At 47.2% G+C, this 57671-nt stretch carries 52 protein-coding genes (2 of these 52 cut by a window edge); 16 read left to right on the plus strand and 36 right to left on the minus strand.

Annotated features, from left to right (window positions below; genetic code table 11):
* On the plus strand, positions 1-487 hold the 3' end of the coding sequence (locus AOT11_RS22395; RefSeq protein WP_026050725.1) for an acyl-CoA desaturase. Its footprint begins 638 nt before the window's first position; 487 of the gene's 1125 nt are visible here — the last part of the coding sequence; its start codon lies off the left edge, out of view; its stop codon occupies positions 485-487.
* An 86-nt stretch (positions 488-573) separates the two neighbouring features.
* Here the strand turns inward: AOT11_RS22395 and AOT11_RS22400 are convergent, their stop codons facing one another.
* From AOT11_RS22400 to rbsD, 8 genes are all read right to left on the minus strand, one after another.
* The gene (locus tag AOT11_RS22400) at positions 574-1557 is read right to left on the minus strand and encodes a chemotaxis protein (protein ID WP_017422543.1); all 984 of its coding nucleotides are present in this window, start codon (positions 1555-1557) and stop codon (positions 574-576) included.
* Between the two features lie 430 nt (positions 1558-1987).
* The gene (locus tag AOT11_RS24220; protein ID WP_011081055.1) at positions 1988-2203 is read right to left on the minus strand and encodes a hypothetical protein; all 216 of its coding nucleotides are present in this window, start codon (positions 2201-2203) and stop codon (positions 1988-1990) included.
* 230 nt (positions 2204-2433) lie between these two features.
* Positions 2434-3453 carry a substrate-binding domain-containing protein gene (locus AOT11_RS22410; RefSeq protein WP_017422542.1) on the minus strand — a complete coding sequence of 340 codons (1020 nt, stop codon included), beginning with the start codon at positions 3451-3453 and terminating at the stop codon, positions 2434-2436.
* Between the two features lie 20 nt (positions 3454-3473).
* A complete protein-coding gene (rbsK, locus tag AOT11_RS22415) occupies positions 3474-4394 on the minus strand; it encodes a ribokinase (protein ID WP_017422541.1) in 921 nt (306 codons plus the stop codon).
* A 155-nt stretch (positions 4395-4549) separates the two neighbouring features.
* Entirely contained in the window at positions 4550-5428 is an 879-nt protein-coding gene (gene rbsB, locus AOT11_RS22420) for a ribose ABC transporter substrate-binding protein RbsB (protein ID WP_017422540.1), read from the minus strand.
* Between the two features lie 79 nt (positions 5429-5507).
* Positions 5508-6494 (minus strand): ribose ABC transporter permease, encoded by a 987-nt coding sequence (gene rbsC / locus AOT11_RS22425; protein WP_017422539.1) that lies wholly within the window; start codon positions 6492-6494, stop codon positions 5508-5510.
* Positions 6491-7996 (minus strand): ribose ABC transporter ATP-binding protein RbsA, encoded by a 1506-nt coding sequence (gene rbsA / locus AOT11_RS22430; protein ID WP_017422538.1) that lies wholly within the window; start codon positions 7994-7996, stop codon positions 6491-6493. Before rbsA ends, rbsC begins: the two co-directional genes overlap by 4 nt.
* 43 nt (positions 7997-8039) lie before the next feature.
* The gene (rbsD, locus tag AOT11_RS22435) at positions 8040-8459 is read right to left on the minus strand and encodes a D-ribose pyranase (RefSeq protein ID WP_011081049.1); all 420 of its coding nucleotides are present in this window, start codon (positions 8457-8459) and stop codon (positions 8040-8042) included.
* A gap of 283 nt (positions 8460-8742) precedes the next feature.
* Between rbsD and AOT11_RS22440 the strand changes: the two genes are divergently transcribed.
* Positions 8743-9363, plus strand: coding sequence for a LysE family translocator (locus AOT11_RS22440; protein ID WP_011081048.1), 621 nt, complete (start codon positions 8743-8745; stop codon positions 9361-9363).
* 31 nt (positions 9364-9394) lie between these two features.
* On the opposite strand, the gene AOT11_RS22445 is transcribed toward AOT11_RS22440, so the two are convergent.
* The 4 genes from AOT11_RS22445 to AOT11_RS22460 all read right to left on the minus strand — a co-directional run bounded on the left by AOT11_RS22445 (position 9395) and on the right by AOT11_RS22460 (position 13461).
* Positions 9395-9832 (minus strand): Mpo1 family 2-hydroxy fatty acid dioxygenase, encoded by a 438-nt coding sequence (locus tag AOT11_RS22445; protein ID WP_017422536.1) that lies wholly within the window; start codon positions 9830-9832, stop codon positions 9395-9397.
* Between the two features lie 36 nt (positions 9833-9868).
* Positions 9869-10210 carry an MmcQ/YjbR family DNA-binding protein gene (locus AOT11_RS22450; protein ID WP_026050726.1) on the minus strand — a complete coding sequence of 114 codons (342 nt, stop codon included), beginning with the start codon at positions 10208-10210 and terminating at the stop codon, positions 9869-9871.
* A gap of 128 nt (positions 10211-10338) precedes the next feature.
* Positions 10339-11784 (minus strand): ATPase RavA stimulator ViaA, encoded by a 1446-nt coding sequence (viaA, locus tag AOT11_RS22455; protein WP_011151925.1) that lies wholly within the window; start codon positions 11782-11784, stop codon positions 10339-10341.
* A gap of 9 nt (positions 11785-11793) precedes the next feature.
* Positions 11794-13461: an ATPase RavA domain-containing protein gene (locus AOT11_RS22460; RefSeq protein WP_017422534.1), complete on the minus strand. Its 1668-nt coding sequence runs from the start codon at positions 13459-13461 to the stop codon at positions 11794-11796.
* 275 nt (positions 13462-13736) lie between these two features.
* On the opposite strand from AOT11_RS22460, the gene AOT11_RS22465 reads away from it, so the two are divergent.
* From AOT11_RS22465 to AOT11_RS22475, 3 genes are all read left to right on the plus strand, one after another.
* On the plus strand, positions 13737-14252 hold the full coding sequence (locus tag AOT11_RS22465; protein WP_011081043.1) for an NUDIX hydrolase: 516 nt from the start codon (positions 13737-13739) through the stop codon (positions 14250-14252).
* Positions 14253-14270: 18 nt separating this feature from the next.
* A complete protein-coding gene (ltaE, locus tag AOT11_RS22470; protein WP_017422533.1) occupies positions 14271-15278 on the plus strand; it encodes a low-specificity L-threonine aldolase in 1008 nt (335 codons plus the stop codon).
* Between the two features lie 72 nt (positions 15279-15350).
* Complete coding sequence (locus AOT11_RS22475) at positions 15351-15671, plus strand: c-type cytochrome (RefSeq protein ID WP_017422532.1); 321 nt, start codon at positions 15351-15353, stop codon at positions 15669-15671.
* Here the strand turns inward: AOT11_RS22475 and AOT11_RS22480 are convergent.
* Complete coding sequence (locus tag AOT11_RS22480) at positions 15630-17111, minus strand: coniferyl aldehyde dehydrogenase (RefSeq protein WP_049798006.1); 1482 nt, start codon at positions 17109-17111, stop codon at positions 15630-15632. The two genes, AOT11_RS22475 and AOT11_RS22480, sit on opposite strands and share 42 nt — an antisense overlap.
* A gap of 294 nt (positions 17112-17405) precedes the next feature.
* Between AOT11_RS22480 and yfcC the strand changes: the two genes are divergently transcribed.
* Both yfcC and AOT11_RS22490 read left to right on the plus strand, forming a co-directional pair.
* Complete coding sequence (gene yfcC / locus AOT11_RS22485) at positions 17406-18881, plus strand: putative basic amino acid antiporter YfcC (RefSeq protein WP_026050727.1); 1476 nt, start codon at positions 17406-17408, stop codon at positions 18879-18881.
* Positions 18882-19037: 156 nt separating this feature from the next.
* A complete protein-coding gene (locus AOT11_RS22490; protein WP_017422529.1) occupies positions 19038-20036 on the plus strand; it encodes a succinylglutamate desuccinylase/aspartoacylase family protein in 999 nt (332 codons plus the stop codon).
* A 112-nt stretch (positions 20037-20148) separates the two neighbouring features.
* Here AOT11_RS22490 and AOT11_RS22495 read toward each other — a convergent pair whose 3' ends face one another.
* Both AOT11_RS22495 and yqfB read right to left on the minus strand, forming a co-directional pair.
* Positions 20149-20754 (minus strand): phosphatase PAP2 family protein, encoded by a 606-nt coding sequence (locus AOT11_RS22495; protein WP_039466709.1) that lies wholly within the window; start codon positions 20752-20754, stop codon positions 20149-20151.
* A gap of 291 nt (positions 20755-21045) precedes the next feature.
* Complete coding sequence (gene yqfB / locus AOT11_RS22500) at positions 21046-21360, minus strand: N(4)-acetylcytidine aminohydrolase (RefSeq protein ID WP_026050728.1); 315 nt, start codon at positions 21358-21360, stop codon at positions 21046-21048.
* Between the two features lie 143 nt (positions 21361-21503).
* On the opposite strand from yqfB, the gene AOT11_RS22505 reads away from it, so the two are divergent.
* On the plus strand, positions 21504-22145 hold the full coding sequence (locus tag AOT11_RS22505) for an START domain-containing protein (protein WP_017422526.1): 642 nt from the start codon (positions 21504-21506) through the stop codon (positions 22143-22145).
* Positions 22146-22187: 42 nt separating this feature from the next.
* Here the strand turns inward: AOT11_RS22505 and rarD are convergent, their stop codons facing one another.
* Positions 22188-23087, minus strand: a complete 900-nt coding sequence (gene rarD / locus AOT11_RS22510) for an EamA family transporter RarD (RefSeq protein WP_017422525.1) — start codon at positions 23085-23087, stop codon at positions 22188-22190.
* A gap of 482 nt (positions 23088-23569) precedes the next feature.
* Here rarD and gbpA point away from each other — a divergent pair, with 482 nt between their 5' ends.
* A complete protein-coding gene (gbpA, locus tag AOT11_RS22515; protein ID WP_017422524.1) occupies positions 23570-25027 on the plus strand; it encodes an N-acetylglucosamine-binding protein GbpA in 1458 nt (485 codons plus the stop codon).
* A gap of 100 nt (positions 25028-25127) precedes the next feature.
* Here gbpA and AOT11_RS22520 read toward each other — a convergent pair whose 3' ends face one another.
* The 4 genes from AOT11_RS22520 to AOT11_RS22535 all read right to left on the minus strand — a co-directional run bounded on the left by AOT11_RS22520 (position 25128) and on the right by AOT11_RS22535 (position 30520).
* Positions 25128-26807, minus strand: coding sequence for a pyridoxal phosphate-dependent decarboxylase family protein (locus AOT11_RS22520; RefSeq protein ID WP_017422523.1), 1680 nt, complete (start codon positions 26805-26807; stop codon positions 25128-25130).
* A 62-nt stretch (positions 26808-26869) separates the two neighbouring features.
* The gene (locus tag AOT11_RS22525) at positions 26870-28777 is read right to left on the minus strand and encodes a methyl-accepting chemotaxis protein (RefSeq protein WP_017422522.1); all 1908 of its coding nucleotides are present in this window, start codon (positions 28775-28777) and stop codon (positions 26870-26872) included.
* A 196-nt stretch (positions 28778-28973) separates the two neighbouring features.
* Positions 28974-29687 (minus strand): sulfite exporter TauE/SafE family protein, encoded by a 714-nt coding sequence (locus tag AOT11_RS22530; protein WP_026050729.1) that lies wholly within the window; start codon positions 29685-29687, stop codon positions 28974-28976.
* 95 nt (positions 29688-29782) lie between these two features.
* A complete protein-coding gene (locus AOT11_RS22535; RefSeq protein ID WP_017422520.1) occupies positions 29783-30520 on the minus strand; it encodes a metallophosphoesterase in 738 nt (245 codons plus the stop codon).
* Between the two features lie 359 nt (positions 30521-30879).
* Here AOT11_RS22535 and AOT11_RS22540 point away from each other — a divergent pair, with 359 nt between their 5' ends.
* Together AOT11_RS22540 and AOT11_RS22545 are read left to right on the plus strand one after the other, a co-directional pair.
* Positions 30880-32133 carry an aromatic amino acid transport family protein gene (locus AOT11_RS22540; RefSeq protein WP_017422519.1) on the plus strand — a complete coding sequence of 418 codons (1254 nt, stop codon included), beginning with the start codon at positions 30880-30882 and terminating at the stop codon, positions 32131-32133.
* Positions 32134-32540: 407 nt separating this feature from the next.
* Entirely contained in the window at positions 32541-32921 is a 381-nt protein-coding gene (locus AOT11_RS22545; protein ID WP_026050730.1) for a SpoIIAA family protein, read from the plus strand.
* Between the two features lie 131 nt (positions 32922-33052).
* On the opposite strand, the gene AOT11_RS22550 is transcribed toward AOT11_RS22545, so the two are convergent.
* Positions 33053-33421, minus strand: coding sequence for a PilZ domain-containing protein (locus AOT11_RS22550; RefSeq protein WP_026050731.1), 369 nt, complete (start codon positions 33419-33421; stop codon positions 33053-33055).
* 211 nt (positions 33422-33632) lie between these two features.
* Positions 33633-34664, minus strand: coding sequence for a hypothetical protein (locus tag AOT11_RS22555; RefSeq protein WP_017422516.1), 1032 nt, complete (start codon positions 34662-34664; stop codon positions 33633-33635).
* 501 nt (positions 34665-35165) lie between these two features.
* Between AOT11_RS22555 and AOT11_RS22560 the strand changes: the two genes are divergently transcribed.
* Positions 35166-36926: a M4 family metallopeptidase gene (locus tag AOT11_RS22560; protein ID WP_026050732.1), complete on the plus strand. Its 1761-nt coding sequence runs from the start codon at positions 35166-35168 to the stop codon at positions 36924-36926.
* A gap of 63 nt (positions 36927-36989) precedes the next feature.
* Here the strand turns inward: AOT11_RS22560 and AOT11_RS22565 are convergent, their stop codons facing one another.
* The 7 genes from AOT11_RS22565 to AOT11_RS22595 form a co-directional block, all read right to left on the minus strand.
* Positions 36990-38261: an MgtC/SapB family protein gene (locus tag AOT11_RS22565; protein ID WP_017422515.1), complete on the minus strand. Its 1272-nt coding sequence runs from the start codon at positions 38259-38261 to the stop codon at positions 36990-36992.
* Positions 38262-38404: 143 nt separating this feature from the next.
* Positions 38405-41455 carry an efflux RND transporter permease subunit gene (locus AOT11_RS22570; protein ID WP_017422514.1) on the minus strand — a complete coding sequence of 1017 codons (3051 nt, stop codon included), beginning with the start codon at positions 41453-41455 and terminating at the stop codon, positions 38405-38407.
* Positions 41455-42582, minus strand: a complete 1128-nt coding sequence (locus AOT11_RS22575; RefSeq protein ID WP_017422513.1) for an efflux RND transporter periplasmic adaptor subunit — start codon at positions 42580-42582, stop codon at positions 41455-41457. Before AOT11_RS22575 ends, AOT11_RS22570 begins: the two co-directional genes overlap by 1 nt.
* A 190-nt stretch (positions 42583-42772) precedes the next feature.
* On the minus strand, positions 42773-43279 hold the full coding sequence (locus AOT11_RS22580; protein WP_017422512.1) for a hypothetical protein: 507 nt from the start codon (positions 43277-43279) through the stop codon (positions 42773-42775).
* Entirely contained in the window at positions 43276-44226 is a 951-nt protein-coding gene (locus AOT11_RS22585; RefSeq protein WP_017422511.1) for an SRPBCC family protein, read from the minus strand. The genes AOT11_RS22580 and AOT11_RS22585 overlap by 4 nt, the downstream gene beginning before the upstream one ends.
* A 23-nt stretch (positions 44227-44249) precedes the next feature.
* Positions 44250-44453: a hypothetical protein gene (locus AOT11_RS22590; RefSeq protein ID WP_011081017.1), complete on the minus strand. Its 204-nt coding sequence runs from the start codon at positions 44451-44453 to the stop codon at positions 44250-44252.
* 103 nt (positions 44454-44556) lie between these two features.
* Complete coding sequence (locus AOT11_RS22595) at positions 44557-45594, minus strand: hypothetical protein (RefSeq protein WP_017422510.1); 1038 nt, start codon at positions 45592-45594, stop codon at positions 44557-44559.
* A gap of 181 nt (positions 45595-45775) precedes the next feature.
* On the opposite strand from AOT11_RS22595, the gene AOT11_RS22600 reads away from it, so the two are divergent.
* Entirely contained in the window at positions 45776-46165 is a 390-nt protein-coding gene (locus tag AOT11_RS22600) for a rhodanese-like domain-containing protein (RefSeq protein ID WP_017422509.1), read from the plus strand.
* Positions 46166-46417: 252 nt separating this feature from the next.
* Here AOT11_RS22600 and yegD read toward each other — a convergent pair whose 3' ends face one another.
* Positions 46418-47770: a molecular chaperone gene (yegD, locus tag AOT11_RS22605; protein WP_017422507.1), complete on the minus strand. Its 1353-nt coding sequence runs from the start codon at positions 47768-47770 to the stop codon at positions 46418-46420.
* Between the two features lie 346 nt (positions 47771-48116).
* On the opposite strand from yegD, the gene yiaY reads away from it, so the two are divergent.
* Positions 48117-49265 (plus strand): L-threonine dehydrogenase, encoded by a 1149-nt coding sequence (gene yiaY, locus AOT11_RS22610; protein ID WP_017422506.1) that lies wholly within the window; start codon positions 48117-48119, stop codon positions 49263-49265.
* 81 nt (positions 49266-49346) lie between these two features.
* Here yiaY and AOT11_RS22615 read toward each other — a convergent pair whose 3' ends face one another.
* Positions 49347-49949: a DUF1294 domain-containing protein gene (locus tag AOT11_RS22615; protein ID WP_017422505.1), complete on the minus strand. Its 603-nt coding sequence runs from the start codon at positions 49947-49949 to the stop codon at positions 49347-49349.
* 135 nt (positions 49950-50084) lie between these two features.
* On the opposite strand from AOT11_RS22615, the gene AOT11_RS22620 reads away from it, so the two are divergent.
* Positions 50085-51167 carry a PQQ-dependent sugar dehydrogenase gene (locus tag AOT11_RS22620; protein ID WP_017422504.1) on the plus strand — a complete coding sequence of 361 codons (1083 nt, stop codon included), beginning with the start codon at positions 50085-50087 and terminating at the stop codon, positions 51165-51167.
* A gap of 3 nt (positions 51168-51170) precedes the next feature.
* Here AOT11_RS22620 and AOT11_RS22625 read toward each other — a convergent pair whose 3' ends face one another.
* Positions 51171-52163, minus strand: a complete 993-nt coding sequence (locus AOT11_RS22625; RefSeq protein WP_017422503.1) for a S66 family peptidase — start codon at positions 52161-52163, stop codon at positions 51171-51173.
* A gap of 49 nt (positions 52164-52212) precedes the next feature.
* Positions 52213-53289, minus strand: coding sequence for a threonine aldolase family protein (locus AOT11_RS22630; RefSeq protein ID WP_017422502.1), 1077 nt, complete (start codon positions 53287-53289; stop codon positions 52213-52215).
* A gap of 102 nt (positions 53290-53391) precedes the next feature.
* Here AOT11_RS22630 and AOT11_RS22635 point away from each other — a divergent pair, with 102 nt between their 5' ends.
* Entirely contained in the window at positions 53392-54003 is a 612-nt protein-coding gene (locus tag AOT11_RS22635) for an HAD family hydrolase (RefSeq protein WP_017422501.1), read from the plus strand.
* A 107-nt stretch (positions 54004-54110) separates the two neighbouring features.
* Here AOT11_RS22635 and glpC read toward each other — a convergent pair whose 3' ends face one another.
* The 3 genes in view from glpC to glpA are tightly spaced (each overlapping or abutting the next) and all read right to left on the minus strand, a layout consistent with a single transcriptional unit that may run on beyond the window.
* On the minus strand, positions 54111-55334 hold the full coding sequence (glpC, locus tag AOT11_RS22640) for an anaerobic glycerol-3-phosphate dehydrogenase subunit GlpC (protein WP_026050735.1): 1224 nt from the start codon (positions 55332-55334) through the stop codon (positions 54111-54113).
* The gene (glpB, locus tag AOT11_RS22645; protein WP_017422499.1) at positions 55331-56647 is read right to left on the minus strand and encodes a glycerol-3-phosphate dehydrogenase subunit GlpB; all 1317 of its coding nucleotides are present in this window, start codon (positions 56645-56647) and stop codon (positions 55331-55333) included. The genes glpC and glpB overlap by 4 nt, the downstream gene beginning before the upstream one ends.
* Positions 56641-57671 carry the 3' portion of an anaerobic glycerol-3-phosphate dehydrogenase subunit A gene (gene glpA, locus AOT11_RS22650; RefSeq protein WP_017422498.1) on the minus strand. Its footprint extends 613 nt past the window's final position, so only the last 1031 of its 1644 coding nucleotides appear in the window; its start codon lies beyond the right edge, outside the window; the stop codon is at positions 56641-56643. The genes glpB and glpA overlap by 7 nt, the downstream gene beginning before the upstream one ends.

Below are 57671 nucleotides of genomic sequence, written 5' to 3' on the forward strand. Positions count from 1 at the left end.
TACCGACAAAAACAGTGCAAGAGACAATGGGTTCTTAGCCGTTTTAACCTTTGGTGAGGGATACCATAATTTTCACCATATCTTTGAAAACGACTATCGCAATGGGATTTATTGGTGGCAGTACGACCCAACAAAATGGTTGATCAAAAGCTGTTCATGGTCAGGTCTAACCCGCAACTTGCGACTCACTCCACAAATGAAAATTGACAAAGCCAGAGCTGCCACACGGCTAAAAAACGCGCTCAACCAACTTGCTCAGCGCGGTGAACAAGAGTCACTCAAACAGCAATTGCAATTGGAATTCGATGGCCTAGTTGCCACGATGAAAGATTACTACGATGCAAAGAAACAGCTTCTAGAGTGTAAAAAACAGACTGCTTTGAAGAAATATGAGGTAGCGTTAGTAAAAATACGTTATCAACAAGCCAAAGAAGACCTGTTAATCCGCTATAAACGCTGGCACGCGCTCACCGCGCATTATGCTTAGTTCCTAAAATATTTTTAACCCTCTAAAACAATCAGGCTCCGTTATGGAGCCTGATTTGTTAGTCGATGAATTGTGGCGCTTGGTGCTTACGATCCAATGTTGAACACATACTTATCCATCAATGACACCATGCGGCCAATTTCTGGTTTGGTGATGGTGTCATTGGCACCCAAGGCCAATGCTTTCGCACGGTTGTCTTCACTCATTAACGAAGAGAACATCACAATCGGTAGAGTCTTGTAGGCTTCGCTGTCTCGTAGACGTTTCACTAAGTGCATACCGTCCATACGAGGCATTTCTACGTCTGTCACCACCGCATCAATCAGCTCACTCAGCGGCAAATTCTCTTCACGTGCAACTTCAATCAAGTTCATTAACTTATCATGCGCTTCACCGCCATCTTTACAGGCGATGATATTGTAGCCTGCGGAAGTCAACGTTTCTTGGATCAGAGAGCGAATGAACGCAGAGTCGTCCACCACCATAATGGTTTTGGCATTACGCTTGGTGACCATACGCTGGTTAAGATCGACACTTCGGTCTGTTTTAACGTCGTATTTCTCCATGCTGAGCTCTGGGTTGATATCAGCGATGATTTTCTCGAAATCGAGGATCATGATCAGATTGCCGTCTTTTCGTACAACCGCAACCACGCAATCTTGTTCGCCCGCTTCCAAAAACTGACTCGGCGACTCAACATCATTCCATGAAATACGGTGAATGCGACTGATACTGTCGATTAAAAAGCCGTTCGTCATTTTGTTGAAATCAGTAACAATAACGAACTTGCGCTCAACCGCAGGACGAGTAGGTACGCCTAACCAGCCAGCCAGATCGACGAGTGGCGTTAACACATCACGCGAAGAAAACACACCAATCATATGCGGCTGAGCATTTGGGTAATCCGTTGTTTCTGGAACTTGGATAACTTCACGCACTTTCGCAACGTTGATGCCGTAATAGCAAGTTTTCGTCTTACCGTTAGGCAAAACCTTCTCCAAATGAAACTCGATAATCTCAAGTTCATTGGTTCCACTTTCGGTCAAAATTGTACTACTTGAATAGCTCATGATTTCAAATACTTTTCATGGTTAATAAACCACCTGTTGCCAGGCTACGGTTTTTTATCGATTGTTTTCTTTTTAACTGCTTGGCTCAGTTTTGTAAATCGGCAAACAACTCAATAGTTCAAATATTTAAACAAAAACTGTGATTCACCACGTTTGCCAGCAAAAAATGCCCGTTATCTTCAATAATAGTCGCAGTTTTTTAATTCGCTGAAGTTTTCTTCATTCGATGAATGATTCCTGTTTCCTCATATGCAACTAACCACGAAGAGGGATACCGTGCGCGCTTCCCTCCCCCATCATGGATGGTGCGATACACAAGATAAGCATCAAAGAACAAACGAAAACTAGAATGCAGGAGCACGGAGAGAAGTCTGGTTCAAGAAAAGACAAAAAGGCACCTATGCTGGTGCCTTTTCAATTGTTCTCTCATTTACTCATGAGAAAGGTATTTTCGTTTAAACTCAGATGCAGAGGCAAATACAAGCAACAAAACAAATGTGAATAATGTCCCTAGGCCGTACCATAAGTTTTCATTGGCTAGTAGCTCATAGCAGCTTACCGCAAAGATCATGAGCGCTACTAGTAGGTTAAAACGGTGTATCCAAGGATGTTTAACCGAAAAATGGGCATATTTTCTACCAATCATACTTCAACTTATCAAACCTTACTTATTAATATATCAATAAGACCACACGCTATTCCAATAAACAACTCTATTTCGCTATTTTTGGCTGAAAATCACATCCTTAAAATTTTCAGACGATATAGCAAGCGAATCATTCAGTGAGCTAATTATTCCAAGCGAAGTCACACCTAGATTGGCATAAAAGCAAACAACTATGTAACTATTTTTTACTTAGAGTTACTAACAATGAACTAGATCTCATTGTCATGCCACTCAACGACACTGTTTCGCTCAATCAACGTCGGTTCAAGCTGTACTACCTGCACTTCTGCGGTCTCTTTATTAATTTTCTTTAATAGGGTTTCTACCGCTGCTTGTCCTAAACGATATTTAGGTTGATGAATAGTCGTAAGCGAAGGCGTCATAAATTTAGCAATGTGAATATCGTCATAACCGATAATAGAAAGGTCATGAGGAATCTCCACGCCCAGTTCATTGGCAGCATTGATCACTCCCATCGCCATCATGTCATTGCAAACAAACAGAGCGCTCGGCAATGAGCCTTTGGCGACGATTTTTTTGAATGCTTGATAGCCCCCTTCGCACTCGAAGTCCGCTTCCACAATCCACGCTGGATTTAACGGCAACCCGTGCTCATTGAGCGCCCGTTTGTAGCCTTCATAACGCATTTGAGCTTGATGCTTAATCAGCGGGCCGGTAATACAGCCAATCTCTTTATGCCCCATTTGAATGAGATGATTCGCGGCAAGATAGCCACCACGTAGCGAGTTGTCCTGAATCTTATCGCTACTAAACAGCATGGGGCCCCAATCCATCACCACCACAGGGATATCAGGGTAGCGCTCAAACACATCCAAACGCTCACCTTCAAGCGAAGAACACATCAGAATCAAACCATCGACGCGTTTTTGCAGCAAGGTCATGATCGACGATTTCATCCTCTCGTGGTCGCCTTCCGTATTGCAGAGTATTAAGTTGTATCCTTTTTGATAGCAGCTGCGCTCTACCCCTTTAACCACTTCACCAAAAAACGGGTTGGTCGAGGTCGTCACAAGCATTCCTATGGTATTGGTTCGGTTGACTTTTAAACTGCGGGCTAAGGCGGAAGGGGCAAAATAGTTGAGTTCTTTAGCAGCATGATTCACCCGCAGCGCAATTTCTTCACTGACAAAACGGGTCTTATTAATAACATGGCTAACGGTTGATGTAGAAACACCAGCAAGCTTTGCAATATCTTTCATCGTAGCCATGTTATTCTCCTAATTATTGGCTAACTGTGCGCGGCTAAAAACTCATCGACCTCTTTACGGGTTGGAATAGAAGTTTGCGCTCCAAATCGAGTCACTGAAATCGCCGCAGCGGCATGAGCAAACTTAATCGCTGATTCTAAAGGCATATCCTCCAATAAACCAGTGACCAATGCCCCATTAAAAGTATCTCCCGCCGCCGTTGTGTCCGTCACCGAGACTTTGTAGCCGTCAATTCGTTTACCTCTGCCATTTTCGCTGAGCCAAACCCCTTTAGAGCCAAGCGTAATCATGACGATCTCAATGCCTTTTTGATGCAAAACATTGGCGGCTTGCTGAGCGCTTTCGTCATTCATGACCTCGATCCCGGTTAACACCTGAGCTTCTGTCTCATTTGGTGTGATCACGTCGATGCATGCTAATAGTTCGTCAGACAATGCGCGCGCTGGTGCTGGATTTAAAATTACATTGGTTTTTGCTGCTTTGGCTTCTCTGGCCGCAAGCTCTATCCCACAGAGAGGGGTTTCTAACTGCATAAGAAGAAATCTGGCATCACGGATGCGTGGCAAATCCGATTCAATGGCCGCCTCGGTTAACTTGGCATTGGCTTCCGCCGAGATACAAATGCTGTTCTCACCGCTGTCTGCGACTTGAATCATTGCGATACCTGTTGGGCAATTGGGTTGCATCTTCACGCCTTCGATTTGAATACCGTCAAGCTTAAAGTTTTCACGTATATTGATGCCAAACGAGTCATCCCCAACACAAGCGATGAAGCCCGTATCTGCACCTAAACGCGCAGCGGCAACGGCTTGATTGGCCCCTTTCCCACCCGGAATCACTTGATAATTTCGCCCATGTAACGTTTCCCCAGGACGTGGAAAGGATGGGACTTGAAGCACATGGTCTGCATTAACACTACCTAAAACCACTAACTTGTTCATTGGGCATTCCTCAGCTCTTGAATGAGCTTTGTTCATTGTAAAACGACACTGATGACGTTGAGTTTTCTGCTTACTAGAGAGCAAAGCACGAACCAAAAACTCAATGGCATCGGGCGTTTATGCCTCTGACTAACGTCAGAGGCATAACGTGATGATTATTTCGTTACGACTTTCAGTGGAACAGGGATGTAACCTTCAACCTGTTCGCCCTTCAGTACTTTGTCGGCGGTCTCAATACCAAGCGCACCGATAAGATCGGGCTGCTGGGCGATGGTCGCCGCCAGTTTGCCACGATTCACCGCGGCGATACCGTCGTCGGTGCCGTCAAAACCGACAATAACAATGTCTTTGCCTGACGCTTGCACTGCACGTAGCGCACCGAGTGCCATTTCGTCATTTTGAGCAAATACCGCTTGAACATTTGGGTTTGCTGCCAGTAAGTTCTCCATCACGTTCAGGCCTTTAGTGCGGTCAAAATCCGCAGGTTGGCTCGCAAGCAGTTCCATATGACTGCCTTTCACCGCATTCATAAAGCCTTCCCCACGCTCACGCGCTGCTGATGTCCCGGCGATACCTTCAAGCTGGATCACTTTCGCTTTTTCACCCACTTTTTCGACGATGAAATTACCCGCCAATTCACCACCCACCACGTTGTCTGACGCAATGTGGCTGACCACATCACCACGGCTTGCACCACGGTCAAGCGTCAAAACAGGGATGTTGGAACGGTTAGCAATACGAATAGCATTGGATACCGCATCCGAATCCGTTGGGTTGATCAAGATCGCTTTCACGCCACGAATGGTCAGGTCTTCCACGTTCGAAAGCTCTTTGCTCGGATCGTTTTGCGAATCCAAAACAATCAGATTGTAGCCCAGCTCTTTTGCACGCGTTTCCGCCCCATCTTTCATGGTGACGAAGAATGGGTTGTTCAGCGTTGAAACTACGATCGCCATAGTATCTTGCGCCTGCGCACCAAGAGAAACGGTAGAGGTTAGTAGTGCAGCAGAAATCAATGTTGCCAATTTTTTCATTGTTGTCGTCCTTTGTACTTTTGTAGGGGTGCCAAGCCGAAACTTGGCTGTCAGAGAGTTATTCCAGAGTTCAAATCATTTATTTATTTTTGTTATCCACCATGACCGCCAGCAAAATAACGGCAGCTTTGGCGATCATTTGGTAGTAAGAAGAAACATCGAGTAAGTTCAGCGCGTTGTTTAAGAAACCAATAATCAGGGCGCCGATAAGCGTACCCATGATGCGCCCTTTACCACCCATCAAGCTGGTACCACCCAACACGACCGCTGCAATGGCATCAAGCTCGTAACCCATCCCCGCCGTTGGCTGCGCCGAAGATAGGCGTGATGTGATGATGATGCCTGCCAAAGCAGCAAGCAGGCCGCAAATCGCATAAACACCAATTTTGACTTTGTCGACGTTGATACCAGATAGACGTGTTGCGGATTCATTCCCACCCAGTGCATACACATAGCGACCAAAGCGGGTGTGGTTAAGTAGATACCAGGCGGCCGCAAACACGATGACCATTAGCCATACGGGAACAGGAATACCCAACGCATAACCTGTACCGAACCAAGCGAATGCATCTGCCGTATCAGTGAATCCGGTAGAGATAGGACGGCCATCGGTGTAAACCATGGTAACGCCACGCAGCAGCGTCATCGTCACCAGCGTGGCGATAAAGGCTTGAACTTTGCCTTTGGCAATAATAACGCCGCTAATGGCACCCAACGCTGCTCCCGCTAACAGCGCAGTTGGCACCGCGATGAGTACGGGAACTTCCATCGCGACAAGGCTCGCAGCAAACGCACCACATAAGGCCAACACCGACCCCACACTCAAATCGATGCCCGCGGTCAGAATAACCAAGGTCATCCCCACGGCGATGATCGCGTTCACTGAAGTTTGACGAAGAATGTTAAGAATGTTGTCTACGGTGAAAAAGTTCGGATTGAGAAAAGAGACCACCACGATGAGAAAAAGTAACGCGATGAGCGACTTCTGCTCAATGAGCCACTCTTTACTGATCCAAGTTCTCTTTGTCTCATTTGATTTGCTTTTACTCATGATTTCACTACTCATGCTGCTTCCTCAGATACACTTTTGCCGACGGCACAGGCCATCAGTTTTTCCTGATCGGCGTGTTTTGCTTCAAACTCACCGGTGATGCGACCTTCATGCATCACTAAAATGCGATCGCTCATGCCGAGCACTTCTGGCATTTCAGATGAGACCAGAATGATGCTCATACCTTCGGCTTTAAATTTGTTGATTAATTGGTAAATTTCTTTCTTCGCTCCGACGTCTACGCCTCGAGTCGGTTCGTCTAGGATCAAAACTTTCGGTTTGGTCATCAGCCCTTTTGCGATGGCCACTTTTTGCTGGTTTCCGCCAGAAAGATTGCCAATAATTTGCTCGCGAGACGGCGTTTTGATGTTGAAAAGTTGGATAAAGTCATCCACAGCAATCACTTCATCTTGATGTTGTATTTGCACACCTTTGCTCAACTTATCGAGCGCACAAAGTGACATGTTTTCTTTCACCGAAAGACCAAGGACGAGCCCATCGCCTTTGCGATCTTCTGAAATGTAAGCGATGCCATTTGCCAAACCATCTTGTGGGCTTACCGGATTAATGGTGCGATTATCAAGATTGATCACGCCTCTCTCACTCGGCAAAGCGCCATAGATCACTTTCATCAGTTCTGTTCGTCCAGCGCCCATCAGACCTGAAATACCCAAAATCTCCCCTCGCTTTAAGGTGAAACTGACATCGTGTACACCCGAGCCCGTCAGGCCAATCACTTCTAAACAGGTTTGACCGTGCACCACGTCAATTCTTGGGTATTGCTCTTCAAGCTTGCGCCCGACCATCATCTCAATTAAGCCATCTTCGTCTGTTTGCGCGACTTCACACTGACCGATAAATTTGCCATCGCGTAACACGGTGATGTCATCACAAATTTCGAAGATCTCTTTCAAACGGTGGGAGATGTAAACAATGCCGCACCCCTGCTCTCTGAGCTCTCGAATTACCGAAAACAGCGCCTCTGTCTCAGTATCCGTCAAGGCATCTGTTGGCTCATCCATGATGATGACTTTGGACTCAAATGAGAGCGCTTTGGCGATTTCCACCATCTGCTGTTCACCCAGACTTAACTGGCCAAGTAATGTCTTGGAGCTGTGCTTCACTTTCAAGCGCGCGAGCAGTTTGTCCGCTTCTGCGTACATTTTTGGCCAATCAATACGCCCAAACACCGAGGTAATCTCTCGACCAAGAAAAATGTTTTCTGCAATGGTCAGTTCACGAATAAGGTTTAGTTCTTGGTGAATAATGCTGATCCCAGCTTGTTGTGAATCTCGTGGCCCTTTGAACTGCGCTGGTTGGCCTTGATAAACTATCTCACCTGCGTCTCGTGAATAGATACCGGTGAGCACTTTCATCAAGGTGGATTTTCCTGCTCCATTTTCTCCCATCAAAGCCATCACTCTTCCTGGGTAGACATTGAGCGAGGCCTTATCTAACGCCTTCACGCCAGGAAATGCTTTTTCAATTTCACTGAGCTGTAAAATCGCCTGGTTCATACTCTCTCCTCAACCACCTAACTTGGTGAAACCTGTCAATGGGTTAGAACACAACGCCAGCTTGAAAAATCACATTGGCGTAAGGGGTGCATTCACCGGTGCGCACCACCGCTTTGCTCGACTCCGTACGTTGCTTGAACTCTTCGTGAGAAACATGCGTCAGTGACAACACTTTGCCTGTTTTTTCTTCTTCACATTGAAGCTCAGCCACTAATGCCTGATAAAGCTCAGGGCTTACCTCTGCAAACTCCGTGGCCACAATTGCCCCTTCGATTTGCGATTCAGAGAGCATCACTCGCACGGTTTCAATAAAACTTGGCACACCGTGAGTCAACGCCAAATCAATGCGAGAGACGCCGTCTGGGATCGGCAAACCAGCATCACAAATCGTGATCTCGTCCGTGTGGCCTAAGGTGGCCACGAGGTAGGAAAGTTCAGAGTTTAACAGGGCACTTTTTTTCATTTTTGTTTCTCAATTTGGGTGAACTCTATCGATTCGCGTTAGAGAAAAAATCTCATCGAAACGTTTCGATGAGATAATAGAACGCGAATGGAAATTTTCTATCGGCTTTGTATCAATGTGTGATTGAGATCGTTTTCGAAGTGGAATAGGGAAAGAAAACAGCGTGATTAGTCACAAATACATTTCGACAAATGTCACGAATTGAGTATGCTATGCAGAGTTATTTGTTAGTAATTGTATCTTTACGTTACTTTTGTCCCATATTGTGAGGCATTTTCGCTCCATGAACTTCGCGCTACTTTCTGCTTTCATCCCAACCTTTTTCTTTGTCTCTATCACCCCGGGGATGTGTATGACTTTAGCCTTAACCCTTGGTATGAGCATCGGATATAAACGCACACTTTGGATGATGCTCGGAGAGCTGGTTGGTGTTGCGGTTGTTTCCGTTGCAGCGGTCGTCGGTATTGCCGCCGTTATGCTCAATTACCCCATGCTGTTCATTAGTTTCAAAATATTGGGCGCGACCTATTTGGTTTACTTAGGTATCCAAATGTGGCGCTCTCGTGGAAAGCTGTCTCTTTCTGCTGAAACTGGCCCTGTCAGCCGCGCGAATAATTGGCAATTGATCATGCAAGGGTTCATTACTGCCATTGCCAATCCGAAAGGCTGGGCATTTATGATTTCTCTCCTACCCCCTTTTATTGACAAAAGCGCGCCACTACCACCACAGCTTTTTCTGCTGGTCGGAATTATTCTGATTTCGGAGTTTGTCTGTATGACGCTCTACGCCACTGGCGGTAAAGGTTTGAAACGCTTGCTTGGTCAATCACAAAACGTGCGTCGCTTGAACCGAATTGCTGGTAGTTTGATGATTGGCGTCGGTATCTGGTTGTTTTTCAGCTAAAGCCTTCTATATGAAATCTGTTTATGCGCCATTATTTATGACGCATAAACACCCAAACTGGACCAATCAGCAAAAACTTCAGATCTTCAAAAAACGAAGGCTTCTTCCCTTCAATCTTGTGGCCAACAAATTGAAAAATCCACAAAACAATAAAGAGACCAACAGCCATCTCGGCTAAGGGCATCCCCAACAGTTCAACACTCCATGCGAGCGCGATACTGGCAAGGGTATAACCCAGCATCATCAAAAAGACACTAAGCGACAGCCGATAGTAGAACCACCAAACAGGCAAAGCGACAACCCAGACCCAATTCAGCGATAAAACAGGCAGAGGAAGCGAAGGCAGCGACCAAATCAACGCTACGATCGAAAAGAAAATCCCCGGCACAGCAAAGGTATGGATTTTTTGATTGGTCGAGTTTTGATGACTTTCACCGTAGGCATCCAGCCATTGTTCTAATGAGCGCATTCCCTTACCCCCAGTAGTCTTATTGCATCACTTGATTTAAGGACGCTGCGACTTAGGCAGCTTGTCCACCACCAATTGATATGAGCGTTGGCACAGATCTTCAATCAAACCCGATTCCACATCGCCATTTAAGTACACAGTGATCCAGTGACGCTTATTGGTGTGGTAACCCGGTGTGATGGATTCAAACTGAGACATTAACACTTCGCCATCTTCGGGCTTCGCTTTAAGTGTAATGTATTCTCGCCCTTCTCGGCTGGCTAGAATCGCAAACATTTTGTCTTTGACCTTAAAGACTAAGGCTTCCGGGCCAAACGGAAAGCTGCTTTCTGCGCAAACAAAAGTATCAAGGTAGGCTTCAAGTTCTTTGGTGGTCATCATCAATCCTTCAACCGTTTTTATGGCTTACATTGTACTTACCATGCCACGGCTTAAGTTGAAGTTAAATCACGACATGCAAGATTGTGAAACGGCACAAAAAAAGAGCTCGAGGAGCTCTTCTTCGTTTACCACTTTTTCAATAAGCGCCCAACTAGGCCTGGGTGATAAGCCCAACAATGGTCGAACATCGACATCAACGCAGGGTTACCATATTTCGACAAACTGACAGCGTGGAAACGGTTCTTTTGTTCTTTCAAAGCCTCTACTTTCGCCAGCATTTCTTCTGACTGTCTAGGGGCAATAAAATCCGATAACACCACTAAATCCGCATTGCGGTATTTATCCCCACTCATAAGATCGATCGATTTCATCAGTACAGGTTCAAATGCGGTGCCGCCGTGAAATGTGTAGGTAAGAAAATCCGCCGCTTCGCGCAGGCCATCTTGCTTGGTCAGCTCATAAGTAATTTGCTCTGTTGAGAATAAGATGACATAGCAATCACGCCCTTCGGCTAACGCAATCTGCATCAGCGCGTAAGCCATTGCTTTGGCACTCTGCTCAGGGAAACCACTCATCGAACCCGATGCATCAACGCACAGTACAAACGGCCCTTTTTCAATCTCTACTTGCTGATTGTCCGGCTTTTGCGCTCTCACCTTACGCAGCGTTCTCGACTTGCCCTGCACGCGATAATTCATCAAACGTTTGTCGGCCAAATGTTTGTAGAACACCACTTCCAGTTCTGGGTAGGCCAAAAACATGGTTTCGTTTGGCAGCAGTTTGTTGAGATCATCACTTTCATGGATGCCGACGATATCATCCGTCGCTTCGTCACTTTTCTCCTCGACCATCTGCAACTCTTCTGCCGGAGTACGTTGCAGATCGGGATCATCCACTTCATTGGCCATGCGACCTAACTGCTCAGCAATTTCCTGTAAACCATTGTTCTTTTTAAGAAACTCAGCGTAGCGCTTCATGACAGAAACGTCTGTTTTACTGAGCTTGGCCGATGCCATGTCCCAAAGTCGCCCCACGCTTCCTTCATCACCAGAATCCGTCACTTTGTCCATGTTCTTCATGGTTTCCATGCGCTGATAAAGATCGTTGAGGACCTTCTCTTTATTGGCTTCCAGTTCAGTCACTTGGGCTTGCTTGATCGCTTCAAACAGACTTTGATACCACTGATCGCAGAAATAGTGAGGAAACATTGGGTTATTTAACCCTTTATTTTTGTCGAGCAAGCGTCGTGCTTGTAGATAGAAGGCGGAATGCCATTCCAACTTACGCACGACATCATCAATGCGTTCGAAAAACTCATTTTCCGTCAGATGAATCACTTCTTGATAGAGCGACAATTCTTGTTGGAAGCGTTCTGTTTCACACACTTTGGTAATGCGGCGCTTTACGCTGCCACGCCATTTGGACAAATGGTTTTTCACCGAGGCTTTCACTCCTCGGTTTTCTGCCATCACCATTAACTGTGAACGTGCCATCAGATCGTTCACCGCAGACTCAACAATCCCTGAGTCTGCAATCATTAAGGCAAGGTTTAGGCCATCGGCTCCTAACATATTAATTCCTTACGAGAAGTATTCGTTGAGGTGTTTAATACGGAACATGGTTTTCTCACTCTCGCTTTTTACACTTTCCAAAGTATGCGATACCTGTTGGATCGTCGCTTCCATCATTCTTGGTAACTCAGGGTCGATAAAGTTGTGCGGCAACGCACCGTGGAAATCCGAGCGAACTTTACGTAAATGATGTTCTGCGTCAGTGAGCTTACTAAACGCGCTGTCACATTTCTCTGCCCATTTCTGGTAATGTTCTTCATTTAGACCATCTTTAGTCACCAAACTGACCAACACCGCACGGTTGGCAATGTCTCTGATCACCAAGTTGTTGGATGCATCCAGATCAAATTTCAAGCGGCATAAGTTGGTGTTTTGGTTTACGAAACCATAAAGCTCACCCTGACCTTCTTTGATCACTCGGTCGAGTTCATCCTTCTGTACATACACCCAGCGGCTATCACCACGTTCAGATTCAGAGACAGACATGTTGCTTTGTAGCAGCACCAATTTGACCAAGTTGCGCGTTGGGCCAACGCTGTAAATACGAGCTTCTGACGTGTCAAAAGTATGCACCTCTTTGCCCTTACGCAGCAGACCAGCAGACGATTCCATCGAAAGCACAATGCCATATTGCTCTTCCAGCTCTTGTTGGATGTCCGCCAACTCTTCTCGGCAATAGTCGATTTGACTTTGTACTTCCTTTTGATCAAATGCGTAGTTAAGCGCAAACTCTTGGATAACCGAGGTCACGACCTCACGCGACTCTGGGCTGTTCCACAAGCAATCTTGCAGCAGCAGCAAATCAAGAGGGTTGATCTCGTCGCGACCATTAAAAAACGCACTGGCTTTGAGTAAGCGCACGGCTTTTTTCCAACGTCGGTCAGAAACGTAGAGATCCGTCTCCGCCACATCGACACCTACCGATTCGGCTTTCTCTTCCAGCATGGTTTTCAGTTGGAACAGTTTTTCAAACACACGATCGCTTAGTTTCAGCGACTCTAGAGCCTTCTGCCACTGATGATACTCTTCATCGGTGATCGCAAGCCCTTCAGGAATACGCGCTTCCTCCGGTGTACCCACGGTGAGCATGGATTTAAAGTTCTGTTTATTCTGAATTCGGTTAACAAACACGCGCACCAACATTCGGTCGTATAGCGCATCTAAGCCACTGTCTTCGTCAGGTAACTCATTGGAAGCCGAGATAAGCAAACGCATCGGAACACGTTCAATATCGCTGCCGTTTTTGAATGTTTTCTCATTCACCACGGTCAGCAAGGTGTTCAAAATGGCAGGGCCAGCTTTCCAAATTTCATCAAGAAACACCACTTGCGCGGTGGGTAGGTAGCCTTTTGTCAAGCGAACGTAGCGTCCGTTGTCTTTCAACTCTTGGATACTGAGCGGACCAAACACTTCTTCAGGGGTTGAAAAGCGCGTCATTAAGTATTCGAAATAACTACTGTTATCAAAGGCCTGAATAAGTCGTTTAGCGATTAAACTTTTTGCAATACCAGGAGGGCCAAGTAAGAAAACACTTTCACCAGCTAATGCCGCCAGCAAACAGAGTTTAATGGTGTATTCTCTTTCATACACGCCGTCGGCTAACGCGGCCGACAATTTGTTAATTCTTTCAGAAAGTAACGCTTTATCTGCATTAGACGCAAAAGAGGGGCGAATCATTACGTTACTCCTAATTCTCTTCAGTTATGGTATACGTACTTTTATACATTTGTTATCACTTTGTTACAAGTGCATTTTTTTATGACAAGCTCTTATAGCAGAACCGCTTTTTCAGTGTTCCGCAGCAAACAAAGATTGCAATTATGGGAGAAAAATCACTGATTACGCAAACGATATCTGGGCAGTTCTCTAATAAGAACTTTCGTTTATCGGCTTTTGTGCGTATCTTGTTGGCTTCTCATCATGAGACCGTTAGCTAGGAAAATGACACATCTATGAGCACCGTCATACATAAATGGAAAAATATCGCCCTAATAGAAGAAGAGGTGCTACTCCCGACTGGACACGCCATCGCGCACACAACGATTCAGCACCCGGGCGCCTCTGTCATCCTTCCCGTCACGGAAGAGGGCAACATCATACTGATTAATCAATTTCGTCCTTCCCTGAAAAAATGGTTACTAGAACTCCCTGCCGGCACCAAAGAACAAGGTGAAGATCCTCAGCACTGTGCGGAACGCGAGCTGGAAGAAGAAACTGGCTACAGCGCAGAGGAGTTTATCTCTTTGGGCCAAGTCACACCGCTGGCGGGGTTTTGCGACGAAATTCAATACTTGTTTGTGGCCAAGAAACTGACACAAACCAATCGCTATCAATGCGATGAAGATGAAGTGATTCAAGTGGTCAGCTTATCCCTTGAACAACTCGAAGAAAAAATAAGAGATGGCAGCATTAGCGACGCCAAAACCATTGCTTGCTTAAGCAAAGCCAAGCTTTGCGGCTATATATAGCCAACATGAGGAGACACTATGGATTTTCGTTCTGACACCGTAACTCGCCCTACTCCCGCCATGCGCGAGGCCATGGCTAACGCTATCGTCGGCGATGATGTATACGGCGATGACCCAACCGTAAATGAACTGGAAGCCTTTACCGCCAAAGAAGCAGGCTTTGAAGCTGCGCTCTTTACCACTTCAGGCACGCAAGCAAACCTGCTAGGTTTGATGGCGCATTGTGAACGCGGTGATGAGTATCTTTGTGGCCAACAAGCGCACAACTATCGTTACGAGGCTGGCGGTGCGGCAGTATTGGGTTCCATCCAACCTCAACCGATTGAGAACAATCCAGATGGCACGTTGCCGTTTGACAAGCTAACCGCTGCCATCAAACCCGATGACAGCCACTTTGCGCGCACTAAGCTGCTGAGCCTTGAAAATACCATCAATGGTAAAGTGCTGCCTTTGAGCTATTTGCAAGAGGCACGCGCTTTCGTCGATAAACACAATCTTAAACTCCATCTTGATGGTGCTCGTGTTTATAACGCAGCAACGGCGTTGGATGTCCCAGTAAGAGACATCGCTCAGTATTTTGATTCGATGACCATTTGTCTTTCCAAAGGATTGGGCGCTCCGGTGGGTTCTCTGCTGCTGGGTTCGAAAGAATACATCGCAAAAGCACGACGTTTGCGCAAAATGGTCGGTGGCGGCATGCGCCAAGCGGGTATTTTAGCCGCAGCGGGTAAGCTAGCCTTGACCGAACAAGTGGCTCAGTTAAAAGTCGATCATGCCAATGCCAAAGCATTGGCGCAGGGTTTGTCTGAGTTGCCCGGTGTGCATGTCAATCCTGATTTCGTGCAAACAAACATTGTGTTTGCCAAACTGGATGACGGTATCGACATCAACGCGATTGCGCAAAAATTGGCAAAAGAATCGATCATCATTACCCCGGGAAATCCGATTCGTTTTGTGACTCACAAAGATATTTCTCGCCAAGATATTGATCTATTTCTAGAAAAGTTGCGATTCTTCCTCGGCTAACGTCTTTACTCTTGAGCTTCCCCTTAGGGGAAGCTCTATGCTGCGACACAACAAGTTTAGTTTGGAGCCGCCATGTTAAGACCCATTCTGTGCCTCATCGCCACTGCTTTCACCTTCACCGCTCACGCAAACGCTCTTCAAGGTAATCCTGAACTCGGCAAAGTCAAAAGTCCAAGTTGTGTCTTTTGCCACGGCACAACTGGCGTAGCGGCCAATAATGCTTACCCGCATCTCGCAGGCCAAAACGAACAATATCTGTTTGATTCCATGAAAAGCTATCAAAACGGCCAACGGACAGGTCCGCTAGCCGATATGATGCAGGCACAATTACAACGCCTGAATGATCAAGACTTAAGAGACGTCGCGGCCTATTATGCGCAGCAAACTCGTTAGTTTCTGCTGAATGGCCGACTCATAATTGCCGATCTTTCGGTTGATCATGACGTTAAGAATCGATTTTGCGAAACCGCTGTAAGGGGAATAAAACAGCGGCGTGAGAGCAAATCGAGATTGGGTCATCACGGGCTTTAACTTCGAGAAGGTGTGAAAGCCTTCTCGACCATGATAATGCCCCATGCCGCTCTCACCGACACCACCAAACGGCAAGTCGTGTTGTGCGACATGCAGCATGACGTCGTTGATACACAAACCACCAGACAGTGTTTCTTGCGTGATCTTTTTCTGTAGCCACTTATCTTCACTAAAGAGGTATAACGCTAAAGGACGCGGCCTCTGAGCAATGTAGTGGAACACCTCGTCAATATGTTGATAAGTGATGATCGGCAGTATCGGTCCAAAGATCTCTTCTTGCATCACCGCCATATCGCTCTCCACCTCTGTCACTAGATAGAATGGCAGTTTTCGACTGCCTCGCTCTGGTTCAGAATCTGGAATACAGTTGATGAGCTTCGCGCCTTTTTCTTTGGCGTCGCTGAGAAGGTGCGTTAAGCGCTCAAAAGCATTGGCATCGATAATCGAGGTGTAATCTGGATGTTGAATTGTGCGAAAGCGTTTCGCCATGATGGCTTTGGTGGTTTCGACGACTTCGTTCAATCGAGATTGAGGCACAAACAGATAGTCAGGCGCGATACACGTTTGACCACAGTTATACAATTTGCCACCAAGCAAGCGTTCTAGTGCGATCTTCACATCAAATTTTTCATCTAAGATCACGGGCGATTTCCCACCCAACTCTAAGGTCACTGGCACCAAATTATTGGCTGCGGATTGCATCACCGCCCGTCCCGTTTTCGTTGAACCGGTAAACAGCAAATGGTCGAACTTGAGCTTGGAAAACGCAGGCCCCATCTCGGCTTCATCCGCATAAATGGCGACTTCGTCACGATTAAACTGCGCTTCAAACAGCTCGACCAACAACTGAGCTAAATGCGGCGAATTTTGCGACATTTTGAGCATCACGCGATTTCCTGCCGCCAGCGCCGCAACCAGAGGACCAATGGTAAGCATCAGTGGATAGTTCCACGGCACAATGACGCCCACCACACCTAACGGCTGAGGGACAACTCTGTTTTTTGCAGGAAAAAACCAGACAGAGGTATGTCGACGACTTGGCTTCATCCATTTCTTAAGCTGTTTTTTGGCATCTCGAATGGTTTCAATACTGGTAAACAGCTCGAGTAATCCCGTTTCACTGATTGAACGAGTACCAAAGTCTTGTTCGATGGCGTAGATGATCTCAGCTTGATGCGCTTTGATGAGCGATTCAAGTTTGTTGAGGTTCTCGAGTCTTTTTTGGTAGGTGGGGTATGGGTTTCTTAGAAACGCATCGCGACTTTCTTTGAGCTGTTGACTCAATCGCTGTTTTAACTCCATGCGCCTACTCCTTATAAATGCTGACCAAACCACTATACGCGTTATTTGAGTATTTGTTCAATAAATGACAGTGATGATTTTCACGCATTGATACACCCATTTAATTCGTGCCACACGAACTATTTGTCTTTAGATCAATAAATTGTCGAATATTGTGTTTACAAAAGGCAGAGGGTTTGACTTTTTATTCTAATTTAATGATATTCCATTCTCCTTTAACTTAACGTGAAAACAGACATGTCTCACACACATTCTCATTCGGTTGACGCAGCCGTGAGCAAGAAATCTTGGCAAATGCCAGATACGCTTATTCTGATTTTTATTGTTGGTATTTTCGCAGCCATTCTTACTTATCTTATTCCTGCGGGTCACTTCGACAGCCAACAAGTTAGCTATATGGTTGATGGTGCAGAAAAAACACGCACCGTTATCGACCCATCTTCTTTCAGCTATGCCACCGATGAACACGGCGAATTGGTCTACAACCGTGTGGGACTTTTCGCCTCTGGCGGTGGCATTGGGTTGATGAACTTCCCGTTTGAAGGGCTGGTTTCTGGCTCGAAATGGGGCAGCGCGATTGGCGTCATCATGTTTATGCTGGTGATTGGTGGTGCGTTCGGTGTCGTGATGCGCACGGGTACCATCGATAATGGCATTCTGCGCCTGATCGACAAAACCAAAGGGAGTGAGGCTTTGTTCATTCCTGTGCTGTTTTTGTTGTTTTCACTTGGTGGTGCCGTGTTTGGTATGGGTGAAGAAGCCGTTGCGTTCGCCATTATCATCGCGCCTTTGATGGTGCGACTGGGTTACGATGGTATCACTACCGTGATGGTCACTTACGTTGCGACACAAATTGGTTTCGCCACCTCTTGGATGAACCCATTTTCCGTGGCGATTGCCCAAGGGATTGCCGGTATTCCCGTGCTTTCAGGCATGACGGTGCGTATGGCGCTATGGGTAGGTTTCACGCTAATCGGCATCGCCTTTACCATGATTTATGCCTCGCGCATCAAGGCCAATCCAGAATTTTCCTACAGCCGTCGTACCGATGCCTATTTCCGTCAGCAAGAGTTAGGAAGCCATGACTCTCGTTGGAACCTGGGCGACACTTTAGTGATTTTGACTGTGATTGCTGTGACCATTTGGGTGGTATGGGGCGTTGTGGCTTACGCTTGGTATATTCCTGAAATTGCTTCGCAGTTCTTCACCATGGGTTTTGTCGTGGCCATTATTGGTACTGTTTTCCGTCTCAATGGCATGACTCTTAATGATGCCGCAGACGCGTTTAAAGAAGGCGCCAGCATCATGCTTGCCCCCGCTCTGTTGGTGGGCTGCGCAAAAGGCGTATTGCTGATTCTTGGTGGCGGTACGACAGATGAAGCGAGCGTCCTAAACTCCATTCTCAACAGTGCTGGCGGTGTGATCAGCGGTTTGCCTGATGTGATGGCCGCATGGTTGATGTACGTATTCCAATCGGTGTTCAACTTCTTTGTAACGTCGGGTTCTGGCCAAGCGGCACTCACCATGCCATTACTATCACCACTGTCAGACATCGCGGGGGTTACTCGTCAGGTCGCAGTATTGGCATTCCAGCTTGGTGATGGGTTTACCAACGTGATTGTGCCAACCTCAGCCTCTCTAATGGCGACGCTTGGCGTATGCCGCATTGACTGGGGTGACTGGGCTAAATTCTGCTGGCGCTTTATGCTGTTACTCTTTACTCTATCGAGCATTGTTGTGGTCGCAGCGCATTTGATGGGCTTTGCGTAAGCAAAACCGTTTGTTGCAAGCCAGTTGGCAAAAAGTTGGCTGGACTTAGCTATCCCAATTGATAAGGGCGAGATCCATTCTCGCCTTTTTTTAATTTTGCTCCGTGGCGATTGAGTGACGCTCGCGAGTAATGACTAATTTGGAGTTTACCGTTTCATGACAACACACTACTTAGATGACGTTATTCAAGGTCACCAAGTAATCCAATCTCTCAACGTGGATGATCTTCCCGCGGGAGAACACAAATTTTGGTTCCGCATTGCAACCAATGCACTTGGTCAGTGGCAACACATGCCTGTCCTCGTTTTCAAAGGCACCGAATCAGGGAAGAAGTTTGTCATTACCGCTGGTGTTCATGGTGATGAATACAATGGTGTGCTGGCGGCCCAGCAGGTTGCACGCGATTTAGTGGGCCAGTCTATGGCAGGCTGCGTGACCATCCTACCCACCATTAATCTAACGGGTATGCTCAACCACAGCCGCGATTTTTACTCTGCCGATCCAGACGTTTCTCCTGCGAATCTAAACCGCTTTTTCCCGGGTGACGACAAAGGCAATGAAGCACAGCGCTATCTGCACGCTATTTGGCACCATGTATTAAAACCCAATGCTGAACTGGCGATCGATCTACACACTCAAACCAGTGGCGCTATCTATCCTCTGTATATTTTTGCTGATTTTCGTCTTGCTCAATCATTGGAAATGGCGCGCCTTGCAGGACCCGACGCGATTTTGAATGATCCTGGCGACGCAGGCGTGCTGGAAACAGTATGGAATCAGCATGGTATCCCAAGTATCACCATTGAAGTGGGTATGGGGCGTTATACCGAAAGCGACTTGGTTGCTCGCACCGCTGCTGGCATCGCCAATATTCTGAGATATCATAACGTCATCCAAGGCGATAGCAACGCACCTAAGCCGGCCTTTGAAGGGCAAAGCGTGACCTCTATTCGCGCTGAGCTCGGTGGCTTTATCCTACCACAAGTGACCATGATGCAATCGGTCGAACAAGGAGAGCTGCTGGCGATTCAATATGACAGCTTCGGTGATGAAGTTTGGCGTTACCACGCACCGAAAGCCGGTATCGTACTCAGTCACAATATTGAATCCATGCGCGCGGCAGGCGCACTGGTGGTGAGATTGATTCACTCATAAATCACAAAAAAGGGCGATTGGTGGCACCAATCGCCCTTTTTTATCAATGTGTTATTGAGATGCCCAAGTGACTTCAAGATGTCAGGTTCAGCTCTTGGAGATAAACCCTCATTTAGAACTGATAAGCAACATGGATACCTGCACCATCATGGCTCACCCACGGCAGCACTTGGACATTTTCATCGTAGGCGTCAGTAAAGATCCACGCTGACAGCGTGCCTAAAGCAGCACCTGCGATCACATCACGCCAGTAGTGCCTCTTCGCCTCCACTCTCCCCACGCCAACCAAAGTTGCAATCGTGTAAGCAGGTAAACCCGCCTGCCAACCGTAGCGAATTTGCAGCGTCGTCGCGGAAGCAAACGCATTGGCGGTATGATTGGAGGGAAAACTATCAAAACCTGATTTATCTGGCCTTTCTTCTTCAATGGTCACTTTTCCCAATAGACCGACGGCAGATGCGGTGCCAATACTCAACCCCGCTTGCCAAAAGCCTTGCCAGTCTTCTTTATAGAGTGGCACTGCCGCTGCGGTGGCGACCAAGCCGTACGCTCCGACGTCACTAAACGTCTCCCACCCTTTAGAGCCTTGAGCATAAACAGGCGCAGCACATAATGCGCCTGCAGCAAGCGTTGTAAAACAGCAACGTTTCATGAAATACCTCATCACAAACAAGCTAATGTTTGCGCCAAACTGTGCACCAAACCATTTGGGTGACATTGAGAATAAAAAAAAGCCAATCACAATAAGAGGTGATTGGCTGTATATATTTGTGAACAATCAGGTTCACTAACAACGTCAGTTGGCTAGGTGACCCTCGGCTTAAAAAGGGTCAATCTTATTAAAGCAGAAAGCGTGCCAACTTTAAAAACGTACACCAATCCTATTATTTGCTACATTTTTAACCAAAATGCAGATAAACAAGGTTCATATTGGTCGATAAACCAAGCCAATATAATGCAAATTGCAAAAATAGATTTGCATTATGCAACTGCCGCGAAGTTCAACAGGCTATACTCGTTGATATTGGATAACGTACAACTGCTCTATCCCAGGGTAAATTTCTTGAATGACTTCTTTCAACGTTTCCAGCGTCATGTTTTCTTGTTCTGCATGAAACTGATTCAACGCCGAGAATGCAATAGGTTCTACGCTTAAGATTTTCAGTTGGCAGAAAACACGCCCTTCCTCTAGTGTCGAGACTTCAACTGTGGTTCCTGGTTGATAGTCCTTTTCTGACTCGTCGCGAATTGTGATGGTTTTCTTGCCTGCAAGAATGTCTGCTTCAAAACGTGAGAAAAAAGTCATTTTGGTTGGTGCTGTCATCACTACCTCTTCTATTTGATCAGCCAAAAAGGGCATTAGAATGCATTCGTCATACACTTAAATCAGTGAACTGATGCAATGCGCATTTTCATAACGTTGTATATGTGTTTGAATGAGTAACCTAAAACACGGAAAGAGCTGATATGAAACGGATAATTCTACTGCTAAGCCTTTGTTTATTTTTATTCCACCCTGCGACTTTGGCATCGCCACAGCAAGGTTGGATTTTTGATTCCAGCGACAATGGTATCACCATCCATTATCGTGAGCACACAGATGGCTTGGTGGAGATTCGTGCTCAAATGTTTTTCCCCACCAGCTATGCCGCATTTTTGAAATTACTCGAAGACACTGACAACGTATCTAACTGGATTGATAATGTTGCTCACAGCCACGTTGTGCAACAGCTATCACCGCGAGAAAACATCGTTTACACCCAATTTGCGGCACCTTGGCCTGCACAAAATCGCGATATGCTGACTTATTCAAAGTACAGCCTAGATGAAGCTGGATTCACCTTGCAGATCAGCGATGCACCTGAGACGGCTTTCCCTCGGGATCCTGGCTACATTCGTATCACGCAAGTCAAAGCGAGCTGGGTACTGAATAAGCTCACCAACGACACCACTCACATTGAATACACCGCGTTCGCTAATCCTGGCGGTGCCCTACCCGATTGGTTAGTGAACAAGCTGGCCAAGGAAAGTGCGCGCGCCACATTTGAGGGCTTACGTGAGCAATTACCGCGTTTTCAACACCTTCGGCATCCACACATTTCCGAGTAGCCTCGATCGATCATCATCTGCTATTCGTTATCCGTTATCAAATCACGTTAAACGAACAGAGCGGCGTTTGACTCTGTTTGCCAATGTTTCTGCAATCGTCAACAGCAAACCAAACCAAATCAAGCCAAAGCTCACCATTTTCACTTGGTCGAAATACTCAGCAAAAATAAACACGGCAAGGAGAAACTGTAACGTTGGCTCAATATATTGCATCAGGCCAATGTTCGTCATATTGGTATAACGAATAGCAATGGAATAAAAAATAAGGGGCGCGATGGTGACCGGTCCGCTACCCAAATATAATAAGAGCGTTGAAAGATCGGAGGAAAGGGAAACCGCGTCGCCTTGCGCGTATTTCATCGCCATATAAATAGTGGCCACAGGAGCAAGTAGTAATGCTTCAAAAAATAATGTCGTGCTCCAATCGTAGGCTATTTTCTTTTTACAAAAACCGTAGAGGGTAAAAAATACCCCCATAGTTAATGCAACGTACGGAATTTCACCGTAATGGACAATTTGATACCCCAGCCCTAAAGCGGCAAAAAAGATCGCCAGTTTTTTTCCCGGAGAGAGCGTTTCTTTAAGCACCAACACGCCAAGTGCCACCATCATTAACGGGCTAATGAAAAAACCTAGACTGGCATCAATCACGCGATCATTGGTCAGCGCCCAAGTGAAGGTGGACCATGAGATGCACATCAGCAACGCGGCGATCAAGGTATAAAGTAGCGATCGCTTATCGTGCCAAACTCGACGAAATTCAGGCAACTTGCCTGTAATGAAGTACACGAGCACCAAGCCAACTGGAACAGAAGCAATGATGCGCATAGCCAACAGCTCATCCATTTGAGCAGACGGCATCAAACGGTAATAGATTGGTGTCAGGCCCCAAATAAGAAAGGAGATGGCCGCCATGATATTGCCATAGCTGGTGGTTTTCATAAGTGCTCGATGACATAGTAAAGACGTGGCAATTCTAACTCTACACTCCATTTTTCGCTATGATATTTTGCAAATACATAGAATCACAAAATATCTCCCTTACATAGATCACTTATATTAAACACTGCGTTTAATTGGTTTAATTAATATATCCACACCTATAAATAACGCTTCTAAATCATCTGTTTATTTCATCACTCTTTTTCGAGAAATTAATTCCAAATCCAATCAATTAATTCGCCTCTTCGTTATTCTCATCCTAAATTATGCCTGACATCACACATAGGCAAAGCTTCCGGTCTGTCGGTATTTTTTACGAAACCCAAGATAGCGGGGCCGCCGCTCTCACAAGAGAGTGTTCTCACCAAGCACGTCAGTGGGCTCTTTACGAGCCATTCATCGCCTTGGGAATAACATGCGTATGCTGTGGTTGAAGATTGGCAATATAGCCAAATAAAGTCAGCAATCAAAAAGAGTATGTTATGAAAAAACAACCGCAAAAAACCTTACTGGCCATTGCTCTATCCGTCGTAAGCGGAACCGCAATGAGCCATGGTTATGTTTCTGCAGTGGAAAATGGTGTCGCTGAAGCTCGTGTGACACTGTGTAAGTTCGCTGCGTCAACTGGGGAAAAAAACACCAACTGTGGCGCGATTCAATATGAACCGCAAAGCGTTGAAGGGCCAGATGGCTTCCCTGCGTCTGGTCCGCGCGATGGTAAAATTGCCAGCGCCGAGAGCGCGTTAGCCAACGCACTTGATGAGCAAACCGCAGACCGCTGGGTAAAACGCCCGATTCAAGCTGGCGCGCAAAACTTTGAGTGGACCTTTACCGCCAATCACGTGACCAAAGATTGGAAATATTACATCACCAAACCAGATTGGAATCCAAACCAACCACTTGCTCGCGCCTCATTCGATCTCACCCCTTTCTGCGTCGTGGACGGTGGCATGGTTCAACCGCCGAAACGCGTTAGCCACACATGTAATGTACCTGAACGAGAAGGCTACCAAGTGATTTTGGCGGTTTGGGATGTGGGTGACACCGCTGCCTCTTTCTACAATGTCATTGATGTCAAATTCGATGGAGATGGCCCTGCTCTGCCAGATTGGCAACAAGGTGGCCAGATCATTCCAACCATGAACCTCAATGTTGGTGACACCGTCTTTACACGCGTATTTGATCTCGCGGGTGAGAATCCGGCCTACACGACAGAACTGGCGATCGACAGCGACGCGATGACAGTAGCAAACAATTGGTCACACGCTCTCGCGGTGAAAATTAACCAAACCCAAAGCGAGATCGCAGCAGGTCAGCTCAACGAACAAAATCAATTCGTTCCGGTTTATGGTACTAACCCAATTTTCCTTAAGTCTGGCAGCAACCTGCAGCGTGTCGAGATCGGCTATAAAATTGAAACCCCTGCACCTGAGTACGACGTCACCCTATCGGGTTTGGCCTCTGAGTATCAAATTGGCGATGCGCCTGTAACGCTCGATTTAGGCTTACAAGCAACTGGCGATATTACGACGGAACTGACCATCTATAACCACCACAAAGAGCCGCTTGCTTTTGAAACGGTTGCAATGACAGATGGTGAGAACAAAGCGGTCACCATGACATTAAGTAAATCCGAAGCAGGTCACCATATGCTGGTGACGAAAGTCCTAGACAAAGACGGCACACTGCAAAAACAGCAAACGTCTGACTTCATGCTGACGGAAACGCAAACACCACCGCCAAGTAACGATTACGATTTTGTCTTCCCAGATGGCTTGAGCTCGTACACGGCAAGCACCAAAGTGCTCGCTAATGACGGTGCCATTTACCAATGTAAGCCATTCCCATACTCAGGTTACTGTGTTCAATGGACACCAACCGCAACGCAATACCAGCCGGGCACTGGCTCACACTGGCAAATGGCGTGGGACAAACTGTAAACCTTTCCCCTATATGTGATTTATCACATGCATAACGACCAAAGCGATGCCAATTGGCATCGCTTTTTTTTTATCTCGCGTTAACCTGTTCTTTTCCGCCCTAAGTGGCATTCAAATTGGCCACAAACAGCTCAATGCTTCGCCGCTGTGTGTTGGGGTTAAGGAACACCGCTTTTTCGCCGGGTAAAAAAAGGCAATGCCCTGCTTCGTTGTAATCGGTTCTGGCAATCGAATCGACCCAATTGGTTTTCAAATAACGACCTTTTCTCGCTAAGAAGTTATTGCGATGGTAGGTCGCGCTGCTAACGATACTTTCCATATACGCCTTTTGCCTGATAAGCCGTCGTTCTCGGTAAAACAGTGCTTGCGCACTCTCTTCCATCTCTGGCGGATAGAGACGAAAAGTGACACAAGGGCCTTGATTACTGCCAGAGACCACTTTGCAATTGCGTAATTTAGAGAGCAAACAGCGCAGATAATTGGCATTCTGCAAGCCGTGTGCGATCAGCATTTGATACCCTTCAATGCCAATGCTCTCTAACGCAGAATAAGCGGAAAATACCCCCACCGCACTGCGAGAACATTCGATGGTGGATTGAAGATGCGTTTGATTACGTTGTTGCGCTTCGAAATAGGAGAAATACTCTGCATCGTGTTTTAACGCCTGCATATCTTGACGATCTTTCACCAAAATCAAACTGGAGGTGTAAGGTACATAGCCCCACTTCTGAAAATCAATGGTGATGGAATCGGCGTAGCGCAAGCCCTTGACTAAGGCATTGGTGACCTCTAATCCTTCTAAGGTTGCGGTATTTATCGCCAATTCATTCCGCTCAAAAGCATATTCTTTAAAAAAGAGCAGTGTCCAACCGACGGCAGCGTCAACATGAATGTGTGGCCGGTAGTTCAAACCATACTGGCGACATAAGCGCTCTCGCAACAAGTAAACGGCAGCCACGTCGTCTATCGCAAAAGTATCGGTGGTGCCAAAGGTCAACAAAATCGTCGGGACGGTGATTTCATGGCGAATGCAATACTCAAATTGCTTTGCCAGATCATTGAGGTCAATTTGGTTGTTTTCATTGACCTTGGTGCGAAGCAGTTGTTTGCTCATATCCACACCAAGTAGTGAAAGATTGGTGACGTTGGAGTAGTGCCCCGCTTGGGAATTGATAAACGCCAGTTTCTTATCCCCAATACCCGTTGTGGCTGAATCAGGGAAACACTTGCGTAACCCAAGTAAATAACCGTAGAGGTTGCAAAACGTCCCGCCTTGCGTGAAAAGCCCCGTGGCTTTTTGGTCATCGTATCCTACTAGGTTTGCGATTTGCCGTACCACAACACTTTCTAATTCGGTGGCTCGCCCAGCGTACTCGCTGTAAACCAAATTGGGATTTGCGATGGTGGCCAACAGCGCACCATGAATGGCAGGATCACTCGGTGTTGAAATGACGTTTTCCACTGCGCTTGGATCATCCCAGTTTTTACTGTGTCCAGCCGCAAAAAGTGCTAACGGCTCGAACGGCTTAATCACTTGGCTGGAAGCGTGTGGAATGTAACTGTCTGCAGCCAGCCTTTTGGACAAAATGGGATTGGTTGGCATGGTGAGATTACGTTTATGCCCAACCAACTCAGCCACTTGCTTAATTTTGTAGATCGGCCACAAATTGGGATCGCGGGAAAAGAACTGTTTGACCAGTTTTTGGTGACAATAGGCAAAATGCTGCGATATCTGGTTATTTTGTTTCTCTAGCCAAGCATGAACCATTAATTTCGTCATAAACTCGCTCCTAACAAAGAAACGATAGCGGGCCTATAGTGCCCGCTACAAAGTAACAACCGTTATTGCAGTTTGAAATTGGACACGAGTTTATCGAGTTCGTGGTTGGAATCGGCCAGAGACTCCGTCGCAGCAACCGTTTGACGGCCACTTGCCACCAGATTGGTGACAATATCTCGAATGGCCAGCATATTGCGACTTAGCTCAGCCGCCACGGTGCTTTGCTCTTCCGTCGCTGCGGCAATTTGCGTACTGACATCATCAATATCTCGTACAGAACCGCTCATTAAGTTGAGACTGTTGGAGACTTCCGACGTCTTGCTGGCGGTTGATTGGCATTGCTGTTTAGTGCGTTCCATTGATGCAACCACGCTAGAGGTACCATCGAGCAGTTTTGACAACATTTCTGAAATTTCTGTCGTACTGTTCTGCGTTCTCGCAGCCAAAGCACGTACCTCATCGGCGACAACGGCAAATCCGCGGCCCTGTTCACCAGCGCGTGCCGCTTCAATCGCGGCGTTCAATGCCAGCAAATTGGTTTGCTCAGAAATCTCACCAATCACGTTCAACACTTCACTGATTTTGTTGGCGTCTTGGTTCATGCTGACAATGCGATTGGACATCTCCTCCACATCGTTCACCAAGGCACTGACGGTAGTCACCGCGTTGTTGACAATCTCTAGAGATTGCTTGGCTTCTTTACTCGCACCTTCGGTAATTCTATTCGACTGAGTGACGTTTTCCGCCACTGAGCGCGCACTTTCACTCATCTCGGTAATTGCCGTTACCACCTGATCGGTTTCTGCTGAGTGGGTGATCAACACTTTTTCGTTTTCCACCGCCGTTTGATTGAGCTGCACAATGTTAGAGGAAATATTTTGGCTTGCTTCAGACACTTGCAACATCATGCCCTGTAAGCTCTGCACAAAGCGGTTGAACCCTTCACTGATCTGCGCAAGGTCATCTCCCCCTTCAACCGTCAGTCTCGCGGTTAAATCGCCAGAACCTTTTGATAATCCTAGTACGGTTTTTTTCAATTTGAGCAATGGTTTATAAGCATGCTCCAGTGTTAACACCATCACCACCGCACTGACCAGAAGTAAGATCACCCCTGTCACGATCGCTTCATTTTGCGCTTCTCGTACCCCCGCCAACGCGGTGTCCTGATCGACAAACACCATCAAGGTCCAGTATTGATCTTGGGTTAAATTGACACGCTGGAAATAGCCATCAAACTCAATACCAAGATAAGGAAACTGCAAATGGCCTTGCTGCTGATTAAAAAAAGCACGTTCCATATCACCAAAAACGGGGCTCACTTGTGAAGGAGTCTTCCCAATATCATTGGGATCGTCACTGGCAAAAAACACCGCATTTTTATCGGTTAACGTTGCCGCTCCACCAGCAAAGCGCATATCACTCACCATTTTAATGATGTCCGACAACAAGATATCGCCGAGTAAAACCCCTTGGAACTGACCTTGGTAATAAACCGGCATCGTTGCACTGACCACTTTCTCACCGGTAATTTTATCAACATAAATATCGGTGAGTTTGGCACTGTTGCCGCTTTTGGCATTTTGATACCACTCTCTTTGGTTGAAGTTTTGCTCCGAGGTACTAATACCGGACTTGTGGAGAGACATGTACGATCGGCCATCTTCATAGGCCATGATGATGTTCGAAATACCAGCACTCTCAGCCAGAAGGCGCACAAGATTAACATTCTGCTCGTCGCTGAGCTGAGCATTAAAATGACGCGCCCCTAACTCAACCGCTTTAAGCTGTGTCGTCACCGCGTGTTGCAGTTCATCAACGTGATAATTGAGTTTATTCTGAGTTTCAGAAATCAAAGATGAGACCATCTTTTCTTTTAAAGAAATGATATTTAGCGTACCCAAGATGCCTAAAGATAAGGCAACCAACAACGCCACGCTGGAATAAATGCGCGATTTAAAGCCTAGATTCATAGCTCCCCCTATCTACCCGATAGCCAAGATCTGTTTATTTTGGGAGCACTTGGTTTTCTAATTTATATTCGACAAATGCCGATTTGGAACCAAAAGCACACCCAGCCAACTCTATAAACATAGCTAGGGTATTGGAAAATATAAAACTAATTTTATATGAAACTATTTGTTTATTTTATGAAATAAACCTAAGTCATTAAAAACTTTGCCAAACCGCGCCAATGCCACTTAAACCACAAAGGGTTAAAGCACCGATACGGATCTGCTCTTTTGGTAAGCTTGCTGTCGTTAATAGGGCCAACTTGTAACCCAGCCAAGCTGCCGGAATTAAAGGTAACGTGATTTTTAGGTGATACAGGGTGAAGAAACCAGCTGGGATCTGGATGAGAAGTGATATCAGCGAGCTAAAAACAAAAAACGCTGAAAGATTACCGCGTAACTGATTCGCTTCTTGGTGCTGAAGCAACAATGCCATTGGCGGCCCACCGATACCTGAACTTGTACCAAATAGGCCAGAAAAGAAACCCGCTATCGTCATACGCATGGGAGTGGGTTCGATGCGAAATGGCAGCAAACTTACCGCCACAGCAAACAATACCAGTATGCCGATCCACAAGGCCAATACATTGGTGCTGACCAATACCAATAAAGCCCCGCCTGCAATCGAGCCTGGCACTCGACCGATCAACGCCATTTTTAGGCCGCCAATCTCAACACTGCTTTTGTGCTTGAACGCATTGAGAATGGAGATAAACAGTGCCACTAGACAGATAGGCGCTGGTACATATTCTGGAGCAACCATAATCAACAAGGGTGCCGAAACAATGGCTAAACCAAAGCCAATTGCTGTTTGCACAAACGAGCCAAGAAAAATCAAAAAAACCGCTAACAATACAGATGTTTCTGGCATCTTGGTCTCTTCCTCTACCACTCAATACAACGGAAAAATAGTTCGCTCGCACTAATGTACCTGTATCGTGTTCGGTTCTCAATCACTGATAACCGTTAAACGAGTGCGCTCTGTTTTACCCCAACAAAAACCTCGCCCGTACGCAGTTCATAAAGGCTAAATGCACCCTGATAATCGTCGTTGGAGGCCGTATCAATAAAGAGACTGTTGGCCACTATTTTCACCCCGTCACTGCGAGTGTGCCCGTGTAGTGTTAAATCAACATTGGCAATCGCTTGTGGCTCTTCTTCCACAATACGCGTTCTTCCCCAAATCCAGCGAGGGTTGTCCCACATATCTCCTTGCCAATCGATCATTTCGTTCCAATCTAGCGAGTGGGGCTGAGCATGTGAAATGCCAAAGCGGCGGCCATCTTCCAAATCCACCGTAATCACGCTCGGCAATTGGGCTACCGCATCCCGCAGCCTCTGTTTTTCAGCACCGGTTAGATTTTGCGACCATTCACAGCCATTTCGATGCCATATTTTAATGAAGTACGCTTCCTTCTCTGAACGCTCCAGTTTGTTTTGTGCATCCAACGCGTTGACCATCATCCATTCATGGTTTCCCATCACCGCTTCAAACCAATCATGCGTTTGATAGTAATCCAAAACGCCAACCGAGTCGGGGCCGCGATCAATCAGATCACCGACGGAGATCAGCAGATCGCGTTCACCGTGAAAATCCACGCGTTTGAGTGTGTCCTGTAACAAGGCCAATTTGCCGTGGATATCACCAATCACAAAAATCCGTTGATATCGGCTTCCATCGATAAACCGATGCTTAAATTCCATCCTCAAATCCTTTTGATGCATTCATCCGCTAGCGTAAAAATGGCAGTGTAACGGAATCTCCATCGTCACACCTTAAGCAAGAAGAGGCATAACAAACAGGCCGCTTTCCATCAAAAATGATGTATTTTTCACCACTTCGAACACAACACCTACATCCAGAAAATAACAAAAATTCAGAATAATAAACCACAGATAAAAACCAAATTAGCTCACATAACCAATTTGATGAAAAAGTGACGGCGAGATAATTTACATAATGTGACAAATCGCAGCACATATCGCTACAACATCGATGTGATATATATCTCTAAAGTCGATAACATTTGCAAAATTATAATTCTTATACATGCGAGTATTAAGTGAAAGAATCTCGAGAAACGTTAAATTTTAGTGACACGCTGCCTACTAAAACTTGGACAAAACACGACACTCATTGGGTATTGAGTTTATTCGGCACCGCCGTGGGGGCTGGCATTCTCTTTCTGCCTATCAACCTAGGAATCGGCGGATTTTGGCCCTTGGTGCTGTTAGCGCTTTTGGCGTTTCCCATGACATTTTGGGGCCATCGTGCACTTGCGCGATTTGTGCTCTCGTCAAAACAAGCCGATGCGGACTTTACCGATGTTGTCGAGGAACACTTTGGAGCGAAAGCAGGTCGTCTGATTTCCTTGCTCTATTTCTTGTCGATATTCCCCATTCTGCTCATTTATGGCGTGGGCATCACCAACACGGTTGACAGCTTTATGGTCAATCAAGCGGGAATGGAATCATTGCCTCGAGTGCTGCTGTCTGGTGTATTGGTTTTCAGCCTAATTGCCATCATGCTCGGCGGTGAGAAGCTCATGCTGCGTGCATTTGCAGCCATGGTTTACCCACTCGCCACCATACTGGCGTTTTTGTCGCTTTATCTCATCCCGAGTTGGCAACTGCCTTCCTTGGCACTACCTTCTGCCGGCGATTTTCTACAAACCGTCTGGTTAGCCGTGCCTGTGGTGATCTTCTCGTTTAGCCATGCCGCTGCCATTTCCAGCTTCGTTGGCGTGCAAAAACGCCATTACGGTGAGCAGGCGAATGGTAAATCAGAACAGATTCTTCAGCGTACCAGCATCATGCTGATTGCTTTTGTACTGCTGTTTGTTTTCTCCTGCGTACTCTCTTTAAGCCCAGAGCAATTGGCGCAAGCAAAAGCACAAAATGTGTCGGTACTTTCCTATTTAGCCAATGCAACAGAGAACCCATTTATTGCGACTTTTGGCCCTCTGGTTGCATTTATCGCCATTACGTCGTCATTCCTTGGCCATTTTTTAGGAGCACGAGAAAGCCTAAACGGATTGCTAACCAAGCACACGTCAATGCCAATTCAACGCGCCGATAAAATGACCATCGTCAGCTTGTTTATCTCAATTTGGATTGCTGCAGTGATCAACCCGAGCATTCTCGGCATGATGGAAACCTTATCTGGCCCAGTCATCGCTATGATCCTGTTTATCATGCCGGTTTACGCTATTTACCAAGTTGATTCATTAAGAATCTATCGTGGTAAAGCCACGACTGTGTTTGTTTTGCTGACAGGGCTACTGGCCGTTTCTGCGTTGCTGTTTGCGATTATCTAACCGAAAATGAACAAGGGCTCCCACGGAGCCCTTGTTCATTCTGTTCACAGCAACTTTGCGCGTTCAAATTAGAAATAGAAAACTTGCAACAATACCGAGAGATAAAATGCAAGTTCGGCCAATTACGCCAAGATGGGTTGGTTGAATCATTTCTTGATGCTGCATATCCACTCTCCTCATATTATTGTTTTTTCAGTTTGTGTTGACAGTATTATTATTTCCCGCCCGGAACACAACGCATAACAAAATTAAATTTTTATGACAATTGAGTGAAATTTTCAAAACACGCCAACATCGCGATAGTATTCACGCCAACAGAGATAACGAAACTCTGAATCGGCTCCCACTTTAGGGTTCGAATCTCCTCTAAGCTCTTACAAACAAACCATAAAGTGAGGAGACACGAGGTGAATAATCAACGTCACGGCATCACGTTTGGCATTGAGCGTATTGGCTCACAAACCATATTGGTTTTTAAAGCAACGGGCACACTCACCCATCAAGATTATCAAGCGATCGCTCCGGTACTGGAAGCAGCCCTTGCGGGCATCAATCGACAACAGATGAATATGCTCGCAGACATTAGTGAGTTTTCAGGCTGGGAGCCTAGAGCTGCCTGGGATGACTTCCAACTGGGTCTAAAAATCGGCTTCAGCGTCAATAAAGTTGCTGTTTATGGTGACAAAAATTGGCAAGAACTCGCAGCCAAAGTAGGTAGCTGGTTTATTTCTGGCGAGATGAAATCGTTTAGTGATTATGACTCGGCAATCACATGGCTGGCGGATTAACGGATCAGACTCAAGCCAAATTACCCTATTGCTATTAAAGTGAACGACCAAGCGAAGCGTCCTAGTCCGCTTCGCGTTCGTTTCAGTGACCTTGAGCAATGTCGTTGGGAAATGTACTTAGGAAAATCAGATCACGCGACTTGATTCGCCGCCGCTCGGCGCAGCATATGAATATGAGTTGGAAAATGCTGCAAGAGATAACGTTGCTCTGCTGCCATATGCTTGAAACTCGGGCCTTTAGAGAGCTTTAACACCACTTCATCTTGATCGAAACGTAAAATACGCCCTTCGATAGCCAACACACAATTGAGCAGCTGCAACGTTCCCCGAATCATCAGACCTTGATGAAACTGATGGATGCTAGAGAGTGTAACCCGTAAGCCCCCTTCGGAAACTTCATTCACGTGGTACACATCACCGTTGATACGGACACGTGGTAGTGCCTTCACAGGATATTTTAAGCGGTAATACTTTCGCTTTTGATCGTCATGATTTTGCATCGTCATTGCCTCCCTGTATCGCTTCTGCCTATCAAAGCGCCTTTTCTTTCCTAAAAACATTCTCAATTTGAGAATTTATCAAGGCAAGGCGCCGTTTTTAATGGCAGATAACGCTCACAAGTGTATTGAAGCAAGAGTCATACCACAGAGGGATAGGAAATATAAAAAAGCCAACTCGAACAACAAGTTGGCTTTATCAAAGTCTGGAGAATTATTGACCGGTCACGTGACTAAGCATTTCAGTGCCTTTTGACCAGTTGACGATCATCGCCTCACTGACGTCGCTCTCAGTCATATGTGCGATATGGAACTCGAATAATCTCAGCTCATCAGATGGCTGCACATAAACGCGATTAAAGCGGATTGCTTGTGCAATACCATCGGCTTGTTGCGAAGATGAAACCTTAAGATGACGCTTAAACAAGTCGTGTCTCAATTGAACTTGTGTCGCAAACTCATCCGCCGTCACATTGCCATTTTTTGCCCCTTCCAGCACCTTGGCAACGATGATTTTTGCACTGTCTAGCTCTTCCTCGTTGCTTAGGGCCACTGTAATAGTGCTGACCAATTGCTGTCGAGACCAACTCTCTTCCATCTCAACCGCCACGAGACCGATGTTGGCTTCTAACAGTTGTTTTTCCAATCGCGCCATCAAAACATCATCAGCTAACTGACTTGCTGTCAGCTCTTTACGACGCATTTTGCTGTCTTCTTGGTCATCAGTCAGGCGCGTTTTCAAATAGATGTTGGCGGCCACTGGCTGAGCTGACGTCTCAGTATCCATTGGTTGCTCAAGACTTGAAGTTGGCTTTTCAGCAAACAAACGACCCGGAATCGAGTTGCCGATCTTGGCGCCACCAAAAACGATGTCAATTTGATCGATCGCATCACGAACCTGAACATCCCCCACCAAAATCACCGTCAGCTTACTTTGAGGAGCGGCGGGAACTTTGTCGTTCACCAATACTTTGCCACGCAGTTCAACAAGGGCCTCTTTGAGAGAACGCGAGTTCAGGTCTGCTTCGTTGGCCACAAGCCAAGTCTGATTGGATGCCGTTTGCAACTCGAAGCGAAGTGACACCGTCTTTTGGCTATAGCGTGATGGCATAACAACATAACGAATGCCGTTTTCGAGCGCACCTATTTTCATTTGTCGTGGCAAGCTCAAATCCGTGGTTGGCATCCAATCTTGATCGGGTGTTAATACCGTTGTTTCAGGGGCGGCTACCAATGGAAAGCTCATCGCAGCAAGAAGTAATCCCCCCAAAGCGTTTCGCTTCAAAGAGGAAATAAAAGAGTTTGATATAGAAAACAAAACGTGAAACCTCAATCAGTCCAAATACACAATACAAGCCAACTTGTTATTTCGGTTGATTAAGACGTCTAAAAATGACTTCCTTGTTTATACTCTACGACAGCACGCAATCCAGTGACAAAACCACAAGCAGAGCAAACAGATTTATGGGACATCTTAGAAAAATTTGCTGAGATTATAATTCATTTATTGATCACATCAATCACTCTCTCCTACTCGTCTCATAAATAACACATTTAACAATATATCCATTTCATTATTCAGATAAATTATTATCAATTTCGTGATGTGGTTTGATGGCAGCCCTTTTCCTGCCTACACTTATCTTTAGTGACAAACTCATAAATAGCAAGTTCTCACACGGTCATGAAATGAGCAGTTTTGCAATCCTATGATGAGAACAAAATGGACTTCACTTTGGAGGCGTTCATGACTTTCAAAACCACCATCATCGCAACTTGCCTGCTCGCAGCCGCTCCTTCAAGCATGGCAGAAAATGGTCCCAACGCTCATCCAAGTCCTAGCTTGAAAGGTCTTCAAGCGAAAAACTTTGTCCTTCCAGACAACGCCACCTTGGTGAAACGCTTTGCGCTTGGTCATTCCGGAATGGAAACACAGCGCTTTCAGCAGCACTTTCAAAATGCCATTGTATTTGGCGGAGAAATCAGTCTCATCACGGCGGCCAGTGGCGATGTCGTCACGGTGATTGGTCGTCGCTATGACCATTTACTCTCAAGTAATTCCGTCAAACTGAAAGCCGAAGCGGCCAAAGGCATCGTGATGATGAAAATTGGTGGCCATGGACGGTGGACGACCAACCTGTTTATTAACCCATCCAATGGACTGTTCTTTTATATCGTAGAAAATCAACGTGCTGACAGCCGTTGGCACTATTGGATTGATGCCGAAACCGGCGAAGTGCTCAATGCTTATGATGGATTAACCACCGGCAGCGGAACCGGTGTTCATGGGGATAGCAAAGATCTGTCCGGGCTGACCACATTTAATCGCGGCAATTTCGAAATGGTCTCTGCAAATGGTCGCCTTTCTACCTATGATGCCGGTGGCCGCAGTCGACTACCCGGAGCTCTAGCCACAGATAGTGACGATCAATGGGTGGAACCTGGCCGCACTTCCCCTGGCCAAGCGGCGATGGTCGATGCGCATTTCTTTGCCAATGTGACTGACAGTTACTTTTTGAGCGTGCTGCAATTCAACTGGTTGAGTCACTATTCGCAGGGGATGGTGTCAACCGCCCATGTTAAACGCAACTATAACAACGCCTATTGGAATGGCTATCAAATGGCTTACGGAGATGGGGATGGCATCACCTTCATTAATTTATCCGGCGATTTAGATGTGGTGGGACACGAACTTTCGCACGGCTTGACCGACGCAACCAGCGATCTGATTTACCAAAATGAATCTGGCGCACTCAATGAAGCATTTTCCGACATCATGGGCACCAACATTGAGTTTTACTATGGCAGTGGCAACTGGACCATCGGCGAAGACATCACGCCAAATTCAAACGGCATCCGTAATATGGCTGATCCGGGAGAAGATGGCGATCCCTCTCACTACAATGAACGATACACAGGCACTGGTGACAATGGTGGTGTGCACATCAACAGTGGCATCATCAACCACTGGTATTACTTATTAGTCAATGGCGGGCAAAATGCTGATGGACAGTTTGCCTCAGGTAGCGATGTGGCGGGTATCGGTTTGGATGCCGCAACGCAAATCGTATATAACGGTTTTACTTCCCTGCCACCCAATGCGGATTTCTGTTTAGCGCGCGCCGCCACAGATGCCGTTGCTGGTACCTACTCCGCCAACGTCCTTGACGCTTGGGATGAAGTGGGCGTGACCGAAACGCTCTGTAGTGGTAGCGGTGGTGGTTCAGGTGGTACTGGCGGTGATATCGCGATATCCAATGTAAGTAGTCGCACCATCAAAGGAGTGAAATTCCAAATCAGCTGGGATACGGATGTCGCCTCATCGACGGAAGTGACCTTTTCTTGCTGCGGCACGTATGTAAAAAACGAGCAAGTGACGTCACACTCGTATAATTTCAACGGTTCTAAAGGGGTGACTTATGAGTATTACGTCACCTCGAAAGTCTATGATTCTGCTGGCAATGTGGCCTCTAGCGCCACAGCGGGTCCTTTTGTTCACCAAAACTAGCAGAGTCATATTGTCGACCTTCCATAATGTCCTAGGCCCAGTGAATGCTGGGCCTCTGTTTGGCTAGAGGATCCAAAACGTCGCGCCGCCAATCGCGACGCTGGTGAGCATCACCGGCGCCACACGTTTCCACAACTTGCGATCACCAATCGCTACCACCATGCCCATTTTGACTAACGTATTGACGGAAGCGGCGATAAACACCCCCAACGCCGCGGTGCTGACACTTAAGCCCTGCGTGCTTTGTCGCCCCAAAGCAAGCGAGATGGCATCCACATCGGTAATGCCCGAGAGCGCGGCAAGGATGAGTGTACCAGCGCTACCAAACCACTCAGATAACGCGTGAGAAAGCAGCATAATCACCGCCAAAATCACGCCAAAGAACAACGCCGATTGAAGAGCAAGAGGGTTAGTTTGTTTGCCTGCTTGCTCGTTAAACTCCACATCGCTATAGCGCCAGATCCACCAAGCAGGAAGATACAAGGCTGCCATCATCAATAGCACGATCGGCCACAACTGTGTCACCAAGGCCGGGTTTAGCACCGAAAGCACCACCAGTAAACGTGGAAACATGGTGCCACAGCTGAGCAGTATGCCACTGGCAAGCAAAGGGCTAATCGTTGGTTGTTCTCGAGAAAGATTGGAAAATTGCAGTGTCAGTGCTGTTGACGAACTCAGTCCGGCAAAAACGGAGGTAAATAACACTCCACGTTTGGCGCCGCCGATTTTGATCGCAAAGTACCCCACAAAGGAAATGCTGGCGATCAGCACCACCATCCACCAAATCTCATACGGATTCAAGGCATTCCAAGGGCCATAGGTTTGGTTCGGCAACAAAGGCAGTAACACCACAGAGATCATCATCAACCGTAAAGCGGCGTCCAGTTCATATTCTTGCAGACGCTGCAATCCTTGATGAAGCTCCTTTTTGTTATCTAATACAACGGCAGTGATCACCGCTGCCGATGCCGCCAATACGGCCTCGCCCACTACGGCTAAGCTGCCAATCACAAACGTCACCAGCAAACTGACAACGCCAGTAATGCTGATATCTTGGCTGTTTTTTTGCTGAATAATGAAGGCAATAGAAGCCAGAGCCACCAAGGCGAGCAAAGCAAAACCAAGTACGAAAGGCGATGTGTGACTGGCGAGCAATGCCGTTAACCCGCCCAGTAAACCGACTAAGGAGAAGGTGCGAATCCCCGCCACACGGCTGCCTTCAGCGCTGTTTCGCATCACCCAGCCACGCTGTGTGCCAATGATCGCCCCAAGCAGCAACGCAATAATGACATTCCACACGGGGTGTTGACCGCTAACCAGTTGATTGAAATCCATAAAAAGACTCCTGTGGCGAAGGGTTAAGGTTAGTTTAGCGTGTTGTGTGACAGGTTCTGTGAAGTGGCGTCAGTTGCATAAAGAATTGTGCAAAAATCGCCTAAAAAAAACGCTACTCAACCGAGTAGCGTTTGTTCGTCACGTTAAATTTGCTCCACTTTTATGCGAAACAACATGGCATAGAAAAGCGGGATCACCACCAGTGTTAACAAGGTCGCAAACAGCAGACCAAACATGATGGTGACCGCCATACTTTTAAAGAAGGGATCAACCAACAGTGGTGCAACACCTAATATCGTGGTCAGTGCGCCAAGAAGCACAGGTCGAGCACGACTCATCGCCGCATCGATGATGGCTTGGAACGGCCACTTGCCTTGTCGAATTTCCACATCAGCTTGATCCACCAAAACGATGGCGTTTTTCACCATCATGCCGATCAAGCTAAGAAAGCCGAGAATCGCCATGAATTCGAAGGGCGTTTGGAAGACAATCAGGCCAACCGTGACACCAATGACCGCCAAAGGCGCCGTTAGCCAGATCACCAGCGGCTGTCTTAACGCGTTAAACATGAAAATGACCGACAAAATCATCGCGGAAAACCCGTAAGGTGCCGATATCACCAAACCTTCATTGGCGTCATTCGAGGCTTTGTACTCACCATACCAAGTCAGCTCGTAGCCCGCCGGCAAAGGAATGGCCTCGATTTTACTGCGTATTTGATTAAACGCATCTGCGGTGAGAACACCTGGTGCAGGGTCTGCTTGAACCAAAATCGTCGGTACCCGATCAATGCGACGTAAGATGGCGTCTTGCCAAACCACATCCACCGATTCAATCAGTTGACTTACTGGCACAGACTGCCCAACTGCATGGCTATAAACCAAGGTGTTTTCGATCGCCCTAGCGTGCTGGCGCTCTTCTTTGGGCGCTCGCAGCACAATCGGGATTAAGTCATCACCTTCACGATAAACACCAACATTTTTGCCTGACAGCGTCTGACTGATCGCTTGGTTGATCTCTTGATTGGTCAGGCCATAACGTTGCGCTTTTTCTGAAGAGTAGACCGGTTTCACCACCGGCATTTGCTGACGCCAGTCGTCTTGCACCGCAATCAAATTGTCATCCGCCATCATCAGCGCTTTGGCCTGTTCAGCTAAACCACGTAACACGGCACTGTCTGGGCCTTGGAAGCCCGCTTCTATCTTCTTACCACCACCGCGGCCCAGCATGAATTTCCACACTTTAATCGATGCATCTGGGTATTTGGCATCCAGTTCATTTTGCAGTTCAGGCAGCAACGCAGCGATTTTCTGATAGTCATCAATATCAATCAACAATTGGCCGTAACTGGTGTTTCGTGCCTCTGGTGAGTAAGTCAACATAAAGCGCAAACCACCGCCACCAATAAAGCTGGTGATGTTGGTCACCCCTTGCTTACTTTTCACCTCATTTTCAATCTGCGCGACCACTTGCTCAGTGCGACGAATATCCGACCCTTGTGGTAGGTAGACGTCGACCACAAATTGCGCACGCTGTGAGTCCGGCATGAAACCCGGAGGAATAAACTTCGCCCCCCACACGGAGGCCAACAGCATCGCCAAAATGGCCACAACGCTGATAAGGCGATGACGCAATACCCAGCTAAGCAAGCCGCGATAACTTCGCATCATAACGCCAACGGAGTTATCTCCCTGATTCGGTTTTACTTTTAGAAAATCGTGACACAACATTGGTGTGATGGTCACAGCAAACACCCAGCTTAACAGCATGGAATAGAGGATCACCCAGAACAGCGAACCAGCGTACTCGCCCATGTCCGATGGCGATAAACCAATAGCACTGAAGGCACAAATACCCACCACTGTGCCACCGAGCAGCGGCCATTTGGTCGCCTCGACGACCTCATTGACAATGGTCAACTTGTCACAGTCTGGCTCTTGTTGCATGCGCACCAAAATGCCATCGGTCACCACAATGGCGTTGTCCACCAGCATCCCTAACGCAATGATCAACGCGCCGAGCGAAATACGCTGCATGGCAATGTCATCGATTAGCATGATGCACAGCGTTCCCGCCACCGTCAGCAACAGCACAAAGCCGATGATGATGCCCGATCTCACCCCCATAAACAGCAGCAGCACAACAAACACAATCGCTACCGCTGCGATCAAGTTGTCGATAAAGTTCGCAACCGACGCTCTCACCGAGTCCGACTGCATCGAAATAACATGCAGCTCCATACCAAGCGGACGTTGGTTTTCCAACTCAGCCAATCGCGCTTTAACGGCATCCCCCATCTCAACTACGTTGCCGCCCATCACGTTGGAAATACCAAAACCAACGGCGCGTTGTCCGTTGTAACGCATCAGCATCGTCGCTGGTTCTTGGTACCCACGAACAACGTTAGCAATATCGCCCAAACGGACCACTTTGTTGTCGGCCCCAAGGCCAACTTGCAGATTGCGGATGTCTTGCAGTGAACGAACCGAGCTATCGGGGATCACCGGTAACCGCATCGCCTCGGTTTCAATGCTGCCAGCAACGGTAATCAGGTTTTGCTTCTGCAACACTTGCGTCACTTTCTCCAGCGACATACCAAGCTGTTTTAATCGCTCTGAAGAGATCTCCACAAAAATGGTCTCTTGCTGCTCCGCTAACGTCGCCGTTTTGGCCACCCCAGGCACCAACACCAAATCTCGGCGCAGTGTATCCACGTAGTCTTGCAGTTGCTTGTCACTAAAGCCTTCTCCGGTCACCGCAAAGAACAGTGCATACACATCAGAAAAATCATCGTTAACGATGGAAGGGCCAGCCCCCGGCGGCAACTGCCTTTGCACATCGCTGATCTTGCGTCTTAACTTGTCCCAAACTTGCTGCAGTTCGGCAGAGCTTTGAGCGAACTCCAGTTTGATCTCCACCGTCACTTCCGACATGCCCTGTTTGGAAACCGATTTGACCTCTTTCAACTCTTGCAGAGATTGAACCGCCCCTTCGATAAGATCCGTCACTTCGTCTGACACTTCTTGTGCGGTGGCACCATAATAGGGGGTGTTAATCACCGCTTGGCGGATGACAAATTCTGGGTCTTCAAATCGGCCAAGTTTTAGATAGCTGATGTACCCGCCGAGTAAGGTCAGCGCAATCAATACCCAAACACTGGTACGCTTTGCAATGGTATAGCCAGCAAGGTTCATTACTGAGCTCCTTGGGTCGATTCTGTGTAAGGGCGAACCGCCATGCCCTCTGTGAGCGAGCCTGTTCCTGCAATCACCACGTTTTCGCCCAAGGCAAGATTGTCATCAATCGCGATGCGATTTTGGCGAAGCTCACCTACTTTGACTTCGCGTTTTGCGACGCGATTATCTCCGTTGACCACCCACACATATTGGCCACCTTGGTTATCTGAGATCACCGCCGTTAAAGGCAGCGTGATGCGTTGAGCTTCCGTTTGTTGGCGCTCAGCCGTGTCCGGCACGACTTTCACCGTCATTCCCGGAAGCACGCGATAACCATTCACATCGGTGAACGCCAGCGTCACGGCGTAAGTTTGCGTTGCCGCGTCCGCCTGGGTGGAATAATGCTTCAAGGTCAAAGGGAAACGATGCTCTGGGATCACCGCGATTTCAGCAAACGCACGCGTGTTGTGCTGACTGGTCAACATCACGGTATCGGGGATGTTCACCAACACTTCTAACTGCTGCAGGTTGTGCAAAGTTACAATCGGCTGGTTCGCCTGAACCTGGGTATGGTTGTCGACTTGCGTCAGCCCAACAACCCCAGCAAAAGGAGAATAGAGACTGGTGTATTCAAGTTGGCGTTGCGCTTCTTCCACTCGATTTTTCGACAAATTCAACCGTGTCGCGAGTGCATCCAAATCGCTTTTGGTGATCGCTCGGCTTTTTTCAAAAATGGCTTTTGCGCGCGCGTATTCCGCCTGCACGTTATCGAGCTCTGATTGAGCTGAAGCTAACGCCGTCTTGGCATCACGCGCATCTAATTGGGCGAGTAGCTGACCTTTTTTCACTGTATCACCATCGTTCACAAGCAATTGTGTCAATCGCCCAGAAACGCGAAACGACAGCTCTGCTCTTTCCGCCGCTTGCACTACCCCGTTAAAACTCAGCGCGTTATCCTGCTCGGTAGAGACACGCTCCACCAATGCAGGGCGAACCACTGGCGCTGCCACATGCTGAGCAACAGGCTCACTGCATCCCACCACCAGCAAACAGGCCGCCACAGCACTTATGTAGCGTACGCTAAGGCATCGCCTTCTAAACTGACGACCAAATCGACTTCCAATTAGAGGATCAACCAACGACATTTTCCACCTTCAAAAAGAAAAAAAGTAAACTTTGGAGTTTATTTTATTGCAAATCACAAAAAGGTAAACTCAAAAGTTTACTGAAAGGTGATATTTGTCCGTTATTTGAGATCCTAAATGCGTTATTTCTGTTTCTCCGAATACAAAAAAAGCCGCAAAAGCGGCTTTTTTTGAACATTTCGCTGAGTGGCTACCTGTTTTTTTCATCCACGGATGCGGCCGCCCCTTCTTCCTTGGCGAGCAATATTTGACACAACCACACGCCACAAGCTGAAATAAAATACCCTGTATTGGAATAGCAGAGAGAACGTGAAGAGAGTGACGCTTGACTTAACAAAGCATCAAACTGATGCACACTCGCGGTGATAATCTCTTGCTCGTGCTGATCTCGCCCTTTAGGAACTGGCTGCGTTTTTACCTCATCAAATAGCGATTTCACCAATTCGATTTTCTTCTGCATTGGCGTTTTTCTCAGGCTTATTTGCTCAAATAAATCGGCATACCTCATTTCGATAACACCCTGCGGTTTCACTTGATCGAGCGAAGTCATTAAAGAGCGAACACTTTGCTTCAACGCAATGGGCAAACGTAAATCGTAAGCAAACGGACGTAACCAAAGCCAGGCTTGCATAGCCACCAGCAGCACAAACAGAACCAGCAAGATGATCAACATGGTTTCGATAGCAAAGTTATTCATGACTCACTCCGTTTGATTAACATCACTTCGGTTAACAACTCTTTTGGCTCCACGCCCATTTTCCCATTGAGGTATTTCTCTATGCCTAACGGCTTATGGCGTGTTTTGATTTTTTTCGCCCTGGTTAATGACGAAGCAAACGACCAGGCATTACCGAGAAACTGGTACTCGCCTTGGTGTTCAACCACGTAAACGGGCATGGAAGGCAAAGTCCCTGCCACGAATTTGCCTTTGGCTTCAATCGGGTAGGAAACGGGTATGCAGGTGGTGAACTCAAACAAACCCGTTTTCAGTGACATAGAATGATAGAGATTAAAAATCTCACCAGACACCGGAACTCGGTGTTCTGCTACATAGTCTTCTAAGTTATCGAAATGACGCTGCATTAAGTGGCCTACGTCATCGGTAGTGGCGCTGCCTTTTACGCCAATGTAATGCACTTGCGGCACCACCTTTTCACCGAGATCTTTCAGCTTCGAGTACACATGCCCAGTTTCAATGGCGCTTTTTAACATTCTCAAACCGCGCGCGTAATCCATACCGAGCACCGCCCCAAACATTTGACGGAAGAAAAACATGTACCAAGGCAACTTACCCTGAAATTGCCACTCAACGCGGCAACCTTGCTGCTCAGGAGAAACATTGAAATAGACTTTCGCCTCGCCTTTGAACGGTTTGAGATAGCTCAAGCGGAAAACGAGTTGATGATCATACAGGTGCGCTAACTCCATTTTTCCTGCACCAATACGCTCACCTTTCCATGCGTACTGAGCCCCAGGCTGCTGCTGGAAAGTACTAAAGGTAACCTCGCTTTTCGGCTCCAAAATTAACCATGGCGACCACTTGGCCCAAGTCCCAAAATCGCTGATATAGTCGATGACCTTTTCAGGTTTCCTATCAATATAGATACTTCGACTAACACAAGTCCCTGTCATATCAATACGCATTGCACTACCTCTCGGCTAGAGGATCATTGGCTGGTGGCTTCGTCGAGGTTTTCACCAATGTCTTTCGCGGTATCACGGAAAAAATGGCCGGTTTTCTTTGCCGCATCTTTGGTGGCATGGCCCACTTCCGTAAAGCCTTCTTTAATCTCTTTCTTCTGATGAGCACTACAACCCGCCAGTAAAGTAACCAAACATAATGCCGCAAGAGTGGGTAATTTCATTTGCATCGACGACTCCTAATATCCATTTAAGCAAATCTTTGAACTTTCGGATATTAACCAACTCCCAGGAATAAAGAAAGGGAGCAAAATGCTCCCTGAAAAGCGGTCTCTACGCCACTGCGGCGTCGCCCAACCAGTGGTAGTGGTTATTGGCTTTCTTACCGACCACGCCCGCGCTGATCAATTCGTTAAACAGCCGATCCACTTCTTCTGTACTGAGTTTAAAGTGCTTGGCAACCGCCTTCTTACTGCATGAGAGCTCGCTCCTTGCCAATGCTTGAGCTACATCGAGATAAAGTGGCGATGGCTCGGGCTGAGCTTCCTTAGTCGCGGCAATCGGATAATCTTGCTGAGCATGCAAATGCGGCAAATACCCAACCGGAGTGACGGATTCACCCTGTTCGGCTGCGTTGTCACCAAAACGGCGATACCAATGACGAAAACGTTGCTCTTCGCCAATAACCCCAACAAAGAAGGCTGCAAAGCAATCCAGCAACACCGACAAAAAGACCACAAGCCCCAATTGTGCCTGACCAGAGGGAATTGAAAATGCTGCCGCTAGGCTATCGATGAGCCCCACCACTGAGCCTTGCGCGACAGGCGGTAAGCTGTCTCGTTGCATAGCCAATTTTTGCTGCTCTTTACGCAGAGTATCGTTTTGCTGTTGGATTCGATTCACCCCTGTGGCGATCCGTTCCATCTCAATGTATTTTTGCGCAGCCAGATTGTTTAACTCAATCTGCTTTTCAATCGCTTCAATTTGGCGATTGAAAGCGGTGACTTTAGCCTGTTCCAGTGCAATGTGATTCTGCGCGGTATTGGTCGCGCTGTTAATCCCGCCGATACTGCCGCCAATAGAAATCGCGGCTAATACCAAATAAAAGACAAACGCAGTGATGGCTCCAGAATAATTGCGGTGTGCACGTCGCTCACCAAACTCGTACCAAGCGTAAAACTTTCCAGCCTCGAAAATGATGGCTAAACCGCCAAATAAGGCCTGCATCAAGGGGTTGTCATCTATCGATAAAAACAGCAGCAATGAAAAAATGGTGGACGCCAAAATGGCAGCGCCAGTAAAAGAATACACACTAATAAGTGCAAATCGCCCTTTGGGATAGCGATACCCTAGTTGTTGCTCGTAATGCATAGTGATTTATTTTTTATTTGTGAGTCAGTGACTAAGGCGGCGAGAATACATGATTCACTTCACAATTTCCGTTCAAAAACGAGACTTCTCCTGTCGTTCGGAGAATGATTAGACACATTGTTTGCATCCTCTCCAATTTGTTGAGAATACAGACAGGTTAGCGGTGTTATTAGGAGTCTTCATGCGACAAAAAAACCAACAACAAACTCATTGGTATACACATTGGCGCGCATTTTTAAGCCTGCTGTTGCTCAGTTGTGTTTCCTCCTTCGCTCATGCGTCAAATCGAGCAATAGAAGCGTGGGAGTGGATCGAACAAGGCGCGCTCGTTGTTGATGTGCGTACACCCGCCGAGTTTCAGAAAAAACACATCGAAGGGGCGGTAAACATCCCTTTGAATGAACTAGCAAAGGGCTTTAGCAAGATCGACAAGAGTCAGCCGATCGTTCTGTACTGCCGCAGTGGCAATCGTTCCGGCCAAGCTTACGATTTCCTCTCGCAATCTGGCTACACATTGCTGTTAAATGGCGGGGGCATTGAAGAAATGCTGGCCGTCAAACCAGAAGAATAATCCATCAAGCAGAAATTAAGAAGGCGCTCAATCCAGAGCGCCTTTTGTTCTTTTTAGCCAGCGAAAAAGGCTAAGGCAAACACCACGGCCATCATCACAGCGATGGTAATGAACAGTGTGGATGGTTTTCCACCACCACCTTTCGGCGCTTGATTACAGCATCCCATAAGTCACCTTACTTTCGGATTAACGACCATCATAGGTATAAACCTTTGCCTTGGGGTAAGGTCAAACGGTAATGCATTAACGTAATCAGCGAAAGCAAACCTCCGCCCAACGCGCCAGACCTGCGGTAACCGAGCCGAAATAGTTGCCACTGACAACGGGCACATTCGGTAACTCGCTCTCTACGGCTTGGCGCAAAATCGGTGAGCGAGCGGAACCACCGGTCATAAAGATCACATCCGGCTTTACGCCCCCCTGCTCAACGGCTTCTTTTACTAGCTCCACCATTTTGCTCTTCGGCGACTCAATCGCTTCAATCATTTCGCTCTGGCTGACATCCACATGTAACTGTTCCGAAAACAGATTGAGGGCAACTTGGTAGTGTTCGCTATCCGACAAGGCAATTTTTGCCTCTTCAGCCCGTCTGACTATCTGATAACCGAGTGTTTCATGGTAGACCTTGAGCAAGCGAGCCAGTTTTTCTGGCTCTTGGGCTTCTTTGTGCAGCAGCTTAAGCGCCGCTAGATTGGCGCGCCCATAGAAGTCGTTTTGCGCTTGAACGTTGTTAATAGCGATTGGGTTCCAAAACTGAGTCCTTGGCATATCAATGCCGCTGACCGCTTTGCTACCAAAACCAAATGGCGTCATCAGTTGACGAAACGCAAGATAAATATCGAGGTCATTACCACCAATTCGCTGACCGGAATGAGCAAGCAAGCTGCCTGTACGCTCGTTTTTTCCACGCCAGCTTGGCCCCATTTCAATCAGCGAGCAGTCAGTCGTACCGCCACCAATATCAACCACCAATACGGTTTTGTCATGCTGCAGAGTTGCTTCATATTCTAAACCAGCAGCAACCGGTTCAAACTGAAACTCTATGTTTTTAAAGCCTGCGCGTGTCGCTGCGCGACGCAGAATGCCTTCAGCCTGACGGTTTGCCTCTTCACCACCTCGACCGTGGAAGTTCACAGGACGGCCAATCACCGCATCACGAATCACCGCTTGCGCCGAATGTTCTGCGTTGGTTTTGATGTTAGCCATCATGGCGCAAACCAGATCTTCGAAGAAGCTCAGCTGCACGTCATGCAGGCCAGAAGCACCAAGAAACGATTTCGGTGATTTAACGTAATAGAGATCCGTTGGATCTGCCAAATAGCGATCAAGCGCCGCCTGGCCAAACACCACATCTTCCGGATGCAGTTCAATGCTCTCTTCTCGATTGACGTTGATGGCTCGTCGTAATACCTGCTCACCCACTTTGTCGAGCGGTTTGATATCTCGATGTCGGAATAAATGCTCGGAAACCGATTCTCTTGTTGGGGCGGAAAGTGTTGACGGAATATAGTGACTTGATCCTTCAATAGCGAGTAGCTCTGGCTCGCCATCTTGCATTTTCGCCACTGAACAGTTTGCCGTTCCATAATCGAAACCAATGTACATAACACCTCCAGCCAAAAAAAGGTCGGCAATGCTAACGCAGCGCCCAGCAAATAGCCAGTAAAAGCCCCTTATTCAATTTGCACTGGCAATCAATAAACACCGTTTTTCTGCTAACAACCGAAAACGAGTGGAAAATCGATTGCGTTATCACTCTGTATTTTAAAGAAATTTATCAATAAGATAACGAAATTTATGTGCAACAAGATCCTGTTCACAGTTCCTGTTTTTAGAGAGGGGTTTCCCTCCCCCAACTTGTTTGAGATCAAGTTTGCTTTCACCACTCATATGACAAAGTAATGGCTAGAAGAGGAATCATTATTAACTAACAACGATGGAGCAATCCAACATGGCAAGTGCATTTTTTATCCCTACCGTGAACCTAATGGGCGCAGGCTGCCTAAAAGACGCAGCAGATAGCATTAAGGCTCAAGGTTTTACAAAAGGTTTGATTGTTACCGACAAGATCCTAAATCAAATCGGTGTGGTGAAGCAGGTTCAGGACCTTCTTTCTGAGCGTGGTGTCAGCGCAGTTGTGTTTGATGGTACGCAGCCAAACCCAACAATCAGTAACGTAAACGCAGGCTTAGAGCTTCTAAAGCAAAACGATTGTGACTTCGTGATCTCACTAGGTGGTGGTTCTCCACACGACTGTGCCAAAGGTATCGCATTGGTGGCTTCAAATGGTGGCGCCATTGCCGATTACGAAGGTGTCGACAAATCAGCAAAACCAATGCTACCGCTGATTGCTATCAATACAACGGCGGGTACGGCCTCTGAAATGACCCGCTTCTGTATCATCACCGATGAAGCACGTCATATTAAAATGGCGATCGTCGATAAACACACAACGCCACTTATCTCAGTAAACGACCCAGAATTGATGCTAGCAAAACCTGCATCACTCACCGCAGCAACGGGTATGGATGCACTGACTCACGCGGTAGAAGCTTACGTTTCTATTGCTGCAACGCCGATTACTGATGCAGTTGCAATCAAAGCGATCGAGCTTATCCAAGCTCACCTTCGTACTGCGGTTGCGCACGGTGAAGATATTGAAGCGCGTGAGCAAATGGCTTACGCACAGTTCATGGCAGGTATGGCATTTAACAACGCATCATTAGGCTATGTACACGCAATGGCACACCAGTTGGGTGGCTTCTACGACCTACCTCACGGTGTATGTAACGCAATCTTGTTGCCACACGTACAACGCTACAACGCACAAGTTTGCCCTGAGCGTCTACGCGATGTCGCAAAAGCAATGGGTGTCAATGTTGAAGGTATGAGCGCAGAGCAAGGTGCAGACGCAGCGATCGAAGCCATTGTGCAACTCGCGAAAGATGTCGGTATCCCAACTGGAATTCGCGAACTTGGCGCGAAACTGGAAGACATTCCAACACTTGCCGACAATGCGTTGAAAGATGCCTGCGGTTTCACCAACCCGAAACAAGCGACACACGAAGAGATCTCTGCGATTTTTGAAGCAGCGATGTAATCTCCTTAAGGCTTGCAAATCAAGATGAACAAAGCGCTCTTCGGAGCGCTTTTTTTAATAGTGAATGTGGACTCTAAATGCTTACGCAAAACCTGGAATCAAATGAAGAGGTAACCTATCTAACATCAAGTAGAGATAGCTTTTGCCATAATCGGTTAATGTCCAAGCAAAACCCGCCATGTTAATCAGCGCCATCAGCCAGCTCATGACCAAAAAGGGGGTATTACCGACTTTGTGACTCAAAACAACATGAGCAAAGAATGCTCCGGGCCAACCGCCAATCAATGCCAGAATATAAAACAACATTTCTGGTACTCTTGGCTTGCTCTCCTTGGCGGCAGAGACATCAAATGCGCAAATCACGAACGTGACTGCACTGATAAAAAAGTAATGTAGAACCGCCAATGCGGGGTAACGGAATAACCAAATACCCGCAAAAACAGCAGTGAGAAAAATAATGGCAACCCCGATTGCAAAAGAGAACACAAACGCTTTTTGTACAGCCACCGCGATAACTTGACCATGCTTGTTGCGCTCAACCTCAAAGGTCACCACATCATCCAGCGCTGCTGTGCCAATAACTTCTGCTTTATTGAAATAAACCATCTCTCCTGAACCGTCGATTTTAATAAAACCATTACCTTTGTCTTGGCTCCATTGAGCGATTCTTCCTTTGTACGCCATACTTATGCCCCAAAAGTGATTGATTTAACAGAACACAGCTCTCCTAGTGGATAAGTATAGGTCAGAATTCGACGGGCATTGGGTATATACTCAAACTAATCAAGTCAAAGGGATTTACTCAAAAGGATCGTTGTAATGAAATGGACAGGTCAGTGTTTAGCAACCGTGCTAATGGGGTTGGTGTCGTTTTCCACTCTATGTGAGGAACTCAAGCTAAAGAAAATCGCTTCGGGTTATCAAATTCCTTGGGGAATTGAATTTATCGACAGCGCCAACGCCGTCATTACCGAGAAAAATGGCCGTATCTCGTTGCTCGATGTCACTCAAGGTCAGAAAACCCCACTCTATCAAGTCACCAATGTCGACGACTCAGGACAAGGCGGGTTACTTGATGTTGCCCTTTCCCCCATCACACGTCAGCAGCTCTATTTTACCTTTTCGAAAGAAGTCGACACTGGCACAACCGTGGTACTGGCCACTGCCCGTTTGCAAAACAAAGTGTTCTCCGACTGGCAAGAGCTGTTTGTCGCGGATGCTGCGTCAACAACCGGTCGCCACTTCGGTAGTCGTATCGCCTTTGATGACAGCAATCACCTTTATTTCTCCATTGGCGATCGTGGCGTTCGAGACAACGGGCAAGATCCGAGCAACCATGCAGCCACCATTTTGCGCCTAACACTGGATGGAAAAATACCCAACGACAATCCATTCATCGACAATAGTGAAGTGAAAAAGGAGATATGGAGCTTTGGCCATCGCAACCCACAAGGACTGTTTTTCGATGGCAAAACACAGCAACTCTGGTCTGTTGAGCATGGTCCAAGAGGGGGCGATGAGATTAACCTCATTCAAGCTGGAAAGAACTACGGCTGGGCCAAGACTTCTCATGGCAAAGAATATTGGGGTCCGATTCGCGTTGGAGAAGCCGATACACTGCCCGGCATCGAAGCGCCCAAATGGGTCTATATACCGTCTATTGCCCCAAGTAGCCTCATGTTCTATCGCGGTGAGCGTTACCCAAGCCTCAACGGCAAGCTGCTGATCGGCGCATTAAAGCTCACGCACATCAATGTGGTCAGCATCGAAAACGGCCAGCTCAAAGAGACTGACCGCTTATTTGAAAAACTCAACGAGCGAGTTCGAGACATCACCTTAAGCCCTGATGACTATCTCTATTTCACCACGGACAATGGCAACATTTACCAAGTGCTTCCGTAAACCTCACTCAAGGGAGACACTGACCGTTTGCTGCTCGAAGTCTATCGTCATCATAGAGCCAAGGGGCACCGTAAGCATAGGATGGGTATGGCAACTGTCGAAGTCCCATAAAATTGGCACCGATTGACCATTGAGTACTTCGTTCAAGACATCAATCGGTTGTCTTCCTGTTTCCTTGTGGTTAAACAGCTCATGCTTACCCAACACGATAGCCCCGACCTTGTCGAACACGCCATTGAGTTTCAACATCGCAAAAGCGCGTTCCACCACTTCAATGCCTTGCAAGCAATCTTCCAACAACAAGATATCGCCTTGCTGGATTTCTGGCATGTAAGGCGAGGCCCAAATCCCAGACATGGTATTGAGGTTGCCACCAATGATTCTACCTGTCACCACGCCCTGTCCTGCAAAATACCATTGGTTTGGGTTAGTGTGTTTACTGGTCGATTGCAAATGCCAAGGCACATACTCATCGCTCCAGCCTTGTGGCATTACATAGGTGTGATGCAGATTTTCGAGCGTTTGGACAATGTCGGTAAAAGATTGGAACGTTTCATCCACCAACGGAGGAAACTCCCCCAGTGACGCGACTAAAGCTGGGCCATAGAAGGTCACGATGCCCGTTTGCGCATAAATGCCCATCAGGAGTGCGGTCACATCCGAATAACCGACGATGATTTTCGGATCGTCGCGAAGCGCTTGGTAATCCAGATAAGGGAGCAATGAGTTGCTATTGTAACCACCAATGGTCGACATAATGCATCGCACTTCAGGATCGCGAATCAGTGCATTAAGCTCTTCAACACGCTCGGCAATCGAGCCCGAGCGATAAGTATCACTCTTTCCCGTTAGGCTCCCCGCTTTCAGTTGGTAGCCCCGTTTCTCAACGTATTGTTTCGCCCGCGCAAAACGCTCTGGCGCAAAGTGCGTCGCGGGAGAAGATGGTGAGAAAAAGCCTATCGTATCGCCAGGCTTAAGTGATTTGGGGATGATCATGACGTCACGACTCCTTTTACTGACGTTATCTACCTGATGTTTCTTATTATCAACACTCTGCATTTGCTAAGTAAGCCAACACTTCACGCAACTGATCATCTGCGATGTTGAGCAGTCTATCGCCCACATACCACTCGAAGATCGATTGTTCAGGGTGCTGCGTGGTTTGCGGATGCCCTAACCAAACGCCTTTTTGCTCGGCCACTCGGTCACGCAACTCGATGGCATTTTCAAGGCTCAGCGGCACAATCAAATGCAGCATGTTCGCTTGCGGTTCATAAGGGCTGACGGCCAATTGTGGGAACTCGCGGAGGATTTGGTAGATCTGCTGTGTGCGCGCAAACAGCGCCGGCATTTTCGCCAATTGTTGATCAAACTGCATTGCAGCAGACACCACGTAAGGCGTGCGATGATATACATTGCCACCTTGGCGCTTCATCCAAATCGACGCCTGCTCGATGAATTTTTTGTCTCCGAGTAGTAATGATCCCCCTAAGCCATTGATGCCCTTATAGAGAGAGACATAAGCCGACTGAAAACCCGTGGCAATCTCTTTGTATGACTTTTGATAATAGGCCGCGCACTCCCATAAACGAGCGCCATCCATATGGAGGTGAATGTCGCGGTGTTCACACTCGGCTTTGATGTCATTGAGTTCGTCCCAACTTGGCAATTGCCCACCTAGCTCACGCATTGGCAGCTCATACAAGACTGCTGAAATTTCATCTGGCCAAGCGTTGAGATCTATTGCTGTCCAAGGTCGGAACATATCGCCTAAAGGCAAGATGGAAAAACGATTCTGCAGTTGATAACCCTGACGTTCAAAACGATAAATATGGCTGGATTCATGCATCGCTACCACAGGATTGCGTTTTTTACGGCATACCAACTCAAGGGCAGTGGCCTGCGTCATGGTGCCCGTAATAACAAACAAACCCGCTTCAAAGCCTAAAAGGTCGGCCACTTTTTGTTGAAATGAGTTGATGAATTCCCCATCACCATACACATCGTGCTTCACTTGGTGCTCTTCACACCATTTCGCCATCGCGTAGAAATGTTCTGCTGGGCTTTGCTCGTGATTGCCCGCAATAATGGTGTGGCAATGCGCACGTAAATCCTTTTTCATCAAAGATTTCCTTCTGATTTTCGAGACATGTTCAACTTATCGTCGTATAAAACTCAAGTAAAGGGATAAACTCTTTTTAATGCCACAAACATAAGGGCGCTCATGAAACCAATCACATTAGAAATCAATGAAATACGAGCCATTATTTTTGATTTGGACAACACCCTTGTCAGCTGTGAACTCAATTTTTCACAGCTTCGTCAACAGCTCGGTTGCCCGCAGGAGATCGACCTACTTTGCTTTGTGGAGGCAATGACCGATAAGCATGCACAACGGCACGCAGAGCAAACTATTTTGGATCATGAACTGTCCGACGCCAAACACGCTCAGCCATTACCTGGCTGCCACGCCCTGCTTCACTACTTGAAACAGCAGCAAATCAAATCAGCAATCGTGACTCGGAATTGCTTGCAAGCCAGTCAGCTCAAGCTCGAACAGACACAAATAGACATCGAGCATTTGATCACTCGTGAACACTGCGCGCCAAAACCCGACCCAGAAGCCCTAATTCACTTGGCAACACAATGGCAACTCAAGAGTCATCAAATACTGTATGTGGGGGATTATCTTTACGATCTTGAGGCGGCCTACAACGCAGATATGCCCTCTTGCCTTGTGACCAATGGGGAAGATAAAGGGTTCGCCAGCTTAGCGTCCATCACGGTCACTAGGCTGGATGAGTTACTAGAAAAACTGCAACAAAGAGATGTTTAACTAAAGCGATTTTTCGCCAAAAGAAACGTTTAATTAAGCATTAAAGCCCCTAACCGCTGGCGTTGCTGCGCCAACGGTTAGGGGATATTCCGATGAGCGATTGCTGTTTATTCCAGCGCCATCGCTAACAAGCTGATGGGATGAATGGTCTCCAATTGGGTATTTTCTTCAATTTGCCATTTACAGGTTTCGCAATCGGTAATGGCGAAATCCGCTTGCGACGTTTTTATCGTCTCAAATAAGTGGGAACCAATTTTCATCGACGTTTGGTAGTTTTCTTCTTTAAAGCCATAAGTGCCCGCTAAGCCACAGCACTCACTGTCTAACACCACCAACTCTAGTCCAGGGATCATGCGTAATAGCTCTAAAGTGAACATCACATTGCCGCTGCGCTCAAGGTGACAAGGCGTGTGATACACCACTTTTTTGTTAATCGGCTTCATGGATGGTGCATAGCCATTCATAAAGGCTTTCAGTAAAAAGCGAGTCACGTACTCGATTCGATTCACCACATGCTGATTTTCAACGCCCAACACGTGTGGGTATTCTTGTTGCAACGTAAAAGAACAGGTCGAAGAGGTGGAAATCACCGTTCTGTCTTGCTCCACCGATTGCTCAATCATGCTGATGTTAAGATTGGCATTTTTACGTGCTTTCTCATGAAAACCGTTGGCAATTAAAGGCACGCCACAGCATTTCTCTTTTTTCAGCAACTGCACTCCGTACCCCATCGCATTGAGCACTTTTACCAAATCTTTGCCAAGCTGTGGATGGTTATAATTCACATAGCAGCCGTGGAAGTAACTGACCTGACGGGCAAACTGTGCTTGGGTTTGCGCTTGCTTCTTGTACCAACTGCGAAACGTTCCGTGCGAATACTTCGGCAGATCTTTGTGCTTATCCACGCCGATGGTTTTGTGCATCAAACTTTTCACCGGTTTCAAACTGGTGATTTTATTGACGATAGGCGCAACTGGCGTGGCTAACGAGCCAAACAAATCCGTATGGCTTAACACAAAATCGCGCATTAACTTAGGATTGAGCGTCTTCTTGCCATATTTTCCTCGCGCAACCGCAATGATGTCTCCGATTTTTACCCCAGAAGGGCAAGCGGTTTCGCAGCGTTTACAGTTGGTGCATAACTTGAGTAAGTCGTCGTAGTATTCCGGATTTTTTAAGCGTAGACGCTCGCCATCTGGCCCAGACTGTTTTGGCCCTGGGTATTGTGGGTTGGCTTTTGCTACTGGGCAGTAAACCGTACAGACAGTGCACTTAATGCATTGATCAAACGTGGTATTGGTTGGCGCATGTTTGGCAAAGGCATTCATCATAGTACGCACTCCTCTTCAACGCTCATTGCTTGCTTAAGTCCCATCGCCCTTTGAACGGCGGCCAGCGCAGTAGATACTGCTACGCCTCCACCCGAGCCTTCAAATACCGGGTCATAACCCGACAACACGGAGCCGCAGCAGTAAAGGTTTTGGCATACTTGCCCATTTAATGAAGGACGAAACATCGCATCCGTTTCCACGCCAAACGCCATGAATGGATGCCCAGATGCGCTAAAGAATTGATCGTTTCGCCACTGACGGCGATGGGGCTTAGCCACCATATCCAAACCAAAAATAGGTTCCACAATCTTGTCCAAACTGGCTTTGAGCCCTTGGCTGAAGTAACTGCCTGACGCCAAAATGTAGGCGTTGGCGTGCAGTGGAATGTCGCCGAGATTACGCGTGGCAATCGACACCAAGTGGCCTTGTGCATCCCACTCACCCGAGAGCACTTGATCCCCTTTTAATAACACGCCCCCCAGTTTCAAGAAGCGTTTTTGCAAGGCTTCTTCGATGCGAATACCCAGTAAAGACGGTGGCATGGTCGGCACTTCATGCAACGTGAGATTGGTCTGACGACGCAACTGCTGCAACAGAACCAGTCCGTCACCGTTGCCCATGATCGCAGGCATGATGACCAGATCCTCTTGAGTGGCATGTTTCATCAGTTGGTGACATAAACTGTTGAATGCTTGAGGCAGCTTGAGCAAGCGCGCAATATCAATAGAACGCAGCTCATTGGGGTTGCGACGCAAGGCTTCACAACCTGGAATCGTTACCTGAATTTCACCAATTTCGCAGTGCTGAAAATCAGGGTGTTTTTTGAGATTGTCTTTGGCCAACAGTGGCTGGAAATCTCGATAGCCATCCACCGCAACAAACAGAATGCGTTTGAACGGCACTGTTTTGGTGTGACGATGAACGAACGGCTGAGACAACCAGGTTGGCTTTAAAGTGCCAAGTGGTGTAATGCGATAGTGGTTCGTTTCGTCTTCTTGGCTGTGTAACGGAATGCCTTGAGCATTGAGCTGCTCTACCAACCAATGCAGGGAACGTTTCACTGAAGTCGCCGACATTTTGGCATAAGGGTGTTCAGGATGTCTCTTCGCCAACGTATCTATCGCATCAAAGGGTTGATGAACCGCCTCGCCAGATGGCAACTTGCCCAGAACATCGATTGATCCAGAAGAAAAATGCAACGCGCTTTGGCCTTGGCTAATGAGTACGGTTTTCTTGCCCTCTTCTAATGCTTTGAGCGCCGCACAGTAACCCGCGATGCCACCGCCAATCACAGCAATATCGTAATTTAACATGATGCGTTCTCCTCATCTGCTGCGGTCGGTAGTTCACTGGCACCGAATAGCCCTTCGTAAATCCAATAGCTAAATTCAGATTCTCGCAATGCATCCCCCCAGAAGATGGGTTTCACCCCTTTCCAACGTTCTTCCAAAAACTCCGTCAGTAAATGGGCGCTAACCGTACCGTCAAGATGCCCATACTGACTAAACAAACTCGCGGCGCGGTAACTACACAGTTCCCCCTGACATGGCCCCATACCCAACCGAGTGCGACGTCTCAAATCAACCAAATTGCTGACATCCAGTTGCTTGATTGCGTATTCAATTTCGCCTTTGGTGACCATCTCACATTCGCAAATCACGGTTTGGCTTTCGTCATCATCTTTCAAAAACTGCTCGGCACGTTCACCATGGCGATAAACCGCCGATTCATAGACAGGCTTAACGATACTGGCGGTTTTTTTGTGCTTTTTGGGCATTTCGTTCGAACCCGGAAGTGGCTTGATATGCGTTTCACATGCCTTGTTGTTACCGAGCTTTTTCGCCACCACATCGGTCGCCCATTCCGCCATCAGACGATAGGTCATCAACTTACCACCTGTGATGGTCGTCAGGCCTTTCAAACCGTCTCGTTCGGCGTGATCGAGCAGTACAATGCCACGACTAATGTTTCGACCAGAACCATCGTCATCCACCGCCACTAATGGACGCACACCTGCGTAGGCACGCAATACTCGCGTATTGGCCATAATAGGTGCCAGCTTTGCCCCTTCCCTTAACAACACATCCACTTCGCTTTCGGTCACGTGAAGGTCGTCAATTTGATCGTATTCAATGTGTTCTGAGGTTGTACCAATTAAAGAGATGGTGTCGCCGGGCACTAAGATGTCGGCATCGGATGGTTTGCGACAACGGTTAATGACCAAATTGTTGATGCGATAATCCAAGATCAACAGTGACCCTTTGGCAGGGAACATCTTGATGTTGAGATCGGCGTACTCACAAATATTCTGCCCCCAAATACCGGCGGCGTTGATCA

Source organism: Vibrio vulnificus NBRC 15645 = ATCC 27562 (assembly GCF_002224265.1).
Taxonomy (GTDB): Bacteria; Pseudomonadota; Gammaproteobacteria; order Enterobacterales; family Vibrionaceae; genus Vibrio; species Vibrio vulnificus.

Bases quoted from the DNA above. Each gene is read 5' to 3' on its own strand.
- AOT11_RS22400 (WP_017422543.1), bottom strand. From the start codon at position 1,557: ATGAGCTATTCAAGTAGTACAATTTTGACCGAAAGTGGAACCAATGAA.
- AOT11_RS24220 (WP_011081055.1), bottom strand. From the start codon at position 2,203: ATGATTGGTAGAAAATATGCCCATTTTTCGGTTAAACATCCTTGGATA.
- AOT11_RS22410 (WP_017422542.1), bottom strand. From the start codon at position 3,453: ATGGCTACGATGAAAGATATTGCAAAGCTTGCTGGTGTTTCTACATCA.
- rbsK (WP_017422541.1), bottom strand. From the start codon at position 4,394: ATGAACAAGTTAGTGGTTTTAGGTAGTGTTAATGCAGACCATGTGCTT.
- rbsB (WP_017422540.1), bottom strand. From the start codon at position 5,428: ATGAAAAAATTGGCAACATTGATTTCTGCTGCACTACTAACCTCTACC.
- rbsC (WP_017422539.1), bottom strand. From the start codon at position 6,494: ATGAGTAGTGAAATCATGAGTAAAAGCAAATCAAATGAGACAAAGAGA.
- rbsA (WP_017422538.1), bottom strand. From the start codon at position 7,996: ATGAACCAGGCGATTTTACAGCTCAGTGAAATTGAAAAAGCATTTCCT.
- rbsD (WP_011081049.1), bottom strand. From the start codon at position 8,459: ATGAAAAAAAGTGCCCTGTTAAACTCTGAACTTTCCTACCTCGTGGCC.
- AOT11_RS22440 (WP_011081048.1), top strand. From the start codon at position 8,743: ATGAACTTCGCGCTACTTTCTGCTTTCATCCCAACCTTTTTCTTTGTC.
- AOT11_RS22445 (WP_017422536.1), bottom strand. From the start codon at position 9,832: ATGCGCTCATTAGAACAATGGCTGGATGCCTACGGTGAAAGTCATCAA.
- AOT11_RS22450 (WP_026050726.1), bottom strand. From the start codon at position 10,210: ATGACCACCAAAGAACTTGAAGCCTACCTTGATACTTTTGTTTGCGCA.
- viaA (WP_011151925.1), bottom strand. From the start codon at position 11,784: ATGTTAGGAGCCGATGGCCTAAACCTTGCCTTAATGATTGCAGACTCA.
- AOT11_RS22460 (WP_017422534.1), bottom strand. From the start codon at position 13,461: ATGATTCGCCCCTCTTTTGCGTCTAATGCAGATAAAGCGTTACTTTCT.
- AOT11_RS22465 (WP_011081043.1), top strand. From the start codon at position 13,737: ATGAGCACCGTCATACATAAATGGAAAAATATCGCCCTAATAGAAGAA.
- ltaE (WP_017422533.1), top strand. From the start codon at position 14,271: ATGGATTTTCGTTCTGACACCGTAACTCGCCCTACTCCCGCCATGCGC.
- AOT11_RS22475 (WP_017422532.1), top strand. From the start codon at position 15,351: ATGTTAAGACCCATTCTGTGCCTCATCGCCACTGCTTTCACCTTCACC.
- AOT11_RS22480 (WP_049798006.1), bottom strand. From the start codon at position 17,111: ATGGAGTTAAAACAGCGATTGAGTCAACAGCTCAAAGAAAGTCGCGAT.
- yfcC (WP_026050727.1), top strand. From the start codon at position 17,406: ATGCCAGATACGCTTATTCTGATTTTTATTGTTGGTATTTTCGCAGCC.
- AOT11_RS22490 (WP_017422529.1), top strand. From the start codon at position 19,038: ATGACAACACACTACTTAGATGACGTTATTCAAGGTCACCAAGTAATC.
- AOT11_RS22495 (WP_039466709.1), bottom strand. From the start codon at position 20,754: ATGTCACCCAAATGGTTTGGTGCACAGTTTGGCGCAAACATTAGCTTG.
- yqfB (WP_026050728.1), bottom strand. From the start codon at position 21,360: ATGACAGCACCAACCAAAATGACTTTTTTCTCACGTTTTGAAGCAGAC.
- AOT11_RS22505 (WP_017422526.1), top strand. From the start codon at position 21,504: ATGAAACGGATAATTCTACTGCTAAGCCTTTGTTTATTTTTATTCCAC.
- rarD (WP_017422525.1), bottom strand. From the start codon at position 23,087: ATGAAAACCACCAGCTATGGCAATATCATGGCGGCCATCTCCTTTCTT.
- gbpA (WP_017422524.1), top strand. From the start codon at position 23,570: ATGAAAAAACAACCGCAAAAAACCTTACTGGCCATTGCTCTATCCGTC.
- AOT11_RS22520 (WP_017422523.1), bottom strand. From the start codon at position 26,807: ATGACGAAATTAATGGTTCATGCTTGGCTAGAGAAACAAAATAACCAG.
- AOT11_RS22525 (WP_017422522.1), bottom strand. From the start codon at position 28,777: ATGAATCTAGGCTTTAAATCGCGCATTTATTCCAGCGTGGCGTTGTTG.
- AOT11_RS22530 (WP_026050729.1), bottom strand. From the start codon at position 29,687: ATGCCAGAAACATCTGTATTGTTAGCGGTTTTTTTGATTTTTCTTGGC.
- AOT11_RS22535 (WP_017422520.1), bottom strand. From the start codon at position 30,520: ATGGAATTTAAGCATCGGTTTATCGATGGAAGCCGATATCAACGGATT.
- AOT11_RS22550 (WP_026050731.1), bottom strand. From the start codon at position 33,421: ATGCAAAATCATGACGATCAAAAGCGAAAGTATTACCGCTTAAAATAT.
- AOT11_RS22555 (WP_017422516.1), bottom strand. From the start codon at position 34,664: ATGAGCTTTCCATTGGTAGCCGCCCCTGAAACAACGGTATTAACACCC.
- AOT11_RS22560 (WP_026050732.1), top strand. From the start codon at position 35,166: ATGACTTTCAAAACCACCATCATCGCAACTTGCCTGCTCGCAGCCGCT.
- AOT11_RS22565 (WP_017422515.1), bottom strand. From the start codon at position 38,261: ATGGATTTCAATCAACTGGTTAGCGGTCAACACCCCGTGTGGAATGTC.
- AOT11_RS22570 (WP_017422514.1), bottom strand. From the start codon at position 41,455: ATGAACCTTGCTGGCTATACCATTGCAAAGCGTACCAGTGTTTGGGTA.
- AOT11_RS22575 (WP_017422513.1), bottom strand. From the start codon at position 42,582: ATGTCGTTGGTTGATCCTCTAATTGGAAGTCGATTTGGTCGTCAGTTT.
- AOT11_RS22580 (WP_017422512.1), bottom strand. From the start codon at position 43,279: ATGAATAACTTTGCTATCGAAACCATGTTGATCATCTTGCTGGTTCTG.
- AOT11_RS22585 (WP_017422511.1), bottom strand. From the start codon at position 44,226: ATGCGTATTGATATGACAGGGACTTGTGTTAGTCGAAGTATCTATATT.
- AOT11_RS22590 (WP_011081017.1), bottom strand. From the start codon at position 44,453: ATGCAAATGAAATTACCCACTCTTGCGGCATTATGTTTGGTTACTTTA.
- AOT11_RS22595 (WP_017422510.1), bottom strand. From the start codon at position 45,594: ATGCATTACGAGCAACAACTAGGGTATCGCTATCCCAAAGGGCGATTT.
- AOT11_RS22600 (WP_017422509.1), top strand. From the start codon at position 45,776: ATGCGACAAAAAAACCAACAACAAACTCATTGGTATACACATTGGCGC.
- yegD (WP_017422507.1), bottom strand. From the start codon at position 47,770: ATGTACATTGGTTTCGATTATGGAACGGCAAACTGTTCAGTGGCGAAA.
- yiaY (WP_017422506.1), top strand. From the start codon at position 48,117: ATGGCAAGTGCATTTTTTATCCCTACCGTGAACCTAATGGGCGCAGGC.
- AOT11_RS22615 (WP_017422505.1), bottom strand. From the start codon at position 49,949: ATGGCGTACAAAGGAAGAATCGCTCAATGGAGCCAAGACAAAGGTAAT.
- AOT11_RS22620 (WP_017422504.1), top strand. From the start codon at position 50,085: ATGAAATGGACAGGTCAGTGTTTAGCAACCGTGCTAATGGGGTTGGTG.
- AOT11_RS22625 (WP_017422503.1), bottom strand. From the start codon at position 52,163: ATGATCATCCCCAAATCACTTAAGCCTGGCGATACGATAGGCTTTTTC.
- AOT11_RS22630 (WP_017422502.1), bottom strand. From the start codon at position 53,289: ATGAAAAAGGATTTACGTGCGCATTGCCACACCATTATTGCGGGCAAT.
- AOT11_RS22635 (WP_017422501.1), top strand. From the start codon at position 53,392: ATGAAACCAATCACATTAGAAATCAATGAAATACGAGCCATTATTTTT.
- glpC (WP_026050735.1), bottom strand. From the start codon at position 55,334: ATGATGAATGCCTTTGCCAAACATGCGCCAACCAATACCACGTTTGAT.
- glpB (WP_017422499.1), bottom strand. From the start codon at position 56,647: ATGTTAAATTACGATATTGCTGTGATTGGCGGTGGCATCGCGGGTTAC.